General features: G+C 71.0%; 54 protein-coding genes and 1 tRNA gene (2 of these 55 cut by a window edge). 32 read left to right on the plus strand and 23 right to left on the minus strand.

Going from position 1 to position 54901, the window contains the following annotated elements; translation table 11 throughout:
* Positions 1-333, minus strand: partial view of an acyl-CoA dehydrogenase family protein gene (locus ACFWSK_RS15010; RefSeq protein WP_383785173.1) — the beginning only. 882 nt of this gene lie to the left of the window's left edge; the window shows 333 of its 1215 coding nt (coding positions 1-333); the start codon lies at positions 331-333; the stop codon falls past the left edge of the window.
* Between the two features lie 8 nt (positions 334-341).
* Complete coding sequence (locus ACFWSK_RS15015; protein ID WP_383785176.1) at positions 342-1364, minus strand: phosphotransferase family protein; 1023 nt, start codon at positions 1362-1364, stop codon at positions 342-344.
* A gap of 153 nt (positions 1365-1517) precedes the next feature.
* Here ACFWSK_RS15015 and ACFWSK_RS15020 point away from each other — a divergent pair, with 153 nt between their 5' ends.
* Positions 1518-2807 (plus strand): enolase C-terminal domain-like protein, encoded by a 1290-nt coding sequence (locus ACFWSK_RS15020; protein ID WP_383785179.1) that lies wholly within the window; start codon positions 1518-1520, stop codon positions 2805-2807.
* 45 nt (positions 2808-2852) lie between these two features.
* Positions 2853-3788, plus strand: coding sequence for an NADP-dependent oxidoreductase (locus tag ACFWSK_RS15025; RefSeq protein ID WP_383785182.1), 936 nt, complete (start codon positions 2853-2855; stop codon positions 3786-3788).
* Positions 3789-3798: 10 nt separating this feature from the next.
* Here the strand turns inward: ACFWSK_RS15025 and ACFWSK_RS15030 are convergent, their stop codons facing one another.
* Genes ACFWSK_RS15030 through ACFWSK_RS15040 form a run of 3 tightly spaced genes read right to left on the minus strand, consistent with a single transcriptional unit; the run spans position 3799 to position 5055 of the window.
* Entirely contained in the window at positions 3799-4110 is a 312-nt protein-coding gene (locus ACFWSK_RS15030) for a DUF202 domain-containing protein (RefSeq protein WP_383785185.1), read from the minus strand.
* Positions 4110-4502, minus strand: a complete 393-nt coding sequence (locus ACFWSK_RS15035) for a YidH family protein (protein WP_383785188.1) — start codon at positions 4500-4502, stop codon at positions 4110-4112. Before ACFWSK_RS15035 ends, ACFWSK_RS15030 begins: the two co-directional genes overlap by 1 nt.
* A gap of 10 nt (positions 4503-4512) precedes the next feature.
* Positions 4513-5055 carry an NUDIX hydrolase gene (locus ACFWSK_RS15040; RefSeq protein WP_383785191.1) on the minus strand — a complete coding sequence of 181 codons (543 nt, stop codon included), beginning with the start codon at positions 5053-5055 and terminating at the stop codon, positions 4513-4515.
* Positions 5056-5162: 107 nt separating this feature from the next.
* On the opposite strand from ACFWSK_RS15040, the gene ACFWSK_RS15045 reads away from it, so the two are divergent.
* A complete protein-coding gene (locus tag ACFWSK_RS15045) occupies positions 5163-6818 on the plus strand; it encodes an FAD-binding dehydrogenase (RefSeq protein WP_383785194.1) in 1656 nt (551 codons plus the stop codon).
* 79 nt (positions 6819-6897) lie between these two features.
* Here ACFWSK_RS15045 and ACFWSK_RS15050 read toward each other — a convergent pair whose 3' ends face one another.
* Entirely contained in the window at positions 6898-7332 is a 435-nt protein-coding gene (locus ACFWSK_RS15050) for an ASCH domain-containing protein (protein WP_383785197.1), read from the minus strand.
* 202 nt (positions 7333-7534) lie between these two features.
* On the opposite strand from ACFWSK_RS15050, the gene ACFWSK_RS15055 reads away from it, so the two are divergent.
* The 4 genes from ACFWSK_RS15055 to ACFWSK_RS15070 all read left to right on the plus strand — a co-directional run bounded on the left by ACFWSK_RS15055 (position 7535) and on the right by ACFWSK_RS15070 (position 11542).
* A complete protein-coding gene (locus ACFWSK_RS15055; protein ID WP_383785200.1) occupies positions 7535-8521 on the plus strand; it encodes a hypothetical protein in 987 nt (328 codons plus the stop codon).
* A gap of 35 nt (positions 8522-8556) precedes the next feature.
* Positions 8557-10134, plus strand: a complete 1578-nt coding sequence (locus ACFWSK_RS15060) for an APC family permease (protein WP_383785345.1) — start codon at positions 8557-8559, stop codon at positions 10132-10134.
* Between the two features lie 66 nt (positions 10135-10200).
* A complete protein-coding gene (locus ACFWSK_RS15065) occupies positions 10201-10935 on the plus strand; it encodes a molybdopterin-dependent oxidoreductase (RefSeq protein WP_383785347.1) in 735 nt (244 codons plus the stop codon).
* Positions 10877-11542 carry a cytochrome b/b6 domain-containing protein gene (locus ACFWSK_RS15070; RefSeq protein ID WP_383785203.1) on the plus strand — a complete coding sequence of 222 codons (666 nt, stop codon included), beginning with the start codon at positions 10877-10879 and terminating at the stop codon, positions 11540-11542. Before ACFWSK_RS15065 ends, ACFWSK_RS15070 begins: the two co-directional genes overlap by 59 nt.
* On the opposite strand, the gene ACFWSK_RS15075 is transcribed toward ACFWSK_RS15070, so the two are convergent.
* Both ACFWSK_RS15075 and ACFWSK_RS15080 read right to left on the minus strand, forming a co-directional pair.
* A complete protein-coding gene (locus ACFWSK_RS15075; protein ID WP_383785206.1) occupies positions 11543-12940 on the minus strand; it encodes a GntP family permease in 1398 nt (465 codons plus the stop codon).
* Between the two features lie 11 nt (positions 12941-12951).
* Positions 12952-13461, minus strand: coding sequence for a gluconokinase (locus ACFWSK_RS15080; RefSeq protein WP_383785208.1), 510 nt, complete (start codon positions 13459-13461; stop codon positions 12952-12954).
* Between the two features lie 131 nt (positions 13462-13592).
* Between ACFWSK_RS15080 and ACFWSK_RS15085 the strand changes: the two genes are divergently transcribed.
* Positions 13593-14294 (plus strand): FadR/GntR family transcriptional regulator, encoded by a 702-nt coding sequence (locus ACFWSK_RS15085; protein WP_383785210.1) that lies wholly within the window; start codon positions 13593-13595, stop codon positions 14292-14294.
* Between the two features lie 63 nt (positions 14295-14357).
* On the opposite strand, the gene ACFWSK_RS15090 is transcribed toward ACFWSK_RS15085, so the two are convergent.
* Positions 14358-15092 (minus strand): TetR/AcrR family transcriptional regulator, encoded by a 735-nt coding sequence (locus tag ACFWSK_RS15090; protein WP_383785213.1) that lies wholly within the window; start codon positions 15090-15092, stop codon positions 14358-14360.
* Positions 15093-15193: 101 nt separating this feature from the next.
* On the opposite strand from ACFWSK_RS15090, the gene ACFWSK_RS15095 reads away from it, so the two are divergent.
* The 4 genes from ACFWSK_RS15095 to ACFWSK_RS15110 all read left to right on the plus strand — a co-directional run bounded on the left by ACFWSK_RS15095 (position 15194) and on the right by ACFWSK_RS15110 (position 20230).
* Complete coding sequence (locus tag ACFWSK_RS15095) at positions 15194-16708, plus strand: APC family permease (protein ID WP_383785216.1); 1515 nt, start codon at positions 15194-15196, stop codon at positions 16706-16708.
* Between the two features lie 47 nt (positions 16709-16755).
* Positions 16756-18399: an amidohydrolase gene (locus ACFWSK_RS15100; protein ID WP_383785219.1), complete on the plus strand. Its 1644-nt coding sequence runs from the start codon at positions 16756-16758 to the stop codon at positions 18397-18399.
* A gap of 116 nt (positions 18400-18515) precedes the next feature.
* Complete coding sequence (locus ACFWSK_RS15105; RefSeq protein ID WP_383785222.1) at positions 18516-19601, plus strand: S-(hydroxymethyl)mycothiol dehydrogenase; 1086 nt, start codon at positions 18516-18518, stop codon at positions 19599-19601.
* Positions 19601-20230 (plus strand): MBL fold metallo-hydrolase, encoded by a 630-nt coding sequence (locus tag ACFWSK_RS15110; RefSeq protein ID WP_383785225.1) that lies wholly within the window; start codon positions 19601-19603, stop codon positions 20228-20230. Before ACFWSK_RS15105 ends, ACFWSK_RS15110 begins: the two co-directional genes overlap by 1 nt.
* A 9-nt stretch (positions 20231-20239) precedes the next feature.
* Here the strand turns inward: ACFWSK_RS15110 and ACFWSK_RS15115 are convergent, their stop codons facing one another.
* The 3 genes from ACFWSK_RS15115 to ACFWSK_RS15125 all read right to left on the minus strand — a co-directional run bounded on the left by ACFWSK_RS15115 (position 20240) and on the right by ACFWSK_RS15125 (position 24073).
* Positions 20240-21178 (minus strand): RluA family pseudouridine synthase, encoded by a 939-nt coding sequence (locus tag ACFWSK_RS15115; RefSeq protein ID WP_383785228.1) that lies wholly within the window; start codon positions 21176-21178, stop codon positions 20240-20242.
* A 114-nt stretch (positions 21179-21292) separates the two neighbouring features.
* Entirely contained in the window at positions 21293-22090 is a 798-nt protein-coding gene (locus tag ACFWSK_RS15120) for an endo-1,4-beta-glucanase (RefSeq protein WP_383785231.1), read from the minus strand.
* Between the two features lie 48 nt (positions 22091-22138).
* Positions 22139-24073 carry a rhamnogalacturonan lyase gene (locus ACFWSK_RS15125; RefSeq protein WP_383785234.1) on the minus strand — a complete coding sequence of 645 codons (1935 nt, stop codon included), beginning with the start codon at positions 24071-24073 and terminating at the stop codon, positions 22139-22141.
* A gap of 214 nt (positions 24074-24287) precedes the next feature.
* Here ACFWSK_RS15125 and ACFWSK_RS15130 point away from each other — a divergent pair, with 214 nt between their 5' ends.
* The 4 genes from ACFWSK_RS15130 (at position 24288) to ACFWSK_RS15145 (ending at position 27834) form a co-directional block, all read left to right on the plus strand.
* Positions 24288-24836, plus strand: a complete 549-nt coding sequence (locus tag ACFWSK_RS15130; RefSeq protein ID WP_383785350.1) for a SigE family RNA polymerase sigma factor — start codon at positions 24288-24290, stop codon at positions 24834-24836.
* Positions 24833-25663, plus strand: a complete 831-nt coding sequence (locus ACFWSK_RS15135; RefSeq protein WP_383785237.1) for a hypothetical protein — start codon at positions 24833-24835, stop codon at positions 25661-25663. The genes ACFWSK_RS15130 and ACFWSK_RS15135 overlap by 4 nt, the downstream gene beginning before the upstream one ends.
* Positions 25664-25788: 125 nt before the next feature.
* Complete coding sequence (locus tag ACFWSK_RS15140; RefSeq protein WP_383785240.1) at positions 25789-26628, plus strand: pectate lyase; 840 nt, start codon at positions 25789-25791, stop codon at positions 26626-26628.
* Positions 26629-26784: 156 nt separating this feature from the next.
* The gene (locus ACFWSK_RS15145; RefSeq protein ID WP_383785243.1) at positions 26785-27834 is read left to right on the plus strand and encodes a rhamnogalacturonan acetylesterase; all 1050 of its coding nucleotides are present in this window, start codon (positions 26785-26787) and stop codon (positions 27832-27834) included.
* 88 nt (positions 27835-27922) lie between these two features.
* Here the strand turns inward: ACFWSK_RS15145 and ACFWSK_RS15150 are convergent.
* Positions 27923-28010 (minus strand) — tRNA-Leu (locus ACFWSK_RS15150).
* A gap of 144 nt (positions 28011-28154) precedes the next feature.
* On the opposite strand from ACFWSK_RS15150, the gene ACFWSK_RS15155 reads away from it, so the two are divergent.
* From ACFWSK_RS15155 to ACFWSK_RS15165, 3 genes are all read left to right on the plus strand, one after another.
* Positions 28155-29519: a M20/M25/M40 family metallo-hydrolase gene (locus tag ACFWSK_RS15155; RefSeq protein WP_383785248.1), complete on the plus strand. Its 1365-nt coding sequence runs from the start codon at positions 28155-28157 to the stop codon at positions 29517-29519.
* Between the two features lie 141 nt (positions 29520-29660).
* A complete protein-coding gene (gene chpH, locus ACFWSK_RS15160) occupies positions 29661-29894 on the plus strand; it encodes a chaplin ChpH (RefSeq protein ID WP_383785251.1) in 234 nt (77 codons plus the stop codon).
* Between the two features lie 139 nt (positions 29895-30033).
* Positions 30034-30822: a chaplin gene (locus tag ACFWSK_RS15165; RefSeq protein ID WP_383785253.1), complete on the plus strand. Its 789-nt coding sequence runs from the start codon at positions 30034-30036 to the stop codon at positions 30820-30822.
* A 67-nt stretch (positions 30823-30889) separates the two neighbouring features.
* On the opposite strand, the gene ACFWSK_RS15170 is transcribed toward ACFWSK_RS15165, so the two are convergent.
* Positions 30890-31078 carry a DUF5703 family protein gene (locus tag ACFWSK_RS15170; protein ID WP_056786418.1) on the minus strand — a complete coding sequence of 63 codons (189 nt, stop codon included), beginning with the start codon at positions 31076-31078 and terminating at the stop codon, positions 30890-30892.
* Between the two features lie 47 nt (positions 31079-31125).
* Between ACFWSK_RS15170 and ACFWSK_RS15175 the strand changes: the two genes are divergently transcribed.
* Positions 31126-31785, plus strand: coding sequence for a hypothetical protein (locus ACFWSK_RS15175; RefSeq protein WP_383785256.1), 660 nt, complete (start codon positions 31126-31128; stop codon positions 31783-31785).
* A gap of 94 nt (positions 31786-31879) precedes the next feature.
* Here ACFWSK_RS15175 and ACFWSK_RS15180 read toward each other — a convergent pair whose 3' ends face one another.
* Together ACFWSK_RS15180 and ACFWSK_RS15185 are read right to left on the minus strand one after the other, a co-directional pair.
* Positions 31880-34186, minus strand: coding sequence for a helix-hairpin-helix domain-containing protein (locus ACFWSK_RS15180; RefSeq protein ID WP_383785259.1), 2307 nt, complete (start codon positions 34184-34186; stop codon positions 31880-31882).
* Positions 34183-35166 carry an aldo/keto reductase gene (locus ACFWSK_RS15185; RefSeq protein WP_383785262.1) on the minus strand — a complete coding sequence of 328 codons (984 nt, stop codon included), beginning with the start codon at positions 35164-35166 and terminating at the stop codon, positions 34183-34185. The genes ACFWSK_RS15180 and ACFWSK_RS15185 overlap by 4 nt, the downstream gene beginning before the upstream one ends.
* Positions 35167-35306: 140 nt before the next feature.
* Between ACFWSK_RS15185 and ACFWSK_RS15190 the strand changes: the two genes are divergently transcribed.
* Positions 35307-36356 carry an LLM class F420-dependent oxidoreductase gene (locus ACFWSK_RS15190; RefSeq protein ID WP_383785264.1) on the plus strand — a complete coding sequence of 350 codons (1050 nt, stop codon included), beginning with the start codon at positions 35307-35309 and terminating at the stop codon, positions 36354-36356.
* A gap of 221 nt (positions 36357-36577) precedes the next feature.
* Positions 36578-37366: a ferritin-like domain-containing protein gene (locus ACFWSK_RS15195; protein WP_383785267.1), complete on the plus strand. Its 789-nt coding sequence runs from the start codon at positions 36578-36580 to the stop codon at positions 37364-37366.
* 16 nt (positions 37367-37382) lie between these two features.
* Here ACFWSK_RS15195 and corA read toward each other — a convergent pair whose 3' ends face one another.
* Positions 37383-38375, minus strand: coding sequence for a magnesium/cobalt transporter CorA (gene corA / locus ACFWSK_RS15200; protein WP_383785270.1), 993 nt, complete (start codon positions 38373-38375; stop codon positions 37383-37385).
* 63 nt (positions 38376-38438) lie between these two features.
* Here corA and ACFWSK_RS15205 point away from each other — a divergent pair, with 63 nt between their 5' ends.
* The 5 genes from ACFWSK_RS15205 (at position 38439) to ACFWSK_RS15225 (ending at position 42239) form a co-directional block, all read left to right on the plus strand.
* Positions 38439-39149: a histidine phosphatase family protein gene (locus ACFWSK_RS15205; RefSeq protein ID WP_383785273.1), complete on the plus strand. Its 711-nt coding sequence runs from the start codon at positions 38439-38441 to the stop codon at positions 39147-39149.
* A 104-nt stretch (positions 39150-39253) separates the two neighbouring features.
* Complete coding sequence (locus ACFWSK_RS15210) at positions 39254-39844, plus strand: DUF3090 domain-containing protein (protein WP_383785275.1); 591 nt, start codon at positions 39254-39256, stop codon at positions 39842-39844.
* Positions 39808-40680, plus strand: a complete 873-nt coding sequence (locus ACFWSK_RS15215) for an SCO1664 family protein (RefSeq protein ID WP_383785278.1) — start codon at positions 39808-39810, stop codon at positions 40678-40680. Before ACFWSK_RS15210 ends, ACFWSK_RS15215 begins: the two co-directional genes overlap by 37 nt.
* Before the next feature lie 89 nt (positions 40681-40769).
* Complete coding sequence (gene mshC, locus ACFWSK_RS15220) at positions 40770-41999, plus strand: cysteine--1-D-myo-inosityl 2-amino-2-deoxy-alpha-D-glucopyranoside ligase (protein ID WP_383785281.1); 1230 nt, start codon at positions 40770-40772, stop codon at positions 41997-41999.
* A gap of 99 nt (positions 42000-42098) precedes the next feature.
* Positions 42099-42239, plus strand: coding sequence for a hypothetical protein (locus ACFWSK_RS15225; RefSeq protein ID WP_383785284.1), 141 nt, complete (start codon positions 42099-42101; stop codon positions 42237-42239).
* Positions 42240-42328: 89 nt separating this feature from the next.
* Here ACFWSK_RS15225 and ACFWSK_RS15230 read toward each other — a convergent pair whose 3' ends face one another.
* Entirely contained in the window at positions 42329-43429 is a 1101-nt protein-coding gene (locus ACFWSK_RS15230) for a PAC2 family protein (RefSeq protein WP_383785288.1), read from the minus strand.
* 255 nt (positions 43430-43684) lie between these two features.
* On the opposite strand from ACFWSK_RS15230, the gene ACFWSK_RS15235 reads away from it, so the two are divergent.
* From ACFWSK_RS15235 to ACFWSK_RS15255, 5 genes are all read left to right on the plus strand, one after another.
* Positions 43685-45013 carry an L-fuconate dehydratase gene (locus tag ACFWSK_RS15235; RefSeq protein ID WP_383785291.1) on the plus strand — a complete coding sequence of 443 codons (1329 nt, stop codon included), beginning with the start codon at positions 43685-43687 and terminating at the stop codon, positions 45011-45013.
* Entirely contained in the window at positions 45010-45789 is a 780-nt protein-coding gene (locus ACFWSK_RS15240) for an SDR family NAD(P)-dependent oxidoreductase (RefSeq protein ID WP_383785294.1), read from the plus strand. Before ACFWSK_RS15235 ends, ACFWSK_RS15240 begins: the two co-directional genes overlap by 4 nt.
* Positions 45790-45877: 88 nt before the next feature.
* Positions 45878-46918 (plus strand): sugar ABC transporter substrate-binding protein, encoded by a 1041-nt coding sequence (locus ACFWSK_RS15245; RefSeq protein WP_383785297.1) that lies wholly within the window; start codon positions 45878-45880, stop codon positions 46916-46918.
* A 2-nt stretch (positions 46919-46920) separates the two neighbouring features.
* Entirely contained in the window at positions 46921-48441 is a 1521-nt protein-coding gene (locus ACFWSK_RS15250; RefSeq protein ID WP_383785300.1) for a sugar ABC transporter ATP-binding protein, read from the plus strand.
* Complete coding sequence (locus tag ACFWSK_RS15255; RefSeq protein WP_383785302.1) at positions 48438-49478, plus strand: ABC transporter permease; 1041 nt, start codon at positions 48438-48440, stop codon at positions 49476-49478. The genes ACFWSK_RS15250 and ACFWSK_RS15255 overlap by 4 nt, the downstream gene beginning before the upstream one ends.
* A gap of 65 nt (positions 49479-49543) precedes the next feature.
* Here ACFWSK_RS15255 and ACFWSK_RS15260 read toward each other — a convergent pair whose 3' ends face one another.
* The 5 genes from ACFWSK_RS15260 to ACFWSK_RS15280 form a co-directional block, all read right to left on the minus strand.
* Positions 49544-50215 (minus strand): FadR/GntR family transcriptional regulator, encoded by a 672-nt coding sequence (locus tag ACFWSK_RS15260; RefSeq protein WP_383785304.1) that lies wholly within the window; start codon positions 50213-50215, stop codon positions 49544-49546.
* Positions 50216-50424: 209 nt separating this feature from the next.
* Positions 50425-52035: an FAD-dependent oxidoreductase gene (locus tag ACFWSK_RS15265; protein WP_383785307.1), complete on the minus strand. Its 1611-nt coding sequence runs from the start codon at positions 52033-52035 to the stop codon at positions 50425-50427.
* Positions 52036-52041: 6 nt separating this feature from the next.
* Positions 52042-53592 carry a glycerol kinase GlpK gene (glpK, locus tag ACFWSK_RS15270; RefSeq protein ID WP_383785311.1) on the minus strand — a complete coding sequence of 517 codons (1551 nt, stop codon included), beginning with the start codon at positions 53590-53592 and terminating at the stop codon, positions 52042-52044.
* Between the two features lie 56 nt (positions 53593-53648).
* The gene (locus tag ACFWSK_RS15275; RefSeq protein ID WP_383785314.1) at positions 53649-54440 is read right to left on the minus strand and encodes an MIP/aquaporin family protein; all 792 of its coding nucleotides are present in this window, start codon (positions 54438-54440) and stop codon (positions 53649-53651) included.
* A gap of 282 nt (positions 54441-54722) precedes the next feature.
* Positions 54723-54901, minus strand: partial view of an IclR family transcriptional regulator gene (locus ACFWSK_RS15280; RefSeq protein ID WP_383785317.1) — the end only. 604 nt of this gene lie beyond the right edge of the window; only the last 179 of its 783 coding nucleotides appear in the window; its start codon lies off the right edge, out of view — the gene reads right to left on this strand; the stop codon is at positions 54723-54725.

The raw sequence follows: 54901 nt of genomic DNA on the forward strand, positions 1-54901 counted from the left end.
GAAGAGCACCTCCATGTTGCCGGTGTCCGGCGCCCCGCAGTTGAGTGCGGTCGGCGCCAACTGCGGGCTGCGTCCCAGGATCTCGGCCAGCGGGGCGTACTGGAGGTTGGTCAGCCCGGCACCGTACCCGGCATCGGGAAGGAACAGGTTCCACAGGCCCTGCCTGCGCGCCTCGGCCTTCAGGTCATCCACGATCCGCGGGGTGTCCCACGGGGAGGCGAGCTCCGCGCGCTGCTCCTCGGCGGTCTTCTCGGCCGGGTACACGTGCTCGTCCATGAAGGTGAGCAGCTTGGTGCGCAGCTCTTCGGTCCGGGCGTCGAATGCGAAGTCCATGGGGTAACTCAGCCTTCCTGGAGGGTGGTGAGACCGTGCTCGATGAAGACGGGGACGAGGTCGCCGATGCGGTCGAAGCCGCCGCCGACGGTCTGGCCCAGGGTGTAGCGGTAGTGGATGCCCTCCAGGATCACGGCGAGCTTGAACCAGGCGAACGCCGTGTACCAGGAGATGGCGGAGGTGTCGCGGCCGGAGCGGGCGGCATAGCGCTCGATCAGCTCCGCGGGGGTGGGATGGCCCGCCGCGCCGCTCGTGGTGGACACGGGGGACTCGGGCAGATCGAGGTCGGAGCTGTACATCACCAGGAGGCCCAGGTCGGTCAGCGGGTCGCCGAGGGTCGACATCTCCCAGTCGAGGACGGCCTTGATCTCGTCGTCCGGGCCGATCAGGACGTTGTCCAGGCGGTAGTCGCCGTGCACCACGGTCGCTGCGGGGGAGTCGGGGAGCGCGCGGCCCAGCGCGGAGTGCAGCTCGTCGATTCCGGCGAGGTCGCGGTTGCGGGAGGCGTCCAGCTGCTTGCCCCAACGGCGCAGCTGGCGGTCCAGGAAGCCCTCCGGGCGGCCGAAGTCGCCGAGCCCGACGGACTCCGGGTCCACGGCGTGGAGGTCCACCAGGGTGTCGACGAGGCCGAGGATCGCGGCCCGGGTGCGGTCGGCGCCGAGCGGGGCGAGCTGCTCGGCCGTGCGGTAGGGGGTCCCCTCGACGTACTCCATGACGTAGAAGGGTGATCCGATGACCGAGTCGTCCCCGCACAGCAGTACCGGCTCCGGGACCGGCACGCCGGTCGGGTGCAGGGCGCTGATGACCCGGTGCTCCCGCTTCATGTCGTGCGCGGTGGCCAGGACGTGGCCGAGCGGGGGCCGGCGGACGACCCACCGGCGGGTGCCGTCGCTGACGATGTACGTGAGGTTCGAGCGCCCGCCCTCGATCAGCCGGGCTTCGAGCGGTCCGCTCACCAGCCCCGGCCGCTCGCGGTCGAGGTAGCCGCGCAGCAGGTCGGGGTCGAGACCTGGCGGGTGGACTGGGCTCATGGTGCGCACCTCCGGGGCGTCAGAACGATCGGTGCCCATGATGCCGACCAGTCGGTATGTCGTCCAGTGAACTCCCGGAATCGGTGGACCCGATCCGGCCCGACATCCTTACGGACTCTGGCGTCCGGACTCATCCATGAATAGGGTTCACGTATGGATACAGCCCTGCTGATCGACGAAGTCCGTCTCACTCCGATCCTCATTGCCGATCCGCCCCTCCTCAACACCCAGGGCGTCCACCAGCCGTACACCCCGCGTCTCATCGTGGAAGTCGTCACACGCGGCGGAGTGACGGGCATCGGAGAGACGTACGGCGACGGCGAGTACCTCGGACTCGCCCGGCCGCTCGCCCAGGCACTGCCCGGCCGCCCGGTCAGCGATGTGAACGGCCTGTTCGCGCTCGCCGACGAGGTGTGCGGGGACTCACGGTCCGTCGACGAGCGGGTCGACGCGGGCGGGCTGCGCGGCGTGCAGACCGTCGACAAACTGCGGCTCTCCGTCGTCTCCGGCTTCGAGGTCGCCTGCCTGGACGCGCTCGGCAAGACCCTCGGCCTGCCCGTGCACGCCCTGCTCGGCGGCAGGGTCCGGGACGCCGTCGAGTACAGCGCCTACCTCTTCTACCGCTGGGCCGCCCACCCCGGGGCGGGCGAGCGGGACGACTGGGGCGCGGCGCTGGACCCGGCCGGAGTCGTCCGCCAGGCCCGGCGCTTCGCCCGCGAGCACGGCTTCTCCTCCTTCAAGCTCAAGGGCGGCGTCTTCGAGCCGGACCAGGAGATCGCCGCGATCGAGGCGCTCGCCGAGGCGTTCCCAGGGCGGCCGCTGCGCCTGGACCCCAACGGGGCCTGGTCCGTCGGGACCTCGCTGTACGTCGCGGACCGGCTCAAGGGCGTACTCGAATACCTGGAGGACCCGGCGAGCGGTACGGATGCCATGGCCGCGGTCTCCGCGGGCACGGACGTGCCGCTTGCCACGAACATGTGCGTCACGACGCTCGCGGAACTCCCCGACGCCTTCGCCCGCGACGCGGTTCAGGTCGTCCTCTCCGACCACCACTACTGGGGCGGGCTGCACCGCACCCGGGAGCTGGCCGCGATCTGCCGCACCTTCGGCGTCGGCCTGTCCATGCACTCCAACACCCACCTGGGCATCAGTCTCGCCGCGATGACCCACGTCGCGGCCACCGTGCCCAACCTCGACTACGCCTGCGACAGCCACTACCCGTGGCAGACCGAGGACGTCATCACCGCCCGCCACGTCTTCGAGGACGGCCGGCTGACGGTCTCCGACGCCCCGGGCCTCGGCGTCGAACTGGACCGCGAGCGCCTCGCCGTCCTGCACCGGCGCTGGCTCGACGACGACGGCAGGATGCGGGAGCGCGACGACGCCGCGGCGATGCGGGAGGCCGAACCGCACTGGACGGCGCCGCCGGTCCCACGCTGGTGAGAGGTCCGAGTTGCGGTGACCCTGACCCGCGTCGATGGTCATTAGATGAAGGCGATCAGCTACAGCAGGTACGGCTCGGCCGACGTCATGGAGTACGGCGAGCGGCCCGACCCGAAGGTCGGCCCCGACGCGGTGCTGGTGAAGGTGCGGGCCGCGTCCGTCAACCCCGTCGACTGGAAGGCCCGTGAGGGTTACCTCCAGACCGGTCTGGAAGCCGTATTCCCGGTGATCCCCGGCTGGGACGTCTCCGGAGTGGTCGTGCAACCCGGCGTCGCCGTGGACGAGTTCGCGGTGGGCGACGAGGTCATCGGGTACGTACGGGAGGACTTCCTCTCCCGCGGTACGTTCGCCGAGTACGTCGCCGCACCCGTACGCACCCTGGCCCGCAAGCCGCTCAGCCTGAGCTTCGAGGAGGCTGCGGGCCTGCCGCTGACCGGGCTCACCGCGTACCAGGTGCTGCACCGGACACTGAAGATCCGCAGCGGGGAGACGGTGCTCGTGCACGCGGCGGCCGGCGGCGTCGGCTCGATGGCCGTGCAGCTGGCCCGGCACGCGGGCTGCCGGGTCATCGGCACGGCCGGCCCGCACAACCACGACCATGTACGGCAGCTGGGCGCGGAACCCGTCGAGTACGGCGAAGGGCTCACCGACCGGCTGCGGGCCCTGGCCCCCGACGGCATCGACGCGGCCTTCGACACCATCGGCGGCGACGCGCTGCGCGCCTCCGCCGACACGCTCACGCCCGAGGGTCGCCTGGCCTCCGTCGCGGACGCCGAGGTCTTCTCCTACGGGGGCAAGTACGCATTCGTCCGGCCCGACGCCACGGACCTGGCCCACCTGGCGGAGCTGGCCGAACAGGGCATCGTCCGGGTCCATGTGGACCGGGTCTTCCCGCTCGCACTGGCCGCCGACGCCTACCGGCTCAACGAGGAGGGCCGCACCCGCGGAAAGATCATCGTCGCCGTGGAATGGGAAAGCTGAGCGGCCCGCCTCAGAACAGCATGGCGGCGGCGAACACCGCCAGCGCGACCGTGCACGCGGCCGATGCCAGCGCGCTGCGCGGCGACATCGGCCGCGGTCTCGCCGTCCCCATCGCCGTCACCCGCAGATGCGCCACCCGCAGAAAACCCAGCCAGGCCAGCACGCTCAGGCCCACGGCGATCACGGCCGCCGGGCCCGTCCCGTGGTGCAGCGCCTGGCGTCCCGCCAGGGTGGCGACCACCGTGCAGGACAGGGTGGTGCGGCGCCAGGCAAGTCTGGTCCGCTCCGGCTGGAGGCCGGGGTCCCGCTCCTCGGCGGACATCAGGAGTCCCAGCCGAAGAGGACCACCACCACCATCGCCAGGGCGACGGCGGCGATCGCGAGACTCAGCAGGGTCGGGAAGCGGGAGACCGGCAGGTCCTCACCCCGGCGCATGGCCCGCTCGCACCGCACCCAGTGGTTGACCGCGTGCAGCGCGCAGAGCACACCGGAGGCGAGCAGGGCGAGTGCCAGACAGGTCCGCACGCCCCAGGCCAGATCGGGGAGGAACTGGGCGACGGCGAAACCTCCGCCGATCAGCGCGAGAGCCGTACGGAGCCAGGCGAGGAAGGTGCGCTCGTTGGCGAGGGAGAAGCGGTAGTCGGGGGTGTCACCCTCTTCGCGGAGCCGCTGCGGCTCGAACCACAACCGCAGACCCCGCACGAATTCGTTCACGCCGGGAACCCTATCCGCCCTGATCCGCAGCTCCGGGCACGGCTGAGCGTGCCCGGAAGGCCCTCAGCCGCCGGTACGTCTCCAGCCCGTCCGGGACCCACGTCCAGTCGCCGAGCCGCCGCTCCAGTTCCGTATCGGTCAGGAAGGTGTGCCAGGCGACCTCCTCGGCCTGCGGACGCACCGGCAGCTCGCACCGCACCTGGTAGACGGACGACCACCACGTGTGGTGGCCGTCCTCGTACAGGAACGTGAACAGCGGTTCGGGGCGGGGGAGCCCGGTGACACCCAGCTCCTCCTCGGCCTCGCGCAGGGCCGCCTCGTCGTAGGACTCGCCCGCGCCCACGACTCCGCCGACGAACATGTCGTAGTGCGAGGGGAAAACCAGCTTGGTGGCGGTCCTGCGGTGCACGAACAGCCGCCCCTGCGCGTCCCGCGCCTCGATGAAGACGCAGCGGTGGCGCAGGCCCCGCGCGGTCGCTTCGCCGCGCGTGGCCTGTCCGACGACCTCGTCGTTCTCGTCGACGATGTCCAGGATCTCGTCAGCAGGAGTCATGCCGTCCATCCAACAGCACCCGGCCGGCGGCGCCGGACGGTTGACGTGGCCGCGGCCCGAACCCAAGATCTGACGCACGAGTAACTTGGTGACAAGGACGGAATCCCATGGCGTACGACGCTGATGTGATCGTGATCGGGGCAGGGCTCGCGGGGCTGGTGGCGACCGCCGAGCTCGTCGACGCGGGACGTTCGGTGATCCTGCTCGACCAGGAACCCGAGCAGTCCATCGGCGGCCAGGCGCACTGGTCCTTCGGGGGCCTGTTCCTCGTCGACTCGCCCGAGCAGCGCCGGATGAGGATCAAGGACAGCCACGAGCTGGCCCTCCAGGACTGGTACGGCACCGCGGGCTTCGACCGCGAGGAGGACCACTGGCCACGGAAGTGGGCGGAGGCGTACGTCGACTTCGCGGCCGGCGAGAAACGGTCCTGGCTGCACGCCCAGGGAATGCGGTTCTTCCCTGTCGTGGGCTGGGCGGAGCGCGGCGGATACGACGCCACCGGCCACGGCAACTCCGTCCCCCGCTTCCACATCACCTGGGGCACCGGGCCGGGCGTCGTCGCCCCCTTCGAGCGCCGGGTGCGCGAGGGCGTAGCCAAGGGCCTCGTCCGCTTCGCCTTCCGCCACCGGGTCACCGGCCTCGGCCGCTCGGCGGGGACGGTCGACACGGTCACCGGCGAGATCCTCGGACCGAGCGGAGCGGAGCGCGGCACCGCGAGCAGCCGCGAAGCCACCGGCACCTTCGAACTGAAGGCCCAGGCCGTGATCGTCACCTCCGGCGGCATCGGCGGCAACCACGACCTCGTACGGTCCCAGTGGCCCGAGCGGCTCGGTACCCCGCCCGAGAAGATGCTCTCCGGCGTCCCCGCCCACGTCGACGGACTGATGCTCGGGATCGCGGAGGAGGCGGGCGCGCACCACATCAACCGCGACCGGATGTGGCACTACACCGAGGGCATCGAGAACTGGAACCCGATCTGGGCCAAGCACGGCATCCGTATCCTCCCCGGCCCGTCGTCCCTCTGGCTGGACGCCCGCGGAAAGCGGCTCCCGGTCCCGCTCTTCCCCGGCTTCGACACGCTCGGCACCCTCGACCACATCATGAAGTCGGGCCACGGCTACACGTGGTTCGTCCTCGACCAGCGGATCATCGGCAAGGAGTTCGCGCTCTCCGGCTCCGAGCAGAACCCGGATCTCACCGGCAAGTCGGTCCGCGACGTGATCGGCCGGGCGCGCGCCGACGTACCGGCGCCCGTCAAGGCGTTCATGGACAAGGGCGTGGACTTCGTCGTCGAGAAGGACCTCGGCGCCCTCGTACGCGGAATGAACGCGCTGACCGGCGACGGCCTCATCGACGAGGACGGACTGCGCCGCGAAATCACCGCACGCGACCGCGAGATCGCCAACCCCTTCACCAAGGACCTCCAGGTCACGGCGATCCACGGGGCCCGCGCCTATCTGGGCGACAAGCTGATCCGTACGGCGAAGCCGCACCGCATCCTCGACCCGAAGGCGGGCCCGCTGATCGCGGTGCGCCTCAACATCCTCACCCGCAAGTCGCTGGGCGGCCTGGAGACGGACCTGTCCTCACGCGTCCTCGCGGCGGACGGCAGCCCGCTGCCCGGGGTGTACGCGGCGGGGGAGGCGGCAGGCTTCGGCGGCGGCGGAGTCCACGGCTACCGGTCGCTGGAAGGCACGTTCCTCGGCGGCTGCATCTTCTCGGGCCGGGCGGCGGGCCGGGCGGCGGCGGAGGCGGTCGGCTAGGGCGGGCAGGGGGGCAGGGGGGGCGGGCCCCCGGGCAGCGGCTGCCTACCTGCCCCCGCCCGCCGCCCCTCCACGCCGCTCACCCCAGCGGCTCCAGCACCTCCACCACCCGGAACCGCTCGGCGACGATCATCGTGTCGTCGTCGACCGTGAAATCCGGGTCGCCGAGCGCCTCCCGCATCTCCTCGCCGTGCCAGAAGCGCTCGTGCGAGGCACGCCATTCGGCGACCGTCGTCCAGCCCTCGCCCTCGTCGATCGCGTGCTGGAGATCCACGTCGCCGAGCCGTACCACGCGGACGTCCGTCACCTCCACCACGGCGACCTCCCGCCCGTCCGAGTCGATCAGCGCGGACCGCTCGCCCACCGGCGGCAACTCCTCCTTCTCGGCCTCGTACTCGGCCAGCAGACCGGACGTGGACACCTTCGCACCGGCGAGCACCGCGGCGACCAACTGGTCGCGCAGCGGCCCCGGGAAGACGAAGAGGAGTGGTTTGAGAGGTTCACGATTCTCCATGACGCCAGTGTGGCACGCGTCACTCCGTGCGCCCCCGGCACCCGCGGTGAGCTGCACGAACCTCTCCCGACCGGGACGCTTCCGGCCAACTGTGGCGGAAGTGAGAGGAGTTGGCGAAGGTCACCCCTTGACTCGGAGCGTTACCTACCGGTTTGCTGTGCGCGATCATTTGCTCGCACACCGCGTCGAAAGAAGTCTGCGGATGTCCCCGCCTCCGCCGCCCCTGGGCCGCTCCCGCCGAAGGGGCGGTCGCTCGGACCACTCGTTCGACCCGGCCCTCGACGACGACGAACTCATCGAAGTGCGAGGGCAGTTCGAGCAGGGCCGGTGGACCAGGGTGCGTACCCTCCTCGCCGCGACCGGTACCGACTGGGACCGCAGGGGACACCGCGTCGTCGCCCTCGCCGCGGCGCCGTCCGCCCTCGGCTGGGCCGACGACTGGCTCCTCGCCGAACCCGACAGCACCGACGCCGCCACGCTCCTCGCCTGCGCTTCGGTCGCCCGCGCCCTGCGCCCCAATGCGCCCGCCGGGGCCCCCGAGCGGGCCCGGGAAGCCTGCCTCGCCGCCACCCGGCTCGACTCCGCGGACCCGACGCCCTGGCTGGGCCTGCTGATGCTCGACGGCGCACGCGGCTCGCAGGGGCAGGACGGTGCGCGGGAGGAAGCCGCCCGGCACTTCGAGGAGATCCGCGCCCGCCACCCCGAGCACCACCAGGCCCACCACCTGATGACCGCCCAGCTCGCCGAGAGCCACCCCGAGAGCGGCCAGGACCCCCTGCACGAGGTCTACGACTTCGCCGCCTGGGCCTCCGAACAGGCCCCGGCCGATTCCCCGCTCGCCGTGCTCCCCGTGGTCGCGCACGCAGAGCGGTACCGCGTCCTCGTCGCCGCGGGCAGCGAGTCCGACGACCCGGCCGGCTCCGGGCACTGGTCGGGACGGCGGGCCAGACAGGTCATGAAGGCCGCCTTCGACTGGTGGCTGGAGTGGGAGCGGGAGGACCACCCCCGCCACCGCGCCGACCTCAACTTCCTCGCACACGCGAAGGTGTGCGAAGGCCGGCCGGCCGAGGCCGCCGCCCTCTTCCACCGCATCGGCCCGCACCTCACCGCGGCTCCCTGGTCGTACTCCGGCCGCGATCCGTACCCCGAATTCCTCGCCGCGCGCCGCTTCGCGCTCGGTGCCCCGTGACCCGCTTCGCACTCAACGAAGGGAACAACCCCGCCATGTCGACGGGCAGTTCAGATACCAGACGGGCCGGCGCCGCGAAGGTGACCGGCGACACCGGCGGGATCAACACCTACAAGGGTGAGGAACGCGCGCTGCGGGCCGACCGGCTCGGCACCCCGGGGCTGCTCCTCTCGGTCCTCGCCGCCAGCGCCCCGCTGATGGTCGTCGCCGGTGTGATGCCCACGGTCTTCGGCGTGATGGGCATCGTGGGCCAGCCCCTGCTCTACGTCATCCTCGGCATCGTCCTCATGCTGTTCGGCGTCGGCTACGCGGAGATGAGCCGGCACGTGCACAACGCCGGCGCCTTCTACGCGTACATCGCGCGCGGACTCGGTCCCACGGCAGGCGCCGGCGCCTCGCTCGTGGCCCTGGTCGCCTACAGCGCCATGCAGGTCGGCATCTACGGCATCCTCGGGTTCGAGGTCTCCGGGCTCTTCGCCACCTATCTCGACATCGAGATCACCTGGTGGATGCCGGCCCTCGTCGCCGTCGTGGTCGTCGGCGCCCTCGGCTGGCTCAAGATCGACCTCAACGCCAAGGTGCTCGGCGTGCTGCTGGTCGTCGAGTGCGCCCTCGTAGTGATCTTCGACATCGCCGCCGTCAGCCAACCGGGCCCCGAGGGCCTGTCCCTGCACGCGTTCAACCCCGACACCCTCACCGGGGCGGGACTCGGCACCGCGCTCTGCTTCTGCGTCGCGGCGTTCGTCGGCTTCGAGCAGGCCCCCGTGTACGCCGAGGAGACCAGCCGGCCGCAGGTCGTGGTGTCGCGCGTGATGTTCCTGGCCGTCGGGTACGCGGCCCTGTTCCTCGCCGTCAGCTCCTGGGCCGTGACCGTCGCCACCGGCCCCGGCTCCGTAGCGGACACCTCGCTGAAGGAGGGCCCGGGCATGCTCTTCAACCTCACCGAGGAGCGGCTCGGCGGCACGTTCACGGACGTGCTCCACGTCCTCTTCGTCACCGGCATGTTCGCCGCGCTCCTCAGCTTCCACAACGTCGTCGCCCGCTACGCGTTCGCGATGGGCCGCGAGGGCCTGTTGCCCGCCGCCTTCGGCCGTACGAACAAGACCAGCGGCGCCCCCGCCACCGGCTCGCTGCTCCAGTCCGGCCTCTCCTTCGTCATCGTGCTGGCCTTCGCCGTCACCGACGACAATCCGGTCGGCGACCCCACCGCGCCGGTGCTGCACCTGTTCACCTGGATGGGCAACGTCGGCGCGCTCGGCGTCATCCTGCTGATGGCCGCCGCCGCCTTCGCCGTCATCGCCTTCTTCGTGCGGCGCGGCGCGGGCCGGGCGCAGGCGCCCCGCCTGGTGGCCTCGGGACTGGCCGGCCTCGCTCTGCTGGCCATCGCCGTCCTCACCGTCAGGGACTTCGACGTACTGGTCGGCACCGGCCCCGGCTCGTCCCTCACCTGGCTGCTGCCCGGCATCATCGGCGCCGCACTCGTCGGCGGGCTGGTCTACGGCGCCGTGCTGCGCTCCACCAAGCCGGAGGTGCACGCGAGGATCGGTCTCGGTAACGAAGCGTTCCAGCTGGAGAAGGCCGCCGAGGCCGAGGCCGAGGCCGTCGCACGCTGAGGGAGCTTCTTACCGAAGAGTGACGGACCCCCGCGGCCCCTGGTGACGGGAGGCCGCGGGTGTTCTATTGGGGGCGTGAACAGTCGCCCTCCCGATGCCGAAGGCCCGCCCGTCGGCCGCCGTCTGATCCTGTCCGTGCTCGGCGTGGGCGCGGCGGCGATGGCCGCCGCACCAGCACTCCAGCGGGTCATGGAGACCGGCCTCGGCGCGGTCGCCGGAAAGGACCCCACCGGACTGACCGGACTCCTGCCCAACGGCGGCGGTTTCCGCTACTACTCGGTGGTCTCCTCCGTACCGCGCAGGAGCGCCGCCGACTACCGCCTCACCGTGGACGGGCTCGTGGACCGGCCCACCACGTACACCCTCGACTCCCTCAAGGCGCTGCCGCAGACCCGGCTGGTCCGCGATGTCCAGTGCGTCACCGGCTGGCGGGTCCCCGCGACCCCCTTCGACGGGGTACGGCTCTCCGCCCTGCTGGACGCGGCCGGTGTACGGCCCGGGGCGAAGGCCATCCGCTTCACGTGCTTCGACGGCGCGTACAGCGAAAGCCTCACGCTCGAGCAGGCCCGGCGCGACGACGTACTGGTCGCGCTGCGGATGCGGGACCGGCCGCTCGGCCACTCCCACGGCGGGCCGGTCCGGCTGTACGTGGCCCCGATGTACTTCTACAAGTCGGCGAAATGGCTCTCCGGGATCACCGTCACCGACTCCGTGCGCCCCGGATACTGGGAGGAGCTCGGATATGACGTCGACGCCTGGGTCGGCCGGTCCAACGGCCGCGACGACACCCCCACCGTCTGAAGCCTCCGCGCGGGTCCGCCGGTTCACCGCGGGCGAGCGATGGGTGCACCGCACCACGGCGTGGCTCACCCTCCTGTGCGTGGCCACCGCCGCCTTCCTGTACGTTCCCCAGCTCGCCGAACTCGTCGGCCGCCGCCACCTCGTGGTCACCGTCCACGAATGGTCCGGGCTGCTGATCCCCGTACCGCTGCTCGCGGGGCTCGTTTCGCGGGCGCTGCGCGCCGATCTCTCCCGGCTCAACCGCTTCGCGCCGTACGACAGGCAGTGGCTGCGCGCTGCCCTGCGCCGCGACCACCGGGACGCTTCCCGGCCCGCGGGGAAGTTCAACGCGGGCCAGAAGCTCTACGCCGCCTGGATCGCCGGCGCGCTGCTCGTCATGCTCGGGACCGGCCTGCTGATGTGGTTCACCGGCATCGCCCCGCTGGTGTGGCGCACGAGCGCGACGTTCGTGCACGACTGGCTCGCACTGGCGGTCGGCATCGTGCTGGCGGCACACATGGCGATGGCGCTCGCCGACCCGGAGGCACGCCGTGGCATGCGTACCGGGTCGGTCGAGCGCCGGTGGGCCCGCCGTCGGCACCCGCAGTGGCGGGAACCGGAGGACTGACTACAGGACGAGCGACAGCAGCATGATGAAGCCGAGGGCGACGACGGAGATGATCGTCTCCATCACCGACCAGGTCTTGACCGTCTGCCCGACGTCCATGCCGAAGTACTCCTTGACCAGCCAGAAACCCGCGTCGTTGACATGGCTGAAGAAGAGCGAACCGGCACCGACGGCGAGGACGAGCAGCGCCGCGTGGGGCGTCGACATGTCGGCTGCCAGCGGGGCGACCAGACCGGCCGCCGAGATGGTGGCCACCGTGGCCGAGCCGGTCGCGAGGCGGATGGCGACGGCGATCAGCCAGCCGAGCAGCAGGGCAGGGATCGACCAGTTCTCGGAGAACTCCAGGATCATCTGGCCGACGCCCGCGTCGATCAGGGTGGTCTTGAAGCCACCGCCCGCACCGACGATCAGCAGCACACCGGCGATCGGTGCGAGGGACTTCTCGACGGTGGTGGAGAGCCGCGCCTTGGTGAATCCGGCGGCCCGGCCCAGCGTGAACATCCCGAGGATCACGGCGGCGAGCAGCGCGATGAGCGGCGAGCCGATCACGTCGGTGACCCGCTGGACGTGGTTCTCCGGGTCGTCCACGACGATGTCGACGAGGGCCTTGGCCAGCATCAGCACGACGGGCAGCAGCACGGTCGCCAGCGTGGCACCGAAGCCGGGACGACGGTCCAGGTCCTCGGAGGGGCGCTGCGGAATCATCTTCTCGGGCGCCTGGATGTCGACCCAGCGGGCGGCGTAACGGGAGAAGACCGGGCCCGCGATGATCACCGTGGGGATCGCGACGAGCACACCCAGCGCCAGCGTGACACCGAGGTTGGCGTCCAGGGCGTCGATGGCGACCAGCGGACCGGGGTGCGGCGGGATGAGCCCGTGCATCACCGAGAGCCCGGCGAGCGACGGGATACCGATCCGCATCAGGGAGTAGTTGCCGCGCTTGGCGACCAGCAGCACCACCGGGATCAGCAGCACGATGCCGACCTCGAAGAACAGCGGCAGACCGATGATCGAGGCGATCAGCACCATCGCCCACGGCATGGCACGCCCGCTCGCCTTCGCGAGGATCGTGTCGACGATCTGGTCCGCACCGCCGGAATCGGCGAGCAGCTTGCCCAGGATCGCGCCGAGCGCGATGAGGACACCGACGCTGGCCACGGTCGAACCGAGGCCGGCGGAGAAGCTGGTGATCGTCTTGTCCAGCGGTGCCCCGGCGAAGGCGCCGAGCGCCAGTGAGCCGATGGTCAGGGCCAGGAAGGCGTGCACCTTGAACTTGGTGATGAGCAGAACGATGACGGCTATGCCCGCCAGGACTGCGATGCCCAACTGAGCGTTGCCTGCCGAAGTGATGGGTTCGACGGCGTCCGCTGCCAGCATCTCGACGCTGAGACCGGTCACGGTGATGATCCTTAGCTATCGAGCCGGCGCAGTGCGGCGACGGCTCGTGCGGAAATTTCTTCGGGGGTGCCGGAGACGTCGACAGCGACGCCCGCCTCGTCCTCCTGCAGCGGCTGCAGGGTGGCGAACTGGGAGTCGAGCAGCGCGGTCGGCATGAAGTGGCCCTTGCGGTCCGCCATCCGGCGCCCGATGAGGTCCCGGTCACCGGTCAGATGAAGGAAGACCACACCGGGGGCCTCGGCCCGCAGACGGTCGCGGTACGAGCGCTTGAGCGCCGAGCTGCTGACGACGCCGCCGAGACCTGCCCGGCCGTGCGCCCACTGCCCGATCGCGTCGAGCCAGGGCCAGCGGTCCGCGTCGTCCAGAGGGGTGCCGGCCGACATCTTGGCGATGTTCGCCGGGGGATGGAAGTCGTCGCCCTCGGCGTACGGAACGCCGAGTTCGGCGGCGAGCAGAGGTCCGACCGTGGTCTTGCCGGTCCCTGCTACGCCCATCACCACAACGACGTGGGGGGTGCTCATTGGTGCCTCGCTGTCTTCTTCGACATCGGTCCGTCGCGCTACTGAAACCTATTACGTACGACTTATTCAAGGGGCTGTGACGTAAACGTCGTACTTTTTGTTCCTGAACTGTGCCCCGTAGTCTTGTGGCCATGACCACACAGGGCCAGGGGCTGCATACACACGTGCTGGACACCCTGGGTCTGGAGATCGCCGCGGGCGACTTCCCGCCCGGCAGCGTGCTGCGCACGGACGAGCTGGCCCAGCGCTTCGAGGTCTCCCGCACGGTCGTACGCGAAGTGGTCCGCGTCCTGGAATCCATGCACCTCGTCGAGTCGCGGCGCCGGGTCGGGGTGACCGTACGGCCGACCGAGGCGTGGAACGTCTACGATCCGCAGGTCATCCGGTGGCGGCTGGCGGGCTCCGACCGCCCGCGCCAGCTGCGCTCCCTCACGGTGCTGCGCTCGGCGATCGAACCGGTCGCCGCGGGCCTGGCCGCGACGAACGCCACCGCCGAGCAGTGCGCCGCGCTCACGGAGTGCGCGCTCGGCATGGTGGCCACGTCGCGGGGGCAGCAGCTGGAGGGCTATCTGCGGCACGACGTCGCGTTCCACCGGATCGTGCTCAACGCCTCCGGCAACGAGATGTTCGCGCGGCTCGGCGACGTGGTGGCCGAGGTACTGGCGGGGCGCACCCACCACCAGGTCATGTTCGAGGACCCGGACCCCGCCGCCGTCACCCTGCACGTCCGGCTGGCCGAAGCGGTCCGCGAGGGCGACGCGGAGGGGGCGGAACGCCTGACGAAGGAAATCGCCCTGGGCGCCCTCCACGAACTGGACGTACTGGCCCCGTAAAGCCGAACTCCGGGCCGCCGTCAGGCCGCACATCAAGCCCGTCCGGCGATCGAGGACGAGACGTCAGCCGGACGGCCCGGCCCCCACGCCCCGCACATGCGCCAACCGCCCCGCAGCCGCGGCCAGCACCATCTCCAGCGCCGCCGGATACCCACTGCGGTCCATCTCCGCCACCAGCACCCCCGCCGTCGCCGCGATGTGCGGATGCGTGTCCGCCGACGCCCGCGCGTAGGTATCGCGCCAGGCCCGCGCCTCCAGCTCCCGGGTCCGCACCGGAAGCACCAGCGTCGACGCGTCCAGCGCGGCGAACGACAGCGTCTGGTCGACGAACACGTGGTAGATCCGCACCGCCTCCGCGTCCGGGAACCCCGCCCCGCGCAGCACCCCGAGAATCGCGTCCACCGACCGCATCTCGTGCGTCCGCCCGGTCACCCGGGCACAGGCCAGCATCGCCGCCTGCGGATGCGCCAGGTAGTCCGCGTGCATCTTCAGCCCCAGCGACCGAAGATCGGCACGCCAGTCCCCGGTGGGACGCCAGCTGCTCAACGTACGGCCGATCAACTCGTCGGCCACCGCCAGCAGCAGCTCGTCCGTGTCCCTGAAGTACCGGTAGACGGCGCTCGGATCACACCCCAGCGCGGCGCCGAGCCGGCGTACCGTCAGCGCCGCCGCCCCGTGCTCGCCGATCAGCCGCAGCGTCGTCCCCACGATCAGCTGCTCGGACAGCACGGTGCCCTGCTTGGTGGGACGCCTGCGCCGCCGGGCTCCCTCCGGCACCACCCGCTCGCTCGCGCTCATGGCCCGCACCTTATGACAACAGCATTGACGTGTGAACACCTCGCGGAGTTCGATGTGCCGCCATCGGGGCCCGAACGGTGCCCCTCGGCGAAGGAGTGACTGTGACCGCCTCGCGAACCCCGTACGGCAGCGACCCACCGGCCCCGCAGCCCCCGCAGGTCCTGAAGCGGAGCCTCGGCGTCGTCGACGGTGTGGCCATCGCCGCCTCCTCCACGGCGGCCACCACCAGCATCGGCATCGGCCTCGGTGTCACCGCGGGAGTCGTCGGCCTGCATCTGCCGATCATCATGCTGCTCGGCTTCCTGCCGATCCTCGCCATCGCGAGCGCGTACTCCCGGCTCAACAGGGTCGAGCCGAACATGGGCAGCGGATACGTCTGGGTGGGCCGCTCCCTCAGCCCCTGGCTGGGCTTCCTGGTCGGCTGGATCGGCATCGCCGCCACGGTCGTCTTCCTCTCGTACACCACTACCGTCACCGGCTCCGCCCTCCTCCAGCTCGTGGGCGAGGCCGGCCTGCACGAGCTCGCCGGCCTCCGCCTCGACCCCGACTCCACGGCGCAGGCGACCGCCCTCGGCATCGTCGTCCTGGTGGCGGTCACCTTCACCGCCGTCGTCGGCACCCGCTCCGCCGCCAACCTCCAGAAGTACCTGCTGGTCTTCGAGTACGTCGTACTCCTCGGCTTCTGCGGGTACGGACTCGTCGCCGGCCCGCACCCCTTCAGCCTGGACTGGCTCAACCCGTTCACCATCCCGTCCGGGCAGCAACTCGCCCAGGGCCTCCTGCTCTCCGTCTTCTGTTACTGGGGCTTCGAGTCCTCGTTCAGCGTCACCGAAGAGGTCCGCGGCCCCGAGGACGCCTCCCGGGCCGGGTTCATCACCCTCTTCACCATGCTCGGGCTCTTCCTGCTCGGCTCCTTCGCCTTCCAGCGCGTGCTCTCGCTCGACGAGCTGACCGCCCACGGCGCCCAGGGCCTCACCTACTTCGGCGACCGGCTCGCGGACCAGCCCCTCGCCGCGCTCCCGCTGACCGCCCTGACGTTCTCCGCCGTCGCCTCCCTCCAGTCGGGGGTGATCCCCACCGTCCGCGGCATGTTCGCGATGGGCCGCGACCGTACGCTCGGCCCGCTCTGGACCAAGGTCAGCCCCCGTTACGGAACTCCGGCGGCCGGCACCGTCGCGATCGGCTGCGTCGCCGCCGCGGTGGCCGTCCTCTCGCTGGTCATCCCGAAGGTCGGCGACGTCGTCCTCGCCTCCGTCAACGCGATCGGCGTCGTCGTCTCCCTCTACTACGCGCTGACCGCCCTGGCCGCCGCCACCCGCTTCCGCGGCGCCTTGCGCGAGAGCTGGTCCGAGGCTCTGCGGGCGGTGGTCCTCCCCGTGCTCAGCGCCGTGTTCCTGCTCGGCCTCGGCGGCTACCTGTGCTGGACCTTCTACACATCGGCCGACCACTTCGAGGTCAGCCCGGACAACGGCTGGTTCATGCTCTTCTGCCCCGCTGCCATGCTGCTGACCGGGGTCGTCGCCGCGGCCTGGGCCAAGTGGGCTAGGAAGTCGCCGTACTTCGTCACAGGGCGCTCCACCGCACCGGCCGACCCGCATACCACCGAAGCCGCCTGACGGTTCATCCCACACCACCCCCGCACGGAAACGGAACGCAACCACCCATGCACCACGCCCCCGCCGACCTCGTCCTCACCGGCGGACCCGTCCTCACCATGGACGCGGCCCGCACCCGCGCCACCACCCTCGCCGTCACCGGCGACCGCATCACCGCCGTCGGCCACGACGAGGTCCGCGAGCTGATCGGACCGAAGACCGAGGTCGTCGACCTCGCCGGACGGCTGCTCGTCCCCGGCTTCCAGGACGCCCACGTCCACCCGGTGGGCGCCGGCCTCGAACTCGCCCAGTGCGATCTCACGGAATGCCGGACCGGATCAGGCACCGTCGCCGCCGTGCACGCCTACGCCGCCGCCCACCCCGACCAGGAGTGGATCACCGGCGGCGGCTGGTCCATGGAGGCGTTCGACGGCGGCGCCCCCACCCGCGAACTGCTCGACGCCGTCGTACCCGGCCGGCCCGTCTATCTGGTCAACCGCGACCACCACGGCGCCTGGGTCAACACCCGGGCCCTGGAGCTCGCCGGCCTCACCCGGGACACCCCCGAACCCGCCGACGGCCGCATCGAGCGCGACGAGCGGGGCGAGCCCACCGGTCTCCTCCAGGAGGGCGCCATGGACCTGGTCGGCCGCCTCACCCCCAGGTCCACCCCCGCCGACCGCCTCGCCGCCCTGCTGCGCGCCCAGCGCATTCTCCACGCCTACGGCATCACCGCCTGGCAGGACGCCATCGTCGGCTCCTACGGCTCCATGGACGATCCCGCCGACGCCTATCTCGCCGCCGCCCGCGACGGATCACTCACCGCCCGCGTCGTCGGCGCGCTCTGGTGGGACCGCGACCGGGGGAGCGAGCAGATACCCGAACTGGTCGCCAGGCGCGCCGAGCTGAGCACCGGGCTGTTCCGGGCCGGGTCCGTCAAGATCATGCAGGACGGTGTCGCCGAGACCGGCACCGCCGCACTCCTCACCCCGTACCTCGACGCCTGCGGCTGCGCCACCACGAACAGCGGCACCAGCTTCGTCGACCCCGTGGAGCTGCGCCGGTACGTCACCGAACTGGACGCCCTCGGTTTCCAGGCCCACTTCCACGCCCTCGGCGACCGCGCGGTGCGCGAAGCCCTGGACGCGGTCCAGGCCGCCCGCACCGCGAACGGGCGCACCGACACCCGCCCCCACCTCGCCCACCTCCAGGTCGTCCACCCCGACGACATCCCTCGGTTCCGGGAGCTCGGCGCCACGGCCAACATCCAGCCGCTGTGGGCGGCCCACGAACCGCAGATGGACGAGCTCACCATCCCCTTCCTCGGCGCCGAGCGGGCCGCCCTGCAGTATCCGTTCGGCGCGCTCCTGCGGTCGGGCGCCACCGTCGCCGCGGGCAGCGACTGGCCGGTCAGCAGCCCCGACCCGCTGCACGGCATCCACACGGCGGTCAACCGCAGCACCCCCGGGTCAGGCGAACCGGCCTTCCTCCCCGGGCAGCGCATCTCGCTGACCGCCGCCATCGCCGCGTACACGGCGGGCTCGGCCCATGTGAACCACCTCGACGACACCGGCTCCCTGCGCGCCGGGGCCCTCGCCGACCTGGTGGTCCTGGACCGCGACCCGTACGCGGGACCGGCCGAGGAGATCGGTTCCACACGCGTCCTGCGGACCTACGTCGGCGGCCGGAAGGTCCACGACTCCGAGGACTGAGCACGACGCGCGGCCCCCGCGGAACGGCACACGCCGCGGGGGCCGGCGGTACGTTCCCCTGGGCGTACGGTTGTCCGTGATCGATCTTCACCAGTCGGAAACAGGGAGACCACGGTATGGCGCAGCAGGTGCAAGGGGTCATCGCACCGGGAAAGAACGAGCCGGTACGGGTCGAGACCATCGTGATCCCGGACCCCGGCCCCGGTGAGGCCGTGGTGAAGATCCAGGCGTGCGGTGTCTGCCACACCGACCTGCACTACAAGCAGGGCGGCATCAACGACGACTTCCCGTTCCTGCTCGGCCACGAGGCCGCCGGGATCGTCGAGTCCGTCGGCGAGGGGGTCACGGACGTCGGGCCCGGCGACTTCGTCGTCCTCAACTGGCGGGCCGTGTGCGGTCAGTGCCGCGCCTGTCTGCGCGGCCGGCCCTGGTACTGCTTCGACACCCACAACGCCACGCAGAAGATGACGCTCCTCGACGGCACCGAGCTGTCGCCCGCGCTGGGCATCGGCGCGTTCGCCGAGAAGACGCTCGTCGCCGCCGGCCAGTGCACCAAGGTCGACCCGGAGGTCTCCCCGGCCGTCGCCGGGCTGCTCGGCTGCGGCGTCATGGCGGGCATCGGCGCGGCCATCAACACCGGCCAGGTCGGCCGCGGCGACTCGGTCGCCGTGATCGGCTGCGGCGGCGTGGGTGACGCGGCCATCGCCGGTGCGCGGCTCGCGGGCGCGGCGAAGATCATCGCGGTCGACATCGACGACCGGAAGCTGGAAACGGCGAAGACGATGGGTGCCACACACACCGTCAACTCCCGTTCCACCGACCCGGTCGAGGCGATCCGCGCCCTGACCGGGGGCAACGGCGCGGACGTCGTCATCGAGGCGGTCGGCCGTCCGGAGACGTACAAGCAGGCGTTCTACGCCCGCGACCTCGCAGGTACGGTCGTCCTCGTCGGCGTCCCCACCCCCGAGATGCAGCTCGAACTCCCGCTGCTCGACGTGTTCGGCCGCGGCGGCTCGCTCAAGTCCTCCTGGTACGGGGACTGCCTGCCATCGCGCGACTTCCCGATGCTCATCGACCTGCACCAGCAGGGCCGGATCGACCTCGGCGCGTTCGTCACCGAGACCATCGGCCTCGGCGACATCGAGCAGGCGTTCGCCCGGATGCACGACGGCGACGTCCTCCGCTCGGTGGTGGTCTTCTGATGACCGCGCGCATCGACCACCTGGTCACCTCCGGCACCTTCGCCCTCGACGGCGGGGAGTGGGACGTCGACAACAACGTCTGGATCGTCGGCGACGACACCGAGGCCGTCGTCGTCGACGCCGCCCACGACGCCGCGGCCATCGAGGCCGCGCTCGACGGCCGTACGCTGCGGGCGATCATCTGCACCCACGCCCACAACGACCACATCGACGCGGCCCCGGCCCTCGCTGCCGCCACCGGCGCGCCGGTCCTGCTGCACCCCGACGACCTGCCGCTGTGGAATCAGACCCACCCGGACCGCGCCCCCGACGGCGAGCTCGCCGACGGCCAGGAACTGGAGATCGCGGGCATCCGCCTCCAGGTCCTGCACACCCCGGGGCACGCCCCGGGCGCGGTCTGCCTGTACGCCCCCGAGCTGGGCACCGTCTTCACCGGCGACACGCTCTTCCAGGGCGGACCCGGCGCCACCGGCCGGTCGTTCTCCGACTTCCCGACGATCGTCGCCTCGATCCGGGACCGGCTGCTCGCCCTGCCCGCGGAGACCGTCGTCCGTACCGGACACGGCGACACCACCACCATCGGTGCGGAGGCCCCGCACCTCCAGGAGTGGATCACCCGCGGCCACTGAGTCCCGCGCTCACCGGTCCGGCCACGCGGAAAGCCGCAGCCCGCTCTCGAAGCGGCGCGGCTCTCCCGTGACTGGATCGGTGAACTCCAGTACCCGGGCGAGCAGTTGCAGCGGCCGGCTGTAGTCGTCGGGCCCGCTCTCCTGCTCCACCACCGGGTAGACCGGGTCGTGGACGAGCGGCAGCCCCAGGGCGTTCATATGGACCCGCAGCTGATGGGTCCGCCCGGTCGCAGGCAGCAGCCGGTAGCGCCCGAGCCCCTCCCGGTGCTCCAGCAGCTCGATCCGGCTCTCGCTGTTCGGCTCGCCCGGCTCCTCACGGGCCGCGATCACCCCCCGCTGCTTCACGATCCGGCTGCGTACGGTGCGCGGGAAGTCCAGACGCGGATCGTACGGTGCCACCGCCTCGTACTCCTTGCGCACGAGCCGGTCCCGGAACAGCGTCTGGTACGCGCCCCGCTCCTCGGGCCGTACGACGAACAGGACGAGGCCCGCGGTCAGCCGGTCCAGCCGGTGCGCGGGCTGCAGGCGCCCGGCGCCCAGCTCGCGGCGCAGCCGGGCGACCGCGGTCTCGGTGATGTGCCGACCGCGCGGGGTGGTGGCGAGGAAGTGCGGCTTGTCGGCGACGACCAGGTGCGCGTCCCGGTACACGACCCCCACCGGGAACGGCACCGGCTCCTCCGGCGCGAAGTCACGGTGGAACCAGAGGAACCGGCCGGCCGTACAGGGCTCGTCGGGTCCCACCGCGACGCCGTCGGCACCGACGAACCGCCCCTCGGCGAACATCGCGTCCACGCGCTCCGCCCCGATCGCGGCCCCGAACCGCTCCAGCAGATGATCCCGGACCGTTCCCCGCCCGGCGTCGGGGTCGTCCGGCAGCCGGATCCGCACCGGATCGACGCCGTCCCGCTGCGGCAGCGGGGCCGCGGGCGGCTTCGCGCGCCCCCTCACCGGCCGGAACCGGAACACTCGCGGTACGGACTCCGGCCGGCTGGGGCGGTCACTGATCTGTCCCTCTCGTGGGTGGTGCGTGGCTACGGCCCATCATCTCAATGAGCCACGCTCTCAGCGCACGTCCACCGAGTACGCCGTGGTGTCCAGGCGGCCCGTGCCCTTGAAGACCTCGGTGCCCGCCTCGACACCGGAGAGGTACTTGTCGTTGGACAGCAGGTCGCGGCGCACCAGGGCCTGCAGGAAGTCGTTGAGGTCCAGGTCCGTGGACGTGGTGTTGTTGACCCGGACGAAGGAGTACACCTTCCAGCCGACATCGCCCTGGTAGATCTCCCACATCGCTCCGCCCAGACTCACCGTGCCGTACCTGGTGCCGAGCGGGCCCGCACCGCCCTGCCGGTTGAGCCAGACCATGACCTCGTCGGTGGGCTGGTCCTGCCAGTCGGCGCCGTTCTTGTCGTGCAGCCACAGGTCGTACGCGACGTTCATGGTCCCGGGGGCGGGGCTGATCCTGAAGTCCCAGCTGGTGGGAACGGACTTCTTGTCGCCGAGGCGCAGGGGCAGCTCGGTGGCGGGCCGGTCGGTCTTCCACCCCCAGTGCCAGCCGAGGACGGTGCTCGCGTAGGACTTCACGTCGTGGTCGGTGCCGGTCCAGGAGTATTCGGTGCCCCACGCGATGGTGTCGCCGCTCTGCGAGGTGTCCCAGACACACTGGGTGCCCGTCCCCTTGTCCTGGCCCCAGAGGTTGTTGTTGACGTAGTACTTGCCCATCGTGATCTGGTCGAAGGCGCCGCACTTCTTCGCGTCCTCACCCGCCACGGCGACCGTGACGGTGGCCGCGGCCGCGAGGGCGGTCAGCGCGGCGGTGGCCGCTTTGCCGGTGCGCGAGAGGCGGGGGCGTCGGTGCTGCATGGTGAGGGACCTTCCGTGTGGGGGGTGAGGGGTGGGGAGAGGTGACCGCTACTTCGTGCCGAGGTAGTAGCTGACCTGCGGCGGCTGGTTGTACCCGGTGTTCTGCCAGGCCACTCCGAGCCGGTACGAGGGGTCGCTCATGAGCGTGGGCAGACGGAACTCGGTGGGGTGCGGGGTGGTGTACAGCCGCAGCGCGGTGGAGTCCGTGTTGCGCCAGACCATCTCCTCGCGCCAGTCGCCGAGGAGGTCCGCCGACAGGGCGGGGCTGCCCTTGGTCCAGTTGTTGGACCTGGCGTCCTGGTCGTACCAGATACGGGTGAGGCCGGCGGAGCCCTCGTACTTCAGCACCTGGGCGTAGCCGGAACCCGCCGTGCCCGACCAGCGGTGGTCGAGGAGCTCACGGCCGGCGTCGCCGTCCCACCAGATGGCGGAGTTGTACGAGGCCCCGCCGCCGAAGGACGGAACCGCGTCGCTGATCTTCGTGCCGTCGGCCGCGTAGAGCCCGCCGCCGCTCGACCAGCACTCGGCACCCGCGTGGCTCCGGGTCAGGTCGGCGCAGATGCCGCGCCCGACGTCGGTGCCGGTCCTGGTGCCCCACAGGATCTGGCCGGTCCTCGCGTCGTGCATCTCGTAGCCGTAGGCGGAGCCGGTGTGCTCGTGCACGTTGAAGGACTCCAGCCCGGGACGGGACGGGTTCAGGTCACCGACGTGCAGGGCGTCGCCGTGCCCCAGCCCGGTGGTCCACAGCCCGTTTCCGTTGTCGTCGACGGCCATGGCGCCGTAGAGGATCTCGTCCCTGCCGTCCGCGTCGACGTCGGCGACCGCGAGGTTGTGATTGCCCTGCTGGTCGTAGCCCTTGCCGGAGTTGGCGGGGCTGTTCGTGTCGAACGTCCAGCGGCGGGTGAGACCGGTGCCGTTCCAGTCGTACGCGGCGATCGCGATGCGCTCGTAGATGCCCCGGCTGAAGATCATGCTCGGTGCCGAGCCGCTGACGTACGCGGTGGCGGACAGCAGCCGGCCCTCCCGGTTGCCCCAGGTGTCGCCCCAGTCGGAGACGGAGCCGCGGGCGGGCTCGAAGGGAACGGAGTCCATCACCCTGCCGGTCCGCCCGTTGAAGACGGACAGGTACTCGGGGCCGCTCAGCACCGCGCAGTTGGCCGCGAGGTGCGAGGCCGCCGCGTCGCCGATGACGGTGCCCGCGGAGTCCTTGGAGCCGTCGGAGGTGCGCACGGCCATCTCGGCCCTGCCGTCGCCGTCGTAGTCGTACACCTGGAACGAGTCGTAGTGCGACCCGCTGCGCACGTTCGTCCCGAGGTCGACGCGCCACAGCCGCTTGCCGCTCAGCTCGTACGCGTCATAGAGCGTCGGCCCGGTGCAGGTACCGGAGTTGGCCACGTCGGTGGCATTGGACGGTACCCACTTCAGCACCAGTTCGTAGGCGCCGTCGCCGTCCAGGTCCGCGGTGGAGGCGTCATTGGCGGCGTAGGTGTAGGCGACCCCGTCCCGGGTGGTTCCGCCCGCCGGTCTGTCGAGGGGGATGTCGAGCCGGCCCGAGGCCCAGACCCCCGCCTTCTCACCTGGCTGCTCGACACCGTTCACGACGGCCCGGATCTCGTACGAGGCGCCGGTACTGCCGCCCGTGTCGAGGAAGTTGGTCCTCCTGGTCTCCGCGACCAGCGTGGAGCCGCGGTACAGCTTGAACGACACGCTCTCCGCGTCGCTTCCGAGCATGCGCCAGGTGACCAGCACGCCACCGCTCGCGGGTACGGCGACCAGACCGCGGTCCAGCTTCTCGGCCACCCGTGCGGCGGCGAGCGCCGCGGTGGCCCTGTTGGCGGGCGCGGAGATCTCCTCGGCCGCCCCGGCCGACTGGCCGGCCGTCAGAACACCCGCGGTCACGGTGAGAGCGGCCGCGACCGCCCCTGCGGCCAGCGTGCGGACTCGGCGCCGGCGGCGGTGGGAGACGTGCGCGGATCGGGACATTGTGACCTCGTCGTCGACGTCGTAGGGGGACGGATACGTCTCCTGGTCGCCGCCGGCCCCCGGAAGGTTGCCGCATCCGTGAGTCCGCGTCCGGCGGAAGGCGTGGCCTGCGTCGGCCGTTTGACGCCTCGTGTACACGCCTCTATCGTTCGGCATTCCAGATGATGTACGAAATTGCGAACAGCGCATGTTCGGGTCTGTGAGCGAGGTGCCCATGTGTGCGGCCGTGGATGACACGACCAGGGAGTTCGATGCCTTCTTCGAGGCACACTTCGCCGAACTCTCGCGCCTCGCCCACCTGCTGACCGGCGACCCCGCCGGCGCTGACGACCTGGCGGCGGACGCCCTGCTCGCGCTCTGGCGGCGCTGGGACCGGATGCGCGCCGCCGAGTACCCCGTCGCGTACGCCCGTGGAGTGGTGGCCAACATGGCACGCAGCCGCATCCGCGGCGCGGTGCGCGAGCGCAGGAGGATCACGCTGTTCTGGTCGGGCCAGAACGAGGTGACGGACGGCCCGGACGTACCCGCCGTGATCGACGTCCAGGAGGCGCTGAGCAGACTGCCGTTCCGCAAGCGCGCCTGCGTGGTGCTGCGGCACGCCTTCGATCTCTCCGAGAAGGACACGGCCCTCGCCCTCGGGATCTCGGTGGGTACGGTGAAGAGCCAGACGTCGAAGGGAATGGCCGAACTGCAAAGGCAGTTGACCCCGCTCACCGAAGTGCGACGAGTACCGGCCGCCGCCCCGGGAGGGAGGACAGCATGAAGGACGACGACCTGCGCCGCCGGCTGCGCGGCGCGGCCCACACGCACACGCCCGACCGGGAGCGCATGCGCGCCCGTGTGGAACGGGGCATGGGCGGGCACGAGGCCGCGGCGGCGCACCGGGCCCCCCGGCCGGCGATGTCCTGGCTGCGCGTCGTGAGCGCGACCGCCTCCGTGGCAGGCGTCTTCGCCGTCGGCGGGTACGCCGTCGCCTCCTCCGTGAGCGACGAGGACCCGCCCCCGCAGAGCGTGGCGACGACCTCCGCCCCCGTGGCCACACCGACAACCCCGCCGGCGGCCCCCGAGCCGCTCCGGACGTCCGCATCGCCCACCCCGTCCGCCCCGCGGCCGACCGCGACTCCGCAAGCGCGGCGCTCGTCAGCGCCGCCGAAGAGCGAGCCCTCGCAGAGCCGGAGCCCGTCCGCCGCGGACCTGCTGTGGGCGGACGGCTCGATCGACCCGGGCAGCCGCGCTTACTGGGCGCAGAGCAACGTCACCATCAAGGCGAAGAAGCCGCTGACCGCGCTCACCGTCGAACTGCGCATCGCGCGGAGCGCCGAGGCCGCCGAAACCGGCCACTGGCTCTCGCTGCCCGCCGAGGACTTCGAGGTCGCGGTGGACGAGGACGACGGCTTCCTCGTCTACCGCTGGTCCCTCCGCGCGGGACGGACCGTCCCGGTCGGCACCCACGTCTTCGCGGGTCAGTACAACCACCCCGAGGGCGGGCGTGACGCGGGCGACGACGTGTACACGGTCGAGGCCGGCACGACGGGCCCTCCTGGGGAACGGGACGAGGTTCGGGGCGACTTCGCGCCCACCTCCGACTGAGGCCGGGCGGCGGAGCGGGGCCGACGGGAAGGCCCGTCAGGAAATTCCGATCGCGCGGCAACCCCGCGCCGGGCGGCGGCGACCAGGCAGTGAGAGGTCACCCCCACACCCGAGGAATGGAACACATGAGTCAACTGAGCCGACGATCCGAACTGCGCAAGGGGCGCAAGCGGCGCCTGACGCGGCGCCGCGCCATTGGCGCGCTGACCGCCGCGGTCGGACTCACCGGGGCCGCCATCGCCACCAACGTCATGCTGTCACCGGCCGGCGCCGCCGCTGCCTGGCCGACCCCCAAGGGCCAGCAGGCGGTTCCCGCCACGATCGAGGTGTCCGGCACGTACGACGGCGGCCTCAAGCGCTTCCACGGCAGCGGAGAGCTGGGCGGCGACGGCCAGAACGAGGGCCAGGACCCCCTGTTCATACTGAAGGACGGTGCCGTCCTGAAGAACGTCGTCCTCGGCTCCCCGGCCGCGGACGGCATCCACTGCGCGGGCAGTTGCACGCTGCAGAACGTCTGGTGGGAGGACGTCGGCGAGGACGCCGCGACCTTCAAGGGCAAGTCCGCAGACTCCGTGTACACGGTGTACGGCGGCGGCGCCAGGAAGGCGTCCGACAAGGTCTTCCAGTTCAACGGGGCCGGGAAGCTCGTCGTCACCAAGTTCCAGGTGTCCGACTTCGGCAAGCTGGTCCGTTCCTGCGGCAACTGCTCCACGCAGTACAAGCGGACGATCATCGTGAACGACGTCGACATCACCGCCCCCGGCAAGTCGATCGTCGGAATCAACACCAACTACGGTGACACCGCGGCGCTGCGCAACATCCGTATCCACGGGGACAGCGGCAAGAAGATCGCCACCTGTGACCGGTTCACCGGCAACAACACGGGTGCCGAGCCGCCGAAGACGGGCACGGGCCCCGACGGCACGTACTGCCGCTTCACTGCCGCGGACATCAGCTACCAGTAACCGCACAGCCCACGCGCGCGCCTCCGCCGGCCCGGCCCGGCGGGGGCGCTCCCGTGCGTGCCGAAAGCGTGCGTCTCCTGTAGATAGCGCTTACCCGCCCCTCGTGCGGTGTACGGTCCAGCGACTGAATCCATTCAATGACTTTCGAGGAGTCCCATGCGCCGCGCCGCTACCGTCCTGTTGGCCGCCTGCACCACGGCCGCCGCTCTGACCGGCCTGACCGCCGCCCCCGCATGGGCCGGGGGCGACCCGACAGGTCTCGGGCACTGCACAGGCGCCGGGCCGTTCGTCTGTCACTTCGACGTCGCCCCCGGCGCCTACCGCGTCTCGGCGCTCCTCGGCGGTGGCGCGCAGGCCGGTTCCACGGGCGTCACCGCCGAGACGCGCAGAACCATGCTGGCCGAGACCCCGACCGCCGCCGGCCGCACCGTGCACCGCAGCTTCACCGTGGATGTGCGCGACCCGGAGGGCGAGCCGACCGGAGCCACCGGGACCCCAGGGCTCGACCTCACCTTCGGCGGCACGGCCCCGCAGCTCGCCGCACTCCGCGTCACTCCGGTCCGTACGCCACAGATCCTCCTCGCAGGCGACTCCACCGTCTGTGACCAGCCCGGCGACCCCTACTCCGGCTGGGGACAACAGCTTCCCCAGTACCTCACCGACCGGCTGACCGTCGCCAACCACGCCGACTCGGGGGAGGGTTCGCAGTCCTTCCTGGACAACCCGGTGCTCTTCCCCGCCCTGCGGTCCCGGATCAACCACGGTGACCTCGTCCTGATCCAGCTCGCCCACAACGACAAGCAGACCGGCCGTGAGACCTACCGCGCCAACCTCACCGCGATGATCGAGGGTGTACGGGCGCAGGGCGGGGAGCCCGTCCTCGTCACGCCGGTCGTCCGCCGCTGGTTCAACGCCGACGGCACCCTCGACAACGGCACCGCGCTCCTCGTCAACGGCCTGGGAGTGGACCTGCCCGCCGAGATGCGCGCGCTCGCCACCGAGCACCGCACCCCGCTCGTCGACCTCACCGCTCTGACCAGGGCGCGGGTGGAGGAACTCGGCCCGGAGGGCTCCAAAGCCCTTTATCTCTACAACGAGCGGCGCGACAACACCCACACCTCCACGCGAGGGGCCACCGAATACGCCGCACTCGTCCTGGGGGAACTCCGCGCCCAGGGCCTCGTGGCCCGGCGTGCGGTCCGCTGATGTACCCGGGGCCGGGTGCGGGCCGATAGGCCCCGTGAACGACGAATTACCGGTGAGCCCGAAGGCTCAACCGGTAATTCGTCCCTGCTGGTGTCCGAGGGGGGACTTGAACCCCCACGCCCGATAAAGGGCACTAGCACCTCAAGCTAGCGCGTCTGCCATTCCGCCACCCGGACAAGGTGTCTGTCTCGCGGGCCCGGCCCGTTCCGACGTGGAAAACCATAGCAAACATTCGGGGGTGCTCGATCACGCCAGGGGCGGTGTGAAGCGTGGATGACAGGGGGCGGGCGCCCTTGGGCGCACGGCGCGGGCGCGGGAGGATGAGGGGGAGCACCACAGCGACAGTGGAAGGAAGCAGCGTGAGCGAGACCAACACGGCGCGGACCGTCTCCGGCGAGGACGAGGTCGTGGACCTCTGCCGTGACCTGATCCGGATCGACACCAGCAACTACGGCGACCACTCGGGACCGGGGGAGCGGCTCGCCGCCGAGTACGTCGCGGAGAAGCTCGCCGAGGTCGGGCTCGAACCGCAGATCTTCGAATCCCACAAGGGCCGCGCCTCCACCGTGGCCCGGATCGAGGGCGAGGACCGGTCACGGCCGGCGCTGCTCATCCACGGGCACACCGATGTGGTTCCGGCCAACGCGGCCGACTGGACGCACGACCCGTTCTCCGGCGAGATCGCCGACGGCTGCGTATGGGGCCGCGGCGCTGTCGACATGAAGGACATGGACGCCATGACCCTCGCGGTCGTCCGTGACCGCATGCGCAGTGGCCGCAAGCCGCCGCGCGACATCGTGCTGGCCTTCCTCGCGGACGAGGAGGCGGGCGGCACCTACGGCGCCCGGTATCTCGTCGACAAGCACCCCGGACTGTTCGAGGGCGTCACCGAGGCGATCAGCGAGGTCGGCGGGTTCTCCTTCACGGTCAACGAGAACCTGCGGCTCTACCTCGTGGAGACGGCCCAGAAGGGCATGCACTGGATGAAGCTGACCGTGGACGGCACCGCCGGTCACGGTTCGATGATCCACAAGGACAACGCCATCACGGAGCTGAGCGAGGCCGTCGGGCGCCTCGGCCGGCACAAGTTCCCCGTGCGGGTGACCAAGACCCTGCGGCACTTCCTGGACGAGCTCTCGGACGCCCTTGGCACCGAGCTGGACCCCGAGAACATGGACGAGACGCTCGCCAAGCTGGGCGGCATCTCCAAGCTGATCGGCGCGTCGCTCCAGAACACCGCCAACCCGACGCAGCTCGGTGCGGGCTACAAGGTCAACGTCATTCCGGGACAGGCGACCGCCCACGTCGACGGACGGTACCTGCCGGGTTACGAGGAGGAGTTCCTGGCCGACCTGGACCGGATTCTCGGCCCCCGTGTGAAGCGCGAGGACGTGCACGCGGACAAGGCGCTGGAGACCACGTTCGACGGGGCCCTCGTCGACGCGATGCAGACGGCGCTGGTGGCCGAGGACCCGATCGCGCGCGCCGTGCCGTACATGCTCTCGGCCGGCACCGACGCGAAGTCCTTCGACGACCTGGGCATCCGCGGCTTCGGGTTCGCTCCGCTGAAGCTGCCGCCCGAGCTCGACTTCGCCGGCATGTTCCACGGGGTGGACGAGCGCGTGCCGGTCGACGGGCTGAAGTTCGGTGTGCGCGTGCTCGACCGCTTCATCGACAACTCCTGAAGCCTGACGGGGTATTCGCCCGGGTGTGCGTACATAACCAGAAAGAGTGAAAGCGAGTAGGCGCTCGTAGCCCCCTCACCCCCTCCTCGTTACAAGTGATGCGGTCCGCGGCTGGGACCGCATTGCCAACTAGGAGGAATAATGATCAAGAAGGTTGCCGCCATTGCGGCCGCTACCGGTGGTCTCGTGCTCGCGGGTGCGGGTATGGCCACGGCTGACTCGGGCGCCCAGGGTGCTGCCATCGGCAGCCCCGGCGTGCTCTCGGGCAACGTCGTGCAGATCCCCGTCCACGTCCCGGTGAACGTGTGTGGAAACACCGTCTCCGTGATCGGGCTGCTGAACCCCGCCTTCGGCAACACCTGCGTCAACGCGTGACGTTGATCGTCAACCCGTGAGGGTTTGAGCTCGATCGGCCCTGGAGTGCGCGCCATGCACTCCGGGGCCGTTGGGCATTCGGCCCTCGCACGGTCGCGTCCGGGGGCATTTTGGTAGGCAGAAGGCAGGGAACGAACCTATGCGACAGGTCACACGTAAGGGCCTGATCACCATGGCAGCGGCGGGCGGAGTGCTCGCGCTGAGTGGCGGTTACGCGCACGCCGACGCGGGAGCGGCCGGCTCCGCGTCGAATTCCCCGGGGGTGCTGTCAGGGAATTCCGTCCAGATCCCCATCGACGTACCGGTCAATGTGTGCGGCAACTCCGTCAGCGTCGGCGGACTGCTCAACCCGGCAGCCGGAAACGACTGCGGAAACGGATCGGCGGACACGGGGCGGAACGCCGGACCGTACGACAGTGCCCCTGGTGGCGACAGCTCCGGCGGCCGCCCCGCGGACGGCGCCACCGCCGGTGGGGGGCAGGAGAACGGGTCGAGCGCCCCGGGGACCGGCCGGCACCGTGCCCCCGCGGCCACGGCCGAGGGGGAGGCCACGGGCTCGCCGGGCATCGGCTCCGGCAACCACATCGCGGTCCCGATCGACATCCCCGTGAACGTCTGCGGCAACAGCGTCACCATCGGTGGACTGCTCAACCCGGTCTTCGGCAACGACTGCGCCAACGACGTGGAGGTGAGCCCGCCGACCGAGCACCCGGAGACGCCCGGCACTCCGGGCAAGCCGGCCGACCCGGTCCACCCGCCGGTGTACGGGCCCTCCGAGCCGAACGCCCCGGAGCCCCAGCACCTCCCGGAGGAGCAGCTCGCGCAGACCGGGGCGGGCGGGCTCGACCTGCTGATCCCGGCCGGCGCGGGCCTGCTGCTCGCGGGTGCGGGCACGGTGCTCTACCGGCGCTCCCGCAGCGCCGCGTAACGGCACAAAGGCACCGGCGTACGAGCGTGGAAGGGAGCGGGCCGAGCGATCGCGCGGCCCGCTCCCTTCACCAGGTGGCCCGGAGCTGGCGGATGATCCGCCGCCGCAACCGCACTCTGCGGCTGCCGTCGCGGCGCAGCGTCAGTCGGTCCAACTCCCAGTGTCCGTACTCGGCATGGTCGGTGAGTAGTCGGGTCGCTTCCTTGCGGGACACCCCGCGCGGCACGTACACGTCGACAAATTCGTATTCCGGCATCGCATCTATTGTGCGGGCAGAGCCCGTGTACGGATAGCGTCTGCACTATGTCTGATGCTGCGCAGCCCACCGCTGCCGAGGTACGTGCCGCCGCCGAAGCGGTCAAAGCCGCGCTCGACCGTCACCTCGACGCGGTCGAACGCCGTACCGGGGACGACGATCCCGCCGTCTACGAAGCGTTCAACGCACTGGCCGCTGCGGCCGAGGTCTACGACGAGCTGCTCTACGACCGTCACGACGAGGTCACCCCTTTCGAGATTCCCGGTGCGGACGACTCGTTGCCGCCGTACGCGGGTCCGGAGGAGCCCCATGCGCTGAGTGTGCTGATCCGGCGGGACTACGCCGTGGTGGACCCGCCGAGGCTGCTCGCCCAGGCGCAGCGGCTCGCCGACCTCGACCCGGATGAGCGCGGCACCGAGGTCTCCGCGGTGGTCGGTTCGAGCGTCCACGCCGCGCTGGGTGTGATCTTCGGGGAGTACGAGGCGGACGAGATCGCTTCGCGGCACAAGGAGTTCGGCCTGGAGGAGGGTGACTCCACGCTCTGGGTCGCCGCCGCCGACGAGCTTCCGGATCCGGGGGAGTGGCTGGGCGCCCCCTTCGACCAGGCCGACCCGCAGCTGGTGGTCTGCCGGTTCGACGTCAGTGCCGTCTTCGACGAGGACGAGATGGACGAGGACCTGGAGGACCTGACGGCCGACAGCTCCTGACCGTAGCCCTGCGCGGCGTGAGCGACGCCTGTGGCCCCGGTGCGACGCACCGGGGCCACAGGCATGTCCGGACCGGGGCCCGGGGTTCCACCGGCTAGGACGCGGCGTCCGGGGTCGGCAGCGCCTCCAGGAGGGGCCGCAGCCGGGTCGTGCGCTCCTGGGCGGGGACCTCGGCCACCGCGCGCGGGAGGGCCTGGTCCACACCGTGCACGACGGACAGGTGGCGCTCACCGCGGCTGAAGGCCGTGTACACCCATGGCCTGCTCAGCCCCTGTGCGGCGTCGCCGGGCAGGACCACGACCACCGCGGGCCAGCGCATACCGGCCGCCTGGTGGGCGCTGAGCGCCCAGCTGTGCCGTACGGACGCCTCGACCCGGTCCTGGGGTACGACGACGGGGGTGCCCGCACAGTCCAGATGAAGGCCGTCGGCGTCGGCCGAGACGACCGATCCGGGTACGGCACGGCCGGGTGCGGGGACGTGGACGACGCGGTCGCCCGGGTCGAAGCCGCCGAACCGGCCGGGGCCCGGGTTGAGCCGCTGCTTGAGTGCCGTGTTCAGCGCTCTTGTGCCCGCCGAGCCGCCGTGGCCCACGGTGATCACCTGGGTGTCGGCCGAGGGCACGCCGATGGCGCGGGGCACGGAATCGGCGACCAGCTGCACGGTGCGGTGGACCGCCTCGCCCGCGTCGCGCACGGGAACGATCACCACTTCCTTGCCGGGCGCCTCGACCTGGCTCAGTTCCCCGATGCCGATACCGGAGACCAGCTCGCCGATCGGACCGGGGTCGGGGGTGCGGGACACCACCTGCGGGCACGCCCGGGAGGCCAGCACATCGGCGAACACCCGCCCCGCACCGGCGGAACCCAGCACTCCGGGGTCGCCGCTCAGTACCAGCCGGGCGCCGTCGGCGAGGGACTCCACCAGGATCGCGGCGGTCTCCACGTCGAGCTGCGGGGCATCGAGCACGACCAGGAGATCGAGCGCCAGCGCGCCCTCCGCGTCCCGGCCGGGGCCCTCCGTGCCGGACAGCAGCCCCGAGAGCGTGACGGCCGGCAGGGGGTCGCCCACCGCCGTGGCGAGCCGGTGCCGGCCGTCCACGCTGTGGGTGGCTCCGACCGCCCGGAGACCCAGGCCGTTCGCCGCCGCGATCAGCGCCGCGGGTTCGGCCCGCGCCGCCTCGCCGCCCGAGTGGACGACCAGGCCGCCGGTGGCGACCGCACGGATGAGTTCGGCGGCCGAGGGCGACGGGGCGGCCGACGCGGCCTGCGACCAGTCGGCACCCTTCTCGCAGGCGTTCAGCAGCCGCGCCAGGCCATCGGCGAGGCTCTCCTCGGCCAGGGCGTAACGGTCGAGCCCCAGCAGCACCTGCACCGGCTGCTGCTCGTCACCGCCCTCTTCCGCGGCAGTCTCGCCGTCCTGTTCGTCCTGTTCGTCGTGCTGGTCCGGGCCGGCGGACGCGGTGGGGTCCAGACCGTCCTGGAAGACCAGGACGACACCCTCGGCGACGGCGTGTTCCACGGCCGCGTCCGGATCGGTCACCGCGCGTTCGGCCAGCGCCGCGCGTACCGCCGACGCGTCCAGCGCGGTGTGGCCCTGGAGCGCTGCCCGCTCCAGCAGCCAGCCGACGAGCGCCGCGGTGCGACGCTCGTCGTCCGGTCCGCACTCGGCGCCCAGCAGGGCGCGGGCGAATCCGTCGGCCTGCTCGGGGCGTACTCCGGGTACGGCCAGTAGCTGCCAGGGGTCTGCGCGCAGGGCGTCAGCGGCCTGTTCACCGAGGGTCTCGGCCGCCGGGCGCGCCAGGGTCTCGGGCGCTCCGCCCTCGGCGAGCACCACCTGCGCCGCCGCCGTTGCCTCGGGTGACACGCCCTGTGCGGCGCGGGACGTCTCGGGCATCCGGGGGCGCGCGGGCGCGGGGGCGGCCGAGGGGACGGCGCGACGGGGTGCGGGGGGCGATGCGGGGGAGTCGTAGAACGCCGCGCCGGTCTTCTCGCCGCTCTCGACGGCCCGTACGGCGGCCAGGAGATCCGCCGCGGTGCCGCTCAGCTTCGTACCCGCCGGGATGGGGCCTTCCTTCTCGGCCTTGCGCTTCTCGATGCGCTCGTGCAGTTCGCGCTGGGCGGCGAGCTCGGCCTCGGCCTCGGAGAGCGCGGCCGCCTCACCGGCTCCTTCGGCACCGGCACTGGCTTCACCCGCCTCGTCGGCTTCACCGGCCTCGTCGGTGCTCTTGGTGTCCCCGTCGGCCGTGGCATCGTCCGCGTCGGCGGCATCGGTGGAGGAGACGTCGTCCGTGGAGACGTCGGTGGAGACCTCGTCGGCCGAGGTGTCGGCGGCGGCGAGGTCGCCGTCCTCGGTGTCTTCGGCCGAGGGGCCTGGGGTTTCCCCCCGGGGAAGCGCAGTCACAGCGTGCTCCAGTCCTGGTCGGGATAGCGGTGCACGGGCGCCGACACATCGTCGAGCGCCTGGCAGATCTCGTCAGGAAGACTAAGCGCCTCCACTGACAAAGCCTCCGTGAGCTGCTGCGCGTTGCGCGCGCCGATGATCGGGGCCACCACCCCGGGGCGGTCCCGGACCCAGGCGAGCGCCACATGAAGGGCGGTCGTGGAGAGGCCCTCGGCAGCCGTGACCACCGCGTCCACGATGCGGCTCGCCGCGTCGTCGAGATAGGGCTCGACGAAGGGGGCCAGGTGTTCGGAGGCGGCCCGCGAGCCGGCGGGCGTGCCCAGCCGGTACTTCCCCGTCAGCACGCCACGGCCCAGCGGGGAGGAGGGCAGCAGCCCCACCCCCAGGTCGAGCGCGGCCGGCAGTACCTCCCGCTCGACGCCACGCTGCAGCAGTGAGTACTCCATCTGCGTACTCGCCAGCCTGCTGCGCACGCCCGGCGTCGCGAGCTGCCAGGTGGCCGCCTTGGCGAGCTGCCAGCCGCAGAAGTTCGACACACCCGCATAGCGGACGCGTCCGGAGGACACCGCGAGGTCCACGGCCTGAAGCGTCTCTTCGAGGGGGGTCACCGGATCGAAGGCGTGGATCTGCCACAGGTCGACGTAGTCCGTGCCGAGCCGGTCGAGCGAGGCGTCGAGCGCGGCGAGCAGATGGCCGCGCGATCCGTCGAAGCGGCGGTACGGATCGGGCACGCTGCCGGCCTTCGTCGCGATGACGAGATCCTGCCGCGGCACCAGACTGTCGACGAACCGCCCGAGCAGGTATTCGGCCTCCCCGCCGCCGTACACATCGGCCGTGTCGACCAGCGTCCCGCCCTCGTCCCAGAAGACCTTGAGCTGGTCGGCGGCGTCGTGCTCGTCGGTGTCCCGGCCCCAGGTGAGAGTGCCGAGCCCGATCCGTGACACGCGAAGGCCGGTACGGCCGAGATGCCTGTGCTCCATGGGCGCTGAGATTACTGGCCATCACCCCATGGGGTGGAAGCCTGTGGACAACGTGACGGCGGCGGAGCCCTGCCGGATCGAGTGTCCGCGCGCTAGAGTCCGGACCACAGGGACGTTACTGATCAGTATGGGAGCGGTTTATGCGGCTCGGTATCAATCTCGGTTACTGGGGAGCGGGCATGGACGGCGACAACCTCGCCGTCGCCCAGGAGGCCGACCGGCTCGGCTACGACGTCTGCTGGGCGGCCGAGGCGTACGGCTCCGACGCCCCCACCGTGCTGACCTGGGTCGCCGCCCAGACCGAGTCCATCGACGTCGGCTCCGCGATCATGCAGATCCCGGCCAGGCAGCCCGCGATGACCGCGATGACCGCGGCCACCCTCGACTCGCTCTCCGGCGGCAGGTTCAGGCTCGGCCTCGGAGTCTCCGGCCCGCAGGTCTCCGAGGGCTGGTACGGCGTCAAGTTCGACAAGCCGCTGGCCCGCACCCGTGAGTACGTCGAGATCGTCCGCAGGGCCATGTCGCGCGAGCGCCTCTCGTACGAGGGGGAGCACTGGACGCTGCCGTTGCCCGACGGTCCGGGCAAGCCCATCAAGCTCACCGTGCACCCCGAGCGCGAGCACATCCCGCTCTACATCGCCGCCATCGGCCCGAAGAACCTGGAGCAGACCGGCGAGATCGCGGACGGCGCGCTGCTGATCTTCCCGTCCGCCGAACACCTCGAGGACACGGCCGTGAAGTACCTGCGGGCGGGGCGTGAGAAGGCCGGGAAGACCATGGAGGGCTTCGACGTCTGCCCGACGCTGCCGCTCGCCGTCGGCGACGACGTCAACGGTCTCGCCGACATGTTCCGGCCGTACACCGCGCTGTACGTCGGTGGCATGGGCAGCCGCAAGCAGAACTTCTACAACCAGCTGGCCCAGCGCATGGGGTACGAGAAGGAAGCCGCCGAGATCCAGGACAGGTACCTGTCGGGCGACAAGAGCGGCGCCGCCGCCGCCGTACCGCACCAGCTCATCGACCAGACCGCACTGCTCGGCCCGGTGGAGCGGATCGCCGAGCGGATGCAGGCGTACGCGGCCGCCGGTGTCACCACACTGACCCTCGCCCCCGCGGGCTTCACGCTCGACGAGCGGATCACGGCCCTGCGGGCCGGTACGGACGCCCTGGAGCGCGCCGGCCTCGCGTAGGTGACGGTGCCGGTGCTGCCCGGAGGGTCCAGGGGCGGCACTACGGCCGTGGTGGGGGCTCGGGGGGTCTTCCCCGCCACGGCCGTACCCGGAACAACGCGCCCCGGGCTCCTCGGTTACGCGCCGGACGCCTCTCGTCCGGACGGCGGCGCTCGTGTTGCCTACTCACCCGTACCGCATTTGACTCTGTCTCTGCGGACATCGGTACGGAGGTGGCAGTGATGCTCTCGGCACAAAGCCTGTTCCAGGAGATTCTCGACGACGACGCTTCGTTCCGGCTCTTCTGCTCCATCGCTGCCAGCGGCGAGGCCCAGGGCGGCTGGGAGAACGGCCGTATCGCGGCGCTCGTGCCCGCGAGCCAACGGGATCTGGCCCCCAGGATCGTCCGGCACGGCGCCGACGAGGACAAACACGGCAGGATCTTCAACGCGCTCCTGAAGAAGCGCGGACTGAGCCCTGTGGACGTCCCGGCCGGAACCGACTACACGATGCTTCTGGAGCGGCAGGGCATCGGGCTCGCCCACGAACAGCTCAAGCGCGACGAACCGCTGTCGGAGCAGGACGTCATCACCTACCTGGCACACAGCAGGGTGACCGAGCAGCGCGCCTCCGAGCAGATGCGCCTGCTGCTCAAGCACTTCGCCGACCACCCCGAGCTCGGCCGCGCGGTGAAGATGATCTCGAACGACGAGGACAACCACCTCGCGTACTGCCATGAGGAGCTGCTCCGCTTCGCCCGCGCCGGTCACGGCCGCCTGATCCAGCGCATCCTGCGGGAGAGCGCCCACGCCGAGATCCGGGTCTACCGGGACGTCAGTCTCGCCGTGATGGCGGACATGGGGGCGATTCTGCACTGGTCCCGGGCCAAGTCGGCGCTGCTGGCCGCGGGCATCCACGCCGTGTACGCGTACGAGCGGCTGATCGGCTGGCGCCGCATGGTGACCCTGGAACCGCCCGCCCGGCGGGACGCGCTGGGCGGCGCCGCCCCGGCCGAGCCCGAGTTCGCCTGAGCCGCGCGGAGGGCGGTCAGAGCCAGCCGCGGCGTTTGAACTGACGGTGCAGCCCGAACACCGCGAAGCCCATCAGCGCGATCACCGCCGGATAGGTCCACGGCCAGTGGAGTTCCGGCATGTGGTCGAAGTTCATGCCGTAGACGCCCGCCACCATGGTCGGGACGGCGGCCATGGCGGCCCACGCGGAGATCTTCCGCATGTCGTCGTTCTGGCGCACCCCCATCTGCGCCAGATGAGCCGAAAGGATGTCCGACAACAGCCGGTCAAGTCCCTCCACCTGCTCGTTGACGCGCGTCAGGTGGTCGCTCACGTCCCGGAAGAACGGCTGGGCGTGCTCGTGGACGAACGGCACCCCCGCGCTCGCGAGACGGGTCATCGGGGAGGACAGCGGACCGGTCGCCCGACGGAATTCGAGCACCTGGCGCTTGAACGTGTAGATGCGGGCTGCGGAGTTCGTGGAGTCACCCGTGCCGCTCGGCGCGAACACCTGTGTCTCCAGCTCCTCCAGGTCGACCTGGAGCTCGGCGCCCACGTCGATGTAGTGGTCCACGATCGCGTCGCTGACCGCGTACAGCACCGCGGTGGGGCCGTGCCTGAGGACCTCGGGCTCGGCCTCCAGGCGGCGGCGTACGGCCGCGAGCGGCGCGCTCTCGCCGTGTCTGACCGTCACGACGAACGAATCACCGATGAAGACCATCAGCTCGTCGGCGCTCACCGTGTCGCTCTCCGGTTCGTACACGACCGGCTTGATGACGACGAAGAGGGAATCGTCGTACACCTCGAGCTTGGGCCGCTGGTGGGCGCGCAGCGCGTCCTCCACCGCCAGCGGGTGCAGCCCGAACTCGCTGCTGACTCGGGAGAACTCCTTCTCCGTCGGCTCGTGCAGCCCGACCCAGAGGAACGCGTCCCCCGCGTCGGCGGCCCGTGCCTCGTCCAGGGCGTCGGAGAGATCGGTGGGGCCTTCGGTACGGCGCCCGTCCCGGTAAATGGCACTGTCGACAATCACGCGCGCATTCTTCCTTGCCTCCGACGACTCCGCACCTTTGCCCTTCCCTCTAGGCTGGCTCGTATGCCCACGCTGATCCTCGTACGCCACGGTCGCTCCACCGCCAACACCGCGGGAGTGCTCGCCGGCCGTACCCCTGGTGTCTCCCTGGACGAACGCGGCGCCGGGCAGGCGGCCGCGCTGCCCGGCCGGCTGGCCGCGCTCGCGCTCGTCGCCGCCGTCAGCAGCCCCCTGGAGCGCTGCCGCGAGACGCTCCAGCCGCTGCTCGACGCCCGCCCCGGCCTCCCGTTCCACGTCGAGGACCGGATCAGCGAGTGCGACTACGGGGAGTGGTCGGGGCGCAAACTGGCGGAACTGGCCGATGAGCCGCTGATGTCCGTGGTCCAGCAGCACCCCTCGGCCGCCGAGTTCCCCGGGGGCGAGTCCATGCGGGCGATGCAGGCCAGGGCGGTCGACGCCGTACGGGACTGGAACGCCCGCATCGAGGCCGGGCACGGCGACGACGCGACGTACGTGATGTGCTCGCACGGCGACATCATCAAGTCCCTCGTCGCCGACGCGCTCGGCATGCACCTGGACCTCTTCCAACGGGTCCACGCCGATCCGTGCTCGGTTACCGCGATCCGCTACACCCGGCTGCGGCCCTTCCTCCTCCGGCTGGGCGACACCGGGGACTTCGCCTCCCTCGCCCCGCGCGAACAGGCCATCGGAGCCGACGCCGCGGGCGGCAACGCGACGGATGCGGCCGTCGGGGGCGGCGCTGGGGCACCGTGATCGCTCCGCGCAGTAGGGTGGACGCGCCGTAGGGGCCGTTCCGGGGGCATCCCTCCGGGCTCCGGCCGCCCCCATTCGCCGTCAACTCTCAAGGGAGACAGGACGTGTCCCGTCAGGTGTTCCTCTATGACCCCCCGGACCGTTTCGTGGCCGGTACGGTCGGGCTGCCTGGCCGCCGTACGTTTTTCCTGCAGGCATCCTCCAGGGGGCGCGTCACCAGCGTCGCCCTGGAGAAGACTCAGGTCGCCGCGCTGGCCGAACGGATCGACGAACTGCTCGACGAGGTCGTGAGACGGACCGGCGGCAATTCGCCGGTGCCGGCCGTGGCCCCCATGGATGTCACCGACACCGCTCCGCTCGACGCGCCCGTCGAGGAGGAGTTCAGGGTCGGCACGATGGCCCTCGCCTGGGACGGCGAGGAGCAGCGGATGATCGTCGAGGCACAGGCGCTCGTCGAGCTGGACGCCGATACCGAGGACGACCTCGCGGAAGCCGAGGAAAGGCTCCTGCAGGACGAGGAGAACGGCCCGCCGATGCTCCGCGTCCGGCTGAGCGGCGCGCAGGCCCGTGCGTTCGCCAAGCGCGCCCTGGACGTCGTGAACGCCGGCCGCCCGCCGTGCCCGCTGTGCAGCCTGCCGCTCGATCCGGAAGGACACGTATGCCCGCGCCAGAACGGATACCGTCGCGGAGCATGACCGGCGGCCCGGTCGGAACGGAGCTGCTGACCCTGCTCGCCGAGGGAGAGCTCACGGTCCTCGGGCAGGTCAGGGGCGCGTCCAACGCGGTGCTCTACTGCACGGTCGCGTACGGGGGCGAGGAGCGGACCTGCGTCTACAAGCCCGTCGCCGGGGAGCAGCCGCTGTGGGACTTCCCCGACGGGACCCTCGCACAGCGCGAGGTGGCGGCGTACGAGATCTCCGAGGCGACCGGGTGGGGCCTCGTGCCGCCCACGGTGCTGCGGGACGGGCCGTACGGCGAGGGCATGTGCCAGCTCTGGATCGAGGCCGCTCCGGACGGCTCCGCCGATGGACCCTCCGACGGGGACGCGGCCTCGCTGCTCGCGCTCATCGAGGACGAGGAGCCCGGGGACGGCTGGAAGGCCGTGGGCTTCGCGGAGGTCGGTGAGGGGAAGACGGCCCTTCTGGTGCACGCGGACGATCCTCGGCTGCGACGCCTCGCGGTGCTCGACGCGGTGATCAACAACGGTGACCGGAAAGGCGGACACCTGCTGCCCGCCCCGGGTGGCCGGCTGTACGGCATCGACCACGGGGTCACGTTCAACGCCGACGACAAGCTGCGCACGCTGCTGTGGGGCTGGGCGGGCGAACCGCTGACCGACGAGGCCGCCGGGGTGCTGGGCCGGCTGGCCGGGGACCTGGCTCCGGGGGCGGCGCTCGCCACCAGGCTGGGCGAGCTGATCACCGCGGCTGAGCTGGACGCGTTGCGGGGGAGGGTGGCGGACCTGCTCGCCACGGGGCGGCATCCGGAGCCGAGCGGGGAGTGGCCGGCCATTCCCTGGCCGCCGGTGTGACGCAATCCTCCCGCCGTCAAGACCGCCTCTCCGGCCACGAGTGCCGGTCCGGTTCGTATCCGGAAGCATCGTCCGGTTACGCTCATGACATGCATGCCTGGCCCGCTTCTGAGGTCCCCGCCCTGCCTGGCAAGGGCCGCGACCTTCGGATCCACGACACCGCGACCGGCGGACGGATCACCCTTGACCCCGGTCCCGTCGCCCGCATCTATGTCTGCGGCATCACGCCGTACGACGCGACCCACATGGGTCATGCGGCGACCTACAACGCGTTTGACCTCGTTCAGCGCGTGTGGCTCGACACCCAGCGGCAGGTTCACTACGTCCAGAACGTGACCGACGTGGATGATCCGCTACTGGAGCGGGCCGCACGCGACGGTCAGGACTGGACCGAGCTCGCCGAGCGCGAGACGGCCCTCTTCCGGGAGGACATGACCGCCCTGCGCATGCTCCCGCCGCAGCACTACATCGGCGCGGTGGAGTCGATACCCGGCATCGTCCCGCTCGTCGAACGGCTCCGGGACGCGGGCGCCGCCTACGAGCTCGACGGCGACGTGTACTTCTCCGTCGAGGCCGACCCGCACTTCGGCGAGGTCTCCAACCTGGACGCCGAAGCGATGCGTCTGCTCTCCGCCGAGCGCGGCGGCGACCCCGAGCGCCCCGGCAAGAAGAACCCCCTCGACCCGATGCTGTGGATGGCCGCCCGTGAGGGCGAGCCCAGCTGGGACGGCGGCACCCTCGGACGCGGCCGCCCCGGCTGGCACATCGAGTGCGTCGCCATCGCCCTGGACCACCTCGGCATGGGCTTCGACGTCCAGGGAGGCGGCTCCGACCTCGTCTTCCCGCACCACGAGATGGGCGCCTCGCACGCCCAGGCGCTGACCGGCGAGCACCCGTTCGCCCAGGCGTACGTGCACGCCGGCATGGTCGCCCTGAACGGCGCCAAGATGTCGAAGTCCAAGGGCAACCTGGTCTTCGTCTCGGCCCTGCGCCGCGACGGCGTGGACCCGGCCGCGATCCGGCTGTCCCTGCTCTCGCACCACTACCGGGCCGACTGGGAGTGGACCGACCAGGTGCTGGCCGACGCCGTCGAGCGACTGGCCCGGTGGCGCGCCGCCGTGTCCCGCCCCGACGGACTGTCCGCGGACGCCCTGGTCGAAGAGGTCCGCGAGGCCCTCGCCGACGACCTGGACACCCCGGCCGCCCTCGCCGCCGTGGATCGCTGGGCAGCTGCGCAGAGCGCTGACGGCGGGACGGACGAGGGCGCACCCGGCCTCGTCTCGCGCACCGTCGACGCGCTGCTCGGGGTGGCCCTGTAACAACCGGGCGGTGTGACCACCGCATGACCCGTGCCCAAGCGAACCGGCCCCGGACTTCTTCACGAAGTCCGGGGCCGGTTCCCTTGTGTCCGTGGTCCAGTGCCCGCCGCCTCGGCGACGGTGGCCGTCGACGTGGGCCTCGACGGTGCACGGCATGTGCGTCCGACGGTCACGGACACCCATGGTTCCGAGACCGGTGCCCGCGGCGACCGGGCGGAGGCGCGCTCCAGCTGCGCCTGACCGGACGCCCCGACGGGAGGAGGGGCGCCGGGCGGGATGTGTACCCGCCCGGCGCCCCTCTCGTCCGGCTGCTGTCGGTGCCCGGCCGGTCAGTCCTCCGAGGTGTCCCCGTCGTCCCCGGACGTGTCCGCGTCCGGGTGATCGGGTGAATCCCGGGGCGGCTTGCCGGTGCCGGCGGCTCCGACGTCCCCGTCGCCGGGCGACGGCGGACGTACGGCCCCGGGACCGCTCTCGGACCCTGTCTCCGGACGCGCAGGCTTGGGCGGTCTGGTGCGGCCGCTCGACGTGTCCCGCAGATAGGAGACGTCACCGCTCTCCGTCGCGTGCCCGCCGGGCCCCTGGCCCGGACCGCTGTCCCGGCGCCGCAGATAACGCTCGAACTCCCGGGCGATGGCCTCGCCGGTCGCCTCGGGCAGCTCCGCGGTGTCGCGGGCCTCCTCCAGCGTCTGGACGTACTCGGCGACCTCGCTGTCCTCGGCGGCCAGTTGGTCGACACCGACCTGCCAGGCGCGGGCGTCCTCGGGCAGTTCACCCAGCGGAATCCGCAGTCCGAGCAGGTCCTCCAGACGATTCAGCAGCGCCAGCGTCGCCTTCGGGTTGGGCGGCTGTGACACGTAGTGCGGCACCGCCGCCCACAGGCTCACCGCGGGCACGCCCGCATGCGTGCACGCTTCCTGGAGGATGCCGACGATGCCCGTCGGGCCCTCGTACCGGGTCTCCTCCAGATCCATCGTCCTGGCCAGATCCGGATCGGACGTCACACCGCTGACCGGCACCGGCCGGGTGTGCGGGGTGTCGCCGAGCAGCGCCCCGAGAATGACGACCATCTCGACGCCCAACTCATGGGCGAATCCCAGGATCTCGTTGCAGAACGAACGCCAGCGCATCGACGGTTCGATGCCGCGGACGAGGACCAGATCTCGGGGCTTGTCCCCGCCGACGCGGACCACGGAGAGGCGGGTGGTGGGCCAGGTGATCTTGCGCACCCCGCCGTCCAGCCACACCGTGGGCCGGTTGACCTGGAAGTCGTAGTAGTCCTCGGCGTCGAGCGCCGCGAACACCTCGCCCTTCCATTCCCGGTCCAGATGGCCGACAGCTGTGGAGGCGGCGTCACCGGCGTCGTTCCAGCCCTCGAACGCGGCCACCATGACCGGGTCGACCAGCTCGGGTACTCCCTCGAGCTCGATCACCCAGACCCCCTTCCGAAGTTTCCTTGTGTACGCACCAACCTTACGGCTTCCGGGCCCTCCCACCGCAGTACCCGGGCACGCGCGGGTGAACTCTGCCGGTCGAGGTGCATCCATGGTCGAAACAGGGCATCAGCTGCGCGATTCATCCGAGCTGTGTTGCCCGAATTCCGTGCGAACCCTGGACTTGTGGCTGAGGCAGCCGCTATACATCGGATGACACGCAAGAGGTCCGATGTTATTCCCCTGGGGGCGCACATGAGTCAGACCGTCACGGATTTCGAGGTTCACGACATCCGGTTTCCCACCTCGGAACAGCTGGACGGCTCGGACGCCATGAACCCCGATCCCGACTACTCCGCCGCCTATGTCGTCCTGCGCACCGGCCGGCCCGGCACCGGTACCGAGGGCCATGGTTTCTGCTTCACCATCGGGCGCGGCAACGAGATCATGGCGGCCGCCATCGAGGCACTGCGCCCGTACGTGGTGGGGCGCCCGGCGCCGCGTACCGCCGCCGACCTCGGGGCGCTGTACCGGGAGCTCACGCACGACTCCCAACTGCGCTGGCTGGGGCCCGAGAAGGGCGTGATGCACATGGCGGTCGGCGCGGTCGTCAACGCCGCCTGGGACCTGGCGGCGACCGGCGCGGGCAAGCCCGTCTGGCAGTTCCTCGCGGGGATGACACCGGAGGAGCTCGTCTCCCTCGTCGACTTCCGCTACCTCAGCGACGCGCTCACGCCCGAGGACGCCCTCGCCATCCTGCGGGCCGCGGAACCGGGCCGTGCCGCACGTACGGAACTCCTCCTCGCCCAGGGCTATCCCGCGTACACGACCTCACCCGGCTGGCTGGGGTACGGGGACGACAAGCTGGTACGGCTGTCCAAGGAGGCCGTGGCGGACGGCTTCGCCCAGATCAAACTGAAGGTCGGCGCCGATCTCGGCGACGACGTACGCAGGATGTCGCTCGCCCGTGAGGCGGTCGGCCCCGGCATCCGGATCGCGGTCGACGCCAACCAGCGCTGGGACGTGGCCGACGCGGTGGAATGGATGAACGCCCTCGCGCCGTACGACCCGCACTGGATCGAGGAACCCACCAGTCCCGACGACGTACTCGGCCACGCAGCCGTGCGCGCCGGACAGCCCGTCAAGGTCGCCACCGGCGAACACGTGGCCAACCGGGTCGTGTTCAAGCAACTGCTCCAGGCCGGCGCCGTCGACTTCGTGCAGATCGACGCCGCACGGGTCGCGGGCGTCAACGAGAACCTGGCGATCCTGCTGCTCGCCGCGAAGTACGGCGTCCCGGTCTGCCCGCACGCCGGAGGCGTCGGGCTCTGCGAACTGGTCCAGCACCTCTCGATGTTCGACTACGTGGCGGTCTCCGGGACCTGGGAGGACCGTGTGATCGAGTACGTCGACCATCTCCACGAGCACTTCACCGAGCCCACCGTGATCGAGAACGGCCGGTACATGGCGCCGCGCGCGGCGGGCTTCTCCGCCCGGATGCTGCCTGAGTCGATCGCCGCGCACCGCTATCCCGAGGGCCCCGTCTGGCAGGCCCGCCGCACGTCCGAGGAGGACGCCCGATGACTGGTGCACTGGAATTCGCCGGCATGTCCGCCCTGGTGACGGGCGGGGCGTCCGGGATCGGGGCCGCTGTGGCCACTCTGCTCCTGGAACGCGGCGCGACGGTCGCCGTGCTCGACCGGGAGACCGCGGGGGCGCCCGCGGGCGTGCTCGCGCTGAAGGCCGATGTGACCGACGACGCGGCCGTACGGGAAGCGGTCGACCGGGCCGCCGCGGAGATGGGCGGCCTCCACACCCTCGTATCCAACGCGGGCATCGGGTCCATCGGCACCGTCGAGGACAACACGGACGAGGAGTGGGCGAGGGTCCTGGACATCAACGTCCTCGGCATGGTCCGCACCGCCCGCCACGCCCTGCCGCATCTGCGCCGTGCCGCGGCGGACCGCCCCGGAGCCGTCTCGATCACCCACACCTGCTCGATCGCGGCCACCGCGGGCCTGCCGCAGCGCGCCCTCTACAGCGCGAGCAAGGGGGCGGTCCTCTCCCTGACCCTCGCCATGGCCGCCGACCACGTCCGCGAAGGCATCCGGGTCAACTGCGTCAACCCCGGCACGGCGGACACCCCGTGGATCGGCAGACTCCTCGACCGGGCCGACGACCCGGCCGCCGAACGCGCCGCCCTCAACGCCCGCCAGCCCCTGGGACGGCTGGTGTCGGCGGACGAGGTCGCGGCGGCGGTCATCTACCTGGCCGGCCCCTCCGCCGCCTCCGTCACCGGCACCTCACTCGCCGTCGACGGCGGCATGCAGGGTCTGAGACCGCGCCCCGCAACCGACTGACCCGGCGCCCCCAGCCGAGCCGCAGCACACACCACGCCGGGCCGCCAGAACGACGAGCCGGCACACTCCACAAAGGACGGGACCCCTAATGAGAGTGCGTACGACGAGTGCGGCGGCCTGCGCCGTACTGCTGGCCGTGACCGCCCTCGCGGGCTGCAACCGCGAGTCCACCGACAGCGGCGACGGCGGTGGCAAGGTCGGCATCGATCTGCCGCGCAGCGACAGCGACTTCTGGAACTCCTACCAGCAGTACGTCGAGAAGGGCGTCAAGGACGGGGAGGTCGAGGCGCTGCCGCTGACCAACTCGCAGAACGACATCGGCAAGCTCGTCGCCAACGTCCAGACCTTCACCGACCAGGGCGCCAAGGCCGTGGTGATGGCTCCGCAGGACACCGGCGCGATAGCCGAGTCCCTGAACACGCTGAACGAGAAGAAGATCCCGGCCATCAGCGTCGACACCCGCCCCGACAAGGGCGACATCTACATGGTCGTACGGGCCGACAACAAGGCGTACGGCGCCAACGCCTGCAAGTACCTCGGTGAGCAGCTGAAGGGCAGGGGCAAGGTCGTCGAATTCCAGGGCGACCTGTCCTCGATCAACGGCCGGGACCGCTCCGAAGCGTTCAAGTCGTGCATGGACAAGGACTTCCCCGACATCGAGGTCTTCGAGCTGGCCACCGACTGGAAGGGCGATGTCGCCTCCGCCAAGCTCCAGTCGACGCTGGCCGCGCACCCCGACATCAACGGCATCTACATGCAGGCCGGCGGGGTGTTCCTCCAGCCCACCCTCGCGCTCCTGGAGCAGAAGAAGCTCCTGAAGCCCGTGGGCGCCCCCGGGCACATCACGATCATCTCCAACGACGGCATCCCCGAGGAGTTCGACGCGATCAGGGCCGGGAAGATCGACGCGACGATCTCCCAGCCCGCCGACCTCTACGCCAAGTACGCGCTGTTCTACGCCGAGGCGGCTCTCGCGGGCAAGACCTTCAAGGAGGGTCCGACCGACCACGGCTCCACGATCATCAAGATCCCGGGCGGTCTGGAGGACCAGCTGCCGGCGCCCCTGGTGACCAAGGAGAACGTCGACGACCCGGCGCTGTGGGCCAACCAGCTGGAGAAGAAGAGCTAGCCATGGAACACGCACCTCCACCGGCCGTACAGGCGGCAGGCATCGTCAAACGCTTCGGGCCCACTGTGGCGCTCGACGGCGTGGAGCTCACCGTGCGGCCCGGTGAGTCGCACGCCCTCGTCGGCCGCAACGGCGCCGGCAAGTCCACGCTCGTCAGTGTGCTCACCGGACTCCACAAGGCGGACGCGGGCACGGTCCGGTTCGGCGGAGAGGCCGCGCCCGCTTTCGGGGACACCATGGCCTGGCAGTCCAAGGTCGCCTGCGTCTACCAGAAATCCATGGTCGTCCCCGACCTGACCGTCGCCGAGAACCTCTTCCTCAACCGCTTCGACGAGGGGTCCCGCTGGATCAGCTGGGGCAGGCTCCGCAAGCGCGCTGCCCGGTTGCTCGCCGAGTACGGGGTACAGGTCGACCCCGACACACGGGCCAGGGACCTGGCCGTGGAGCAGCGGCAGTTCGTCGAGATCGCCCGGGCCCTCTCCTTCGGTGCCCGGCTGATCATCCTCGACGAGCCGACCGCCCAGCTCGACGCCCGGGGCATCGGCCGGCTCTTCGGCAAACTGCGCGAACTGCAGGGCCAGGGAGTGGCGTTCCTGTTCATCTCCCACCATCTGCAGGAGGTGTACGAACTCTGCACCGCCGTCACCGTCTACCGCGACGCCCGCCATGTCCTGACCGCACCGGTCGAGGGCATCGGCAAGGCGGAGCTGGTGGCCGCGATGACCGGCGAGCAGGGGGGCGGCGTCTCCGCCTGGCACGCCGCCGGGGCCGAGAGGGTGCGGGACGAGTCGGCCGCCCCGGTCCTTCGTACCGAACAGCTCACACTTGAGGGCCAGTTCGAGCCGCTGGACCTCCAGGTGCGGCCCGGTGAGGTGCTCGGCCTCGCCGGATCGGCGGCCAGCGGCAACACCGCGCTCGGTGAGACGCTGGCGGGGATGCGCAAGGCGAGCGGAGGCACCATCTCCGTGCACGGGAAATCCGTTCGGCCCGGAAGCGTCCCGCACGCCCTGGACGCCGGTATCGGGTACATCCCCGAGGACCGGCACGACCAGGGCCTGGTGCCCGACCGGAGCGTGGCCGAGAACGCCACGCTCACGGTCACCGACCAGCTGGGGCCGTGGGGGACCGTACTGCCCTCCAGGACCCGCCGGTTCGCCCAGTCGATGATCGCCTCGCTGGACATCAAGACGCAGGGCCCCGACCAGCCCGTCTCCGGGCTCTCCGGCGGCAATCAGCAGAAGGTGGTCGTCGCCCGCGCGCTGGCCCGTAATCCCAGCGCGCTGGTCGCGGTCCGGCCCACCGCCGGCGTGGACGTCAAGTCCAAGGACTCGCTGCTCGGAGTGGTACGGCGGGTCGCCGACGAAGGAAACGCCGCAGTGGTCATCTCGGACGAGCTGGACGATCTGCGGGTCTGCGACCGGGTGCTCGCCCTGTTCCACGGGCGGGTCGTCGCAACGTTCGCAAGCGGGTGGACCGACGGGGAACTCGTCGCCGCCATGGAAGGTGTGGGGGAAAGGGAATGACCGGGACCATACGGCCGGCCACGGCCGAGGACATCACGAGCGGGACGAAGGAAGGGAGCCCGCGCGGCAGGCTCCAGCTGATCCGGTGGAGCGACTTCTCGCTCGTCCCGGTGATCCTGGTCCTGATGGTGATCGGCTTCATCGTCTCGCCGGTCTTCCTCACCTCCAACAACCTGATCAGCGTCGTCCAGCAGTCCTCCGAGCTCAGCCTGCTCGTGCTCGCCCAGGCGCTGATCCTCATCTGTGGCCGGATGGACCTGTCCCTGGAGTCGACGATCGGCATCGCGCCCGTCGTCGCCATGTGGCTGGTCCTGCCCACCGACGGCGGCCGGTTCGCGGGCCTCGAACTCTTCCCGGCCTGGTCGGCGATCCCGCTCTGCCTGCTGGTCGGCCTGCTCGTCGGCGTGATCAACGGCTTCCTGATCCTGAAGCTGCGGGTCAACGGCTTCATCGCCACCCTCGGCATGCTCACCATGCTGCGCGGCCTCCACATCGGCATCACCGAGGGCAAGTCGATCACCGACGTGCCGGAGTCCTTCCGCTACCTGGGCAAGAGCGAGTGGCTCGGCGCCCCGGCCGCGGTCTGGATCTGCCTGGCACTGTTCGCGATCGGCGGCTCGGCGCTGGCGTGGCTGCGCCACGGACGCTCGCTGTACGCGATCGGCGGCAACCCGGAGGCGGCGCGGGCGGCCGGTATCCGGGTCGACCGGATCACCTGGATCGTGCTGGCCCTCGGCGGTCTGCTGGCGGCCTTCGCGGGCATCCTCTACACCGGCCACTACGGGTCGGTCGCGGCCACCCAGGGCAACGGCTGGATCTTCCAGGTGTTCGCCGCCGCGGTCATCGGCGGCATCAGCCTCAAGGGCGGACGCGGCACGCTGTTCGGGGCGCTGACCGGCGTACTGACGCTCCAGCTGGTGGTCAACGTGATGACCCTCGGCGGAGTCCCCGCACTGTGGAACCAGTTCCTCAACGGGGCGATCATCATCGTCGCCCTCGTCATCTCGCGCTTCGCGAGCGGCGAGAAGCAGGACTGAGCCGCCGTACGGGCCGGGGGCGGCACATCGCCCCCGGCCCGTACGCAGGTCACCCCGTACGCAGGTCACAGGGTCGAGCGCAGCCACTGCTCCACGCTCGCCACATGGACGGTCGCCCAGGCCCGCGCGGCCTCCGCGTCCCTGTCCCGCAGCGCGGAGAGGATCGCCCGGTGCTCGTGGAGGGTACGGCTGACCGCGTCCTCCTGGGTCAGGCCGCGCCAGACCCTCGCTCTCGTCGTCGGCCCGGAGAGCCCGTCGAGCAGCGAGCAGAGCACCGAATTGCCGGACGACTGCACGATGCCGCGGTGGAACTCCAGGTCGGCGGCGACCAGTTGCTCCACCGAGGGCTTCTCGCCCAGCGCGTCGAGCTGCGCGCCGAGCAGATCCAGCTGGGCCTCGCTGATCTGCCCGGCGGCCATCGCCGTGGCGGCCGGTTCGAGGATCCGGCGCACCGCGAGGAACTCCAGCACGGTGTCGTCGCGGTGGAAGTCCACCACGAAGCTCATGGCCTCCAGGAGCAGTTGGGGGTCCAGGCTGGTGACGTACGTGCCGTCCCCCTGCCGTACGTCGAGGATGCGGATCAGCGACAGGGCGCGTACCGCCTCCCGCAGCGAGTTGCGGGACAGTCCGAGCTCCGCGGCGAGTTCGCTCTCCTTGGGGAGCCGGTCACCAGGCCTCAGAGCACCCGAGACGATCATTTCCTTGATCTTCTCGATCGCCTCGTCGGTGACAGCCATGACGGTCCTCCTGGATTTCGGACTGGAATCAGACATCCGATGTCTTCGTCCATTATGAGGGTCCGCGCACGCGATCGAGCAGCCGCTGCCACAGCTTGTGCCACGGACCAGGCCAAGGACCGAGCCGCAGACCAACGCGGAGGCCGGCGGACGCGGACACGCGAACGGGGGCGGCTCCCCCCGGAAGCCGCCCCCGCGCACGCCGTGTGTCAGTCCCGCTCGGCGAGCAGACCCTCCACCTGTGCCCTGATGCCGTCCGTGGCCAGCCCGCGGATCGTCAGCGTCGTGCGGCGACGCAGCACGTCGTCCGCCGTCTCGGCCCACTCGTGGTCCCGGGCGTAGACGACCTGCGCCCAGATCTCCGGGGCATCCGGGTGGATACGCTCGGACAGGGCCGGGTTCTCGTTGGCGAGGCGCGCGATGTCGAAGGACAGTGAGCCGTAGTGCGTGGCTAGGTGCCTGGCCGTGTCGGCCGCCATCCGCGGACCGGGCGTACCGCCGTCGATCAGCAGCCGGTGCGCGACCGCCTGGGGGTTGGCTATGCCGGGCAGCGGCAGCTTCTTCGGCAGCCGGGCCATCGGCTCCATGTCGTCCGCGAGCGGGTGACCCGGGAGAGCGGCCAGCTTGTTCATCACGGTGCGGCCGATGTGGCGGAACGTCGTCCACTTGCCGCCCGCGACCGAGAGCATCCCGCCCCGGCCCTCCGTCACGACGGTCTCGCGCTTGGCCTTGGACGTGCTGCCGGGACCGCCCGGCAGCACCCGCAGACCCGCGAAGGAGTACGTGATCAGATCACGCGACAGCTGCTGGTCGCGGACGGAGAACGCCGCCTCGTCCAGGATCTGCGCCGTGTCCTTCTCGGTCACCGCGACATCCGCCGGGTCGCCCTCGTACTCCTCGTCGGTCGTGCCGAGCAGCAGCATGTCCTCCCACGGGAGCGCGAACGTGATCCGGTACTTGTCGATGGGGGTGGCGAGCGCGGCCTTCCACGGGCGGGTGCGCTTGAGCACCAGGTGCGCGCCCTTGGACAGCCGTATCGAAGGAGCCGCGTCCGGGTCCTCCATCTTGCGGAGGTGGTCGACCCACGGACCGGTGGCGTTCAGCACGAGGCGGGCGTTCACGCCGAACTCCGTACCGTCCGCGCTGTCGCGCAGATCGGCGCCCGTCACCCGGCCCCGGGTGAACCGCAGCCCGGTGACCGCGGCGTGGTTGAGGACGGTCGCGCCCGCGTCGACCGCCGCGCGGACGGTCATCAGCGCCATGCGTGCGTCGTTCATCTGGTCGTCGCCGTAGACCGCGACGGCCTTCAGATTGTCCGTACGCAGCTCCGGCACATCGCGCTGCGCCTTCGCCGGGCTGATCACATGGCCGACGCCGTCACCGAACGCGGACAGCGCGGAGTAGGCGAAGACGCCCGCACCGAGCTTGGCCGCGCCGTGCGGGCCGCCCTTGTAGACCGGCAGGTAGAAGGTGAGCGGATTGGCCAGGTGCGGCGCGACCTGACGGGAGACGGCGCGCCGCTCGAAGTGGTTCTCCGCCACCAGCTTCACCGCGCCGGTCTGCAGGTAGCGCAGACCGCCGTGGAGCAGCTTCGAGGAGGCGGAGGAGGTGGCGCCGGCGAAGTCGCCGGCGTCCACCAGCGCCACCCGCAGTCCGGACTGCGCGGCGTGCCAGGCGGTGGAGATGCCCAGGATGCCGCCGCCGATCACCAGGAGGTCGTACGTCGCCTTGGAAAGCTGCTCCCGGGTCTCGGCGCGGCTCGGAAGGGAGCCGGAGGCCGGATGCGTCCCGAGGGCGGGGACGCTCTGCAGGGTGGTCATATCGCTTTACTCCTCGACAGTGTCATCGTCGAGCCAGCCCATCGAACGTTCGACGGCCTTGAGCCAGCTCTTGTACTCGCGGTCACGGGTGGCCGCGTCCATACGGGGTGTCCACTCGGCGGCCCGGCGCCAGTTGGCGCGCAGCGCGTCGGTGTCCGGCCAGAAGCCGACGGCGAGACCGGCGGCGTAGGCGGCGCCGAGGCAGGTGGTCTCGGCGACCATGGGACGCACCACGGGCGCGTCCAGGAAGTCGGAGAGGGTCTGCATCAGCAGGTTGTTGGAGGTCATACCGCCGTCGACCTTGAGCGCGGTCAGTTCGACGCCGGAGTCCTTGGTCATGGCGTCGCTGATCTCGCGGGTCTGCCAGGCGGTGGCCTCGAGCACGGCACGGGCGATGTGCGCCTTGGTGACGTAGCGGGTCAGGCCGGCGATGACGCCTCGGGCGTCGGGGCGCCAGTAGGGGGCGAAGAGGCCGGAGAAGGCCGGCACGAAGTACGCGCCGCCGTTGTCCTCGACCGAGGAGGCCAGGGTCTCGATCTCGGCGGCGGACTTGATCAGACCCATCTGGTCGCGCATCCACTGCACCAGTGAGCCGGTGACGGCGATGGAACCTTCGAGCGCGTAGACCGGCTTCTGGTCGCCGATGCGGTAGCCGACGGTCGTGAGCAGCCCGTTGTACGAGTTGACCGGCGTGTGGCCGGTGTTCATCAGCATGAAGGTGCCGGTGCCGTACGTGGACTTGGCCTCGCCCTGTGCGAAACAGGTCTGGCCGAACAGCGCGGCCTGCTGGTCGCCGAGCGCGGACGCCACCGGGATGCCGTCCAGGACTCCGCCCTTGGCGTGCCCGTACACCTCGGCCGAGGAACGGATCTCCGGCAGCACCGCGGCCGGGATGTCCATCGACTGGAGGATCTTCTCGTCCCACTGCATCGTGTGCAGGTTCATCAGAAGCGTGCGCGAGGCGTTGGTGACGTCCGTGACGTGACGGCCGCCCTCGGTGCCCCCGGTCAGGTTCCAGATGACCCAGGAGTCCATGGTCCCGAAGAGGATGTCGCCCCGCTCGGCGCGCTCGCGCAGGCCCTCGACGTTGTCGAGGAGCCAGCGGACCTTGGGTCCGGCGAAGTACGAGGCCAGCGGCAGGCCGGTCTCGCGGCGGAAACGGTCCTGCCCGACGTTGCGGCCGAGCTCCTTGCAGAGCGCGTCGGTGCGGGTGTCCTGCCAGACGAGGGCGTTGTGGACGGGCTCACCGGTGTTCTTGTCCCAGAGCAGCGTCGTCTCGCGCTGGTTGGTGATGCCGATCGCCTTGACGTCGGCCGAGGTGATGCCCGCCTTCGAGATGGCGCCGGCGACGACCTCCTGGACGTTCGTCCAGATCTCGGCCGCGTCGTGCTCGACCCAGCCCGGCTTCGGGAAGATCTGCTCGTGCTCCTTCTGGTCGACGGAGACGATCCGGCCGTCCTTGTCGAAGACGATGCAGCGGCTGGAGGTGGTGCCCTGGTCGATGGCCGCGATGAACGGCCCGGTGCCGTGGCTCCCGGTGGTGTGTGCTTCGGTCACGGTGTGCTCCCCGGAGGTCTGTGAGTTCTGAGGGTTACGGCTCTGAGCTCTGCGGCTCACGCGAAGGCGACGTTGTAGAGCCCGCCGGCGATAGCGCCGCCGATGAGCGGTCCGACGATCGGTACCCAGGCGTAGCCCCAGTCGGAACCGCCCTTGTTCGGCAGTGGCAGCAGCGCGTGCACGATACGCGGACCGAGGTCGCGAACCGGGTTGATTGCGTAGCCGGTCGGCCCGCCGAGCGAGAGACCGATTCCGACGACGACCAGAGAGGTGATCAGGGCGCCGAGGGTGCCGAGGCCGTTGCCCTCGTTGTTCAGACCCTGGGTCAGGATCGCCAGGACCAGCACGACCGTGGCGATGACCTCGGTGACGACGTTCTGCACGGCGTTCCGGATCTCCGGGCCCGTGGAGAAGACGCCCAGTACGGGGCCCGCCTTCGGGGCGGCCGACTGGTCGACCATGCCCTCGATGGTGGGCTGCGCGCGCACGATCTCCGGATCGGTGAGGTGGGCGTGGAACTGCCCGTAGTACACCGCCCAGACCAGCACCGCGCCGATCATCGCGCCCAGCAGCTGGGAGGCGAGGTAGAGCGGCACGTCGCCCCATTCGGTGCCGCCCTGAATGGCGAGGCCGAGCGTCACCGCCGGGTTGAGGTGCGCGCCGGAGACGCCGCCGGCCAGGTAGGCGGCGGTCAGAACGGCGAAACCCCACCCGAAGGTGATGGCGAGCCAGCCGGCGTTCTGTGCCTTGGAGCGCTTCAGAGTGACGGCGGCACAGACTCCGCCGCCGAGGAGGATGAGAACGGCGGTACCGATGGTCTCGCCGATGAAGATGTCGGAGCTGGACACCCGTGACTCCTTTGTCCTTCGTCCAGGGGAAAGGCGAACACCGGGTACCTCCGGTGGTTCGCGCCCGAGGTTGGTATCCGCGCTGTGCGGGTACTCACCTGTGAGGGCCGACCGGTCCGTGGCACTGTCATACCCTAACGCGTATTGCCGTTAGGTGTTCGACAATGCCGACCGGTGAACGGCAATGTTTCTCCCCGGTGAATCCAACGTCAAGGGTTGTGGCGGATGCGACTCGGCCCATGGCCCGATCGTTATCGACGGGCCATGGGCCGAGGGGGCGGCTCAGAAGCGCCCGGCGCCCAGATCCCGGGAGACGGCGCGGGCGCAGTCCCGTACGGCGGCGATCAGCTCGGGGCGCAGCTCTCCGCCCGGACAGACCCGCTCCACCGCGCCCGTGACGGCCACCGCGCCGACCGGCATCCGCCGCCGGTCGTGGATGGGCGCCGCCACGGCGGCCACAC

Source organism: Streptomyces sp. NPDC058620, from assembly GCF_042717135.1.
Taxonomy (GTDB): domain Bacteria; phylum Actinomycetota; class Actinomycetes; order Streptomycetales; family Streptomycetaceae; genus Streptomyces.

Bases quoted from the DNA above. Each gene is read 5' to 3' on its own strand.
- ACFWSK_RS15015 (WP_383785176.1), bottom strand. From the start codon at position 1,364: ATGAGCCCAGTCCACCCGCCAGGTCTCGACCCCGACCTGCTGCGCGGC.
- ACFWSK_RS15020 (WP_383785179.1), top strand. From the start codon at position 1,518: ATGGATACAGCCCTGCTGATCGACGAAGTCCGTCTCACTCCGATCCTC.
- ACFWSK_RS15025 (WP_383785182.1), top strand. From the start codon at position 2,853: ATGAAGGCGATCAGCTACAGCAGGTACGGCTCGGCCGACGTCATGGAG.
- ACFWSK_RS15030 (WP_383785185.1), bottom strand. From the start codon at position 4,110: ATGTCCGCCGAGGAGCGGGACCCCGGCCTCCAGCCGGAGCGGACCAGA.
- ACFWSK_RS15040 (WP_383785191.1), bottom strand. From the start codon at position 5,055: ATGACTCCTGCTGACGAGATCCTGGACATCGTCGACGAGAACGACGAG.
- ACFWSK_RS15045 (WP_383785194.1), top strand. From the start codon at position 5,163: ATGGCGTACGACGCTGATGTGATCGTGATCGGGGCAGGGCTCGCGGGG.
- ACFWSK_RS15050 (WP_383785197.1), bottom strand. From the start codon at position 7,332: ATGGAGAATCGTGAACCTCTCAAACCACTCCTCTTCGTCTTCCCGGGG.
- ACFWSK_RS15055 (WP_383785200.1), top strand. From the start codon at position 7,535: ATGTCCCCGCCTCCGCCGCCCCTGGGCCGCTCCCGCCGAAGGGGCGGT.
- ACFWSK_RS15060 (WP_383785345.1), top strand. From the start codon at position 8,557: ATGTCGACGGGCAGTTCAGATACCAGACGGGCCGGCGCCGCGAAGGTG.
- ACFWSK_RS15070 (WP_383785203.1), top strand. From the start codon at position 10,877: ATGACGTCGACGCCTGGGTCGGCCGGTCCAACGGCCGCGACGACACCC.
- ACFWSK_RS15080 (WP_383785208.1), bottom strand. From the start codon at position 13,461: ATGAGCACCCCCCACGTCGTTGTGGTGATGGGCGTAGCAGGGACCGGC.
- ACFWSK_RS15085 (WP_383785210.1), top strand. From the start codon at position 13,593: ATGACCACACAGGGCCAGGGGCTGCATACACACGTGCTGGACACCCTG.
- ACFWSK_RS15090 (WP_383785213.1), bottom strand. From the start codon at position 15,092: ATGAGCGCGAGCGAGCGGGTGGTGCCGGAGGGAGCCCGGCGGCGCAGG.
- ACFWSK_RS15100 (WP_383785219.1), top strand. From the start codon at position 16,756: ATGCACCACGCCCCCGCCGACCTCGTCCTCACCGGCGGACCCGTCCTC.
- ACFWSK_RS15105 (WP_383785222.1), top strand. From the start codon at position 18,516: ATGGCGCAGCAGGTGCAAGGGGTCATCGCACCGGGAAAGAACGAGCCG.
- ACFWSK_RS15110 (WP_383785225.1), top strand. From the start codon at position 19,601: ATGACCGCGCGCATCGACCACCTGGTCACCTCCGGCACCTTCGCCCTC.
- ACFWSK_RS15120 (WP_383785231.1), bottom strand. From the start codon at position 22,090: ATGCAGCACCGACGCCCCCGCCTCTCGCGCACCGGCAAAGCGGCCACC.
- ACFWSK_RS15125 (WP_383785234.1), bottom strand. From the start codon at position 24,073: ATGTCCCGATCCGCGCACGTCTCCCACCGCCGCCGGCGCCGAGTCCGC.
- ACFWSK_RS15130 (WP_383785350.1), top strand. From the start codon at position 24,288: ATGTGTGCGGCCGTGGATGACACGACCAGGGAGTTCGATGCCTTCTTC.
- ACFWSK_RS15135 (WP_383785237.1), top strand. From the start codon at position 24,833: ATGAAGGACGACGACCTGCGCCGCCGGCTGCGCGGCGCGGCCCACACG.
- ACFWSK_RS15140 (WP_383785240.1), top strand. From the start codon at position 25,789: ATGAGTCAACTGAGCCGACGATCCGAACTGCGCAAGGGGCGCAAGCGG.
- ACFWSK_RS15145 (WP_383785243.1), top strand. From the start codon at position 26,785: ATGCGCCGCGCCGCTACCGTCCTGTTGGCCGCCTGCACCACGGCCGCC.
- ACFWSK_RS15155 (WP_383785248.1), top strand. From the start codon at position 28,155: ATGAGGGGGAGCACCACAGCGACAGTGGAAGGAAGCAGCGTGAGCGAG.
- chpH (WP_383785251.1), top strand. From the start codon at position 29,661: ATGATCAAGAAGGTTGCCGCCATTGCGGCCGCTACCGGTGGTCTCGTG.
- ACFWSK_RS15165 (WP_383785253.1), top strand. From the start codon at position 30,034: ATGCGACAGGTCACACGTAAGGGCCTGATCACCATGGCAGCGGCGGGC.
- ACFWSK_RS15170 (WP_056786418.1), bottom strand. From the start codon at position 31,078: ATGCCGGAATACGAATTTGTCGACGTGTACGTGCCGCGCGGGGTGTCC.
- ACFWSK_RS15175 (WP_383785256.1), top strand. From the start codon at position 31,126: ATGTCTGATGCTGCGCAGCCCACCGCTGCCGAGGTACGTGCCGCCGCC.
- ACFWSK_RS15185 (WP_383785262.1), bottom strand. From the start codon at position 35,166: ATGGAGCACAGGCATCTCGGCCGTACCGGCCTTCGCGTGTCACGGATC.
- ACFWSK_RS15190 (WP_383785264.1), top strand. From the start codon at position 35,307: ATGCGGCTCGGTATCAATCTCGGTTACTGGGGAGCGGGCATGGACGGC.
- ACFWSK_RS15195 (WP_383785267.1), top strand. From the start codon at position 36,578: ATGCTCTCGGCACAAAGCCTGTTCCAGGAGATTCTCGACGACGACGCT.
- ACFWSK_RS15205 (WP_383785273.1), top strand. From the start codon at position 38,439: ATGCCCACGCTGATCCTCGTACGCCACGGTCGCTCCACCGCCAACACC.
- ACFWSK_RS15215 (WP_383785278.1), top strand. From the start codon at position 39,808: ATGCCCGCGCCAGAACGGATACCGTCGCGGAGCATGACCGGCGGCCCG.
- mshC (WP_383785281.1), top strand. From the start codon at position 40,770: ATGCATGCCTGGCCCGCTTCTGAGGTCCCCGCCCTGCCTGGCAAGGGC.
- ACFWSK_RS15235 (WP_383785291.1), top strand. From the start codon at position 43,685: ATGAGTCAGACCGTCACGGATTTCGAGGTTCACGACATCCGGTTTCCC.
- ACFWSK_RS15240 (WP_383785294.1), top strand. From the start codon at position 45,010: ATGACTGGTGCACTGGAATTCGCCGGCATGTCCGCCCTGGTGACGGGC.
- ACFWSK_RS15245 (WP_383785297.1), top strand. From the start codon at position 45,878: ATGAGAGTGCGTACGACGAGTGCGGCGGCCTGCGCCGTACTGCTGGCC.
- ACFWSK_RS15250 (WP_383785300.1), top strand. From the start codon at position 46,921: ATGGAACACGCACCTCCACCGGCCGTACAGGCGGCAGGCATCGTCAAA.
- ACFWSK_RS15255 (WP_383785302.1), top strand. From the start codon at position 48,438: ATGACCGGGACCATACGGCCGGCCACGGCCGAGGACATCACGAGCGGG.
- ACFWSK_RS15260 (WP_383785304.1), bottom strand. From the start codon at position 50,215: ATGGCTGTCACCGACGAGGCGATCGAGAAGATCAAGGAAATGATCGTC.
- ACFWSK_RS15265 (WP_383785307.1), bottom strand. From the start codon at position 52,035: ATGACCACCCTGCAGAGCGTCCCCGCCCTCGGGACGCATCCGGCCTCC.